Origin of the sequence: Paraburkholderia sp. BL9I2N2 (assembly GCF_004339745.1) — a bacterium.
Classification (GTDB): Bacteria; Pseudomonadota; Gammaproteobacteria; order Burkholderiales; family Burkholderiaceae; genus Paraburkholderia.
The window spans coordinates 228,735-286,405 of the sequence record NZ_SMGP01000004.1; the positions used below are offsets into that span (position 1 = coordinate 228,735).

Below are 57,671 nucleotides of genomic sequence, written 5' to 3' on the forward strand. Positions count from 1 at the left end.
TGCGTGCAGATAGCCGGCTCCGGCTATTTGCACGTCGACGCAACCCGCGTCTTTATTCCAGTGCGGAAGCCGGACCAAAAAATTCATAACGGCTTTGTGACTCCGGCACGCCGATCGTTTTCAGGTGCTTCTTGATGGCCTTCATGAACGCGATCGGTCCGAGGAAATAGACATCGACGTCGCGCGTCTTGGGCAGCCACGCGTCGAGGCGCGTTTCGTCGAGATAGCCGATGCCGTGCGCGTCGGCATCTTCCGCGCGACGCTGCTCATAGCAGTAGAAACGCTTCAATTTCGGATGCCGCGCGGCCAACTGGTCGATCGCGTCGCGAAACGCATGCACGCCGCCGTGACGCGCCGAGTGAATGAAGTGCACAGGGCGGTCGGTCTTCAGCGCGGCTTGCAGCATCGCCAGCGTCGGCGTGATGCCCACGCCGCCGCTGATCAGCACCAACGGCTTGTCGCTGTCTTCGAGCTTGAAGTCGCCGGCCGGTGCGAACAGTTCCACCGCGTCGTTTTCATTGACCTGCGTGTGCAGATGGTTCGACACCTTGCCATTCGGTTCGCGCTTCACGCTGATACGATATTCGCGGCCGTTCGACATGGCCGAGAGCGAGTAATTACGGCGCACTTCCTCGCCGTCGATAACGAGCCGCACGCCGATGTATTGCCCCGGATGAAACGCGAGCAGCTCGCCGTTGTCGTCGGGGCGCAGATAGAACGACGTGATCTCGTCGCTTTCCCGCACTTTACGGGCGACACGAAAGAGCCGCGTGCCGCGCCAGCCGCCCGGCGCTGCTTCCCGCTCTGCGTACATTTTCTCTTCAAGGCCGCTCAACAGATCGGCGAGTTGCTGATACGCGGCGGCCCACGCTTCAATGACCGCATCGGTTGCAATCTCGGCGCCAAGCACTTCGCGGATGGATTTGAGCAGGCACTGCCCGACAATCGGATAATGCTCCGGCAGGATATTCAGCGCGACGTGCTTGTTGATGATCTGCGAGACCAGCCCGCCAAGTTGTTCGAGTTGATCGATATGACGTGCGTACATCAGCACGCCGTTGGCCAGCGCGCGCTGTTGCGCGCCGCTCGCCTGGTTGGCGAGGTTGAACATGGGACGCACTTCGGGATGTTCGCTGATCAGCATGTCGTAGAAGTGCGTGGTCAGCGCCTCGCCTCCGCTTTCGAGAAGAGGAACGGTGGCTTTGACGATGGCGCGGTGTTCGGCGGAAAGCATAGGAAGTCCTGGTTGTTGGTGGATATCCAGTCGGGCTTCGACTGACGTACTTGTGTATCCATGTTTCGTGCCAGGTATAAAATGCAAATAAATCAACGATCTGAATTTCATAATGGTCAATTCGACCTTAGTCGAAAAGACTCCTGACGGAGTCAATCTGATTGCAGAAGCGCTCCTCGACGTCCTGACGCCGCTGATCCTCGACCTCTCGCGTGAGGTGTCCGACCGCGAGCGTTACCGCCGTCTGCTCAGCAGCCTGCGCGCGCTGTTTCCCGGCGACGCGGCCGCGCTATTGCGTCTGGAGGGCGACACGCTGGTGCCGCTCGCCATCGACGGATTGAGCAGCGATACGCTTGGGCGGCGCTTTCGTGTCGGCGACCACCCGCGCTTCGAGCAACTTCTGTCGCGGCCGGAGCCGACCCGCTTCGCCGCGGACTCCGATCTGCCCGATCCCTACGACGGCCTCGTACAAGGCGTGGCTGGTCATCTCGAAGTCCACGATTGCCTCGGCTGTCCGCTGTTCGTGCGCGGCCGGCCGTGGGGTTTGCTCACGCTCGATGCGCTGGACCCGGCGCGCTTCGACAGCATCGACATGGCGTCGCTGCGGGCGTTTCTGGGCCTGGCCGCCGCCACGGTGAGCGTGGTCGAACGAATCGATACGTTGGCACGCAGCACCGAAGAGGAGCGGCGGCGCGCGGAAGCCTACCGGCAGGCGAGCAGCCAGAGCCGGCGCGAAATGGTCGGGAGCAGCGACGCGCACACGCATCTGATGAAGGAAATCGAGGTGGTCGCCGGCAGCGATCTGACCGTGCTGATCACCGGTGAGACCGGCGTCGGCAAGGAACTCGTGGCGAATGCGATTCACGCGCTCTCGTCGCGGGCGAATAAGCCGCTGATCAGCCTGAATTGCGCCGCGCTGCCGGACACGCTCGTCGAGAGCGAGCTGTTCGGGCATGTGCGGGGCGCGTTCTCCGGCGCGTCGTCGGACCGGCGCGGCAAATTCGAACTGGCGGACGGCGGCACGATTTTTCTCGACGAAGTGGGCGAGCTGCCGCTTCTCGTGCAGGCCAAACTTTTGCGGGTTTTGCAGAACGGCCAGTTGCAGCGCATCGGCTCGGACCACGAACACAAGGTCGACGTGCGGCTGATCGCCGCAACGAATCGCGATCTGGCCGAAGAGGTGCGCACGGGGCGGTTCCGCGCGGACTTCTATCATCGGCTCAGCGTCTATCCGTTACGCGTGCCGCCGTTGCGCGAACGTGGCCGCGATGTGTTGCTGCTGGCGGGGTTTTTCCTCGAAGAGAATCGCTCGCGGCTCGGCCTGCTGAGCCTGCGTCTCGCGGCGGATGCGCAAGCCATGCTGCTGCGTTATCCGTGGCCCGGGAACGTGCGTGAACTTGAACACCTGATCGGCCGAAGCGCGCTCAAGGCACTGGCTGCGAATCGCGAGCGCCGTCGGATCCTGACGTTGACGGCTGCCGACTTCGCGCTATCAGCAACACCGGCTGAAGACACAAGTCAGACGCCAGGCGAAACAACTGAAAGCGGAACGAAGGATTTTCGCAGTGCGGTCACCGAGTTCGAGCGAACCACCGTTCTCGACGCGTTGTCTCGCCACAACCAGAATTGGGCGGCCGTCGCGCGCGAGCTCGGTCTTGATCGGGCGAATCTGAACCGGTTGGCCAAACGGCTTGGCCTCAAATGACCGGCAACGCAATTCGCCGCGCGACCGCTGCAAGATAGCGTAGTGTCGCGCGGCACGACCAACGGGTAGACGCTTAAGTGGCTACGTCTTCGTTTTGCGGAAATAGCGCGCGACGTGTCTCGTCGTCGAACTCGGCTTTCAGCGTCAGCTTGTCCTTCAATGCTTGTGCGCGCGCCGCGGCTGGACGTGCGGAGATTTCGTCCACGACGCGCTTCACGTTCGGATACGCGCTCAGACCCGCTTCACCGAGAATGTAGCCGGCGAAGCAAGCCCAGCCCCACAGCGCGATATCCGCGACGGAATAAGTATCGCCGGCCAGATACTTCGACGTCGCAAGGCGCTCGTCCAGCACGCGATAGTGGCGCTCCACTTCCTTCAGATAGCGATTGCGCGCATAGGGCAGCGGCGTCGGCGCGTGATGCAGAAAGTGCACCGCCTGGCCCGAGAAGGGCGACAGTCCGGTCGCGACGAACATCAGCCACGACAACGCCTGTGCGCGTTCGCCAGCCGATGCCGGCAGGAACCGTTCATGTTTCGTCGCGAGGTGCAGCAGGATGGCGTGCGAATCGAACACGGTCACGCCGTCGTCGGTAATCGCCGGGACTTTTGCGTTCGGATTGATGCGGAGAAACTCGGGGCGATGTTGTTCGCCCTTGAACGTGTCGACCGCGATCAGTTCGAACGGGGTCTGCAGTTCTTCGAGCATCAACGCGACTTTCATCGGGTTCGGCGACGGGTGGAAGTAAAACTTCAGCATGACGATCTCCATGGAATAAGGGGCAGGGCAGATGACGACCGGCGGCACAGCGCCGCTCGGATTCGTGCCGCGGTGGCTGCCCGGTCGTTGCGACCTTTGGTGATGATGGGCTGCCGGGCCGCTTTTGCCGTACGACTATTCCGATGAGAACGTTCGAACGATTCGCACGTGTTGTCACGAACGAATCGGGATCGCCTGCTTGCCGTTACTCCGCGATCGAAAAGCGCGACGGGCGCTTTTGCGGTGCCTTGGTCGGACGCTCAACGCGCGAGGTAGCGCCGCGAATGAAAAGAATTGCGCAAAAGGCCACCATGGCCCAAATGCAGAGAATTACCGTCAGAGCGCTCATTTCAGTTTTCAGATGTAGAGACTGCGATTGGTGCTGTCCGACCTGCGGGCCGGTCAGTGTGTCGTATGCGGACCGCTGCCGTCAAACAGAAGCTCGTCGATCAGGCGCGTGGCGAGTGCGAGTTGCTGTTCGAGCGACGCACGCGCCGCTTCCGCGCCTGCCGCGTCGCCACGGGCGGCGGCGTCGTAAGTCTGCGTCGCGAGGCACAGCACACTCTCCGACGCGAGGTGCAACCCGCGCATCGTTTCGGCGTCTGCGTCTGGCACCGGGCTGGTCCATTCTGTCGTCGAAGCGGCCGGCAGGCTGATTTCGAACTCGTTATCTTTATCGTGGCGGGTAGACATCGCAGGCTCCTTGCGCAATTGGCACGATGTCAGTGTGCGCCGGCGTTTCTGGTTTCAATCGGGCGAATAGAAGCCTGTTTTTTAGTCAATCCTCGATGATTGGGAAGTCGAAGTATTCAGCTGAAGAATAGGCCTGCGGCGCGGCCGCCGGCGCGCTTTTGCAAGCGGGCAGAAGCGTTGCCGCGCGATCCAGCGCTATCGCGCGTCTTGCTGCAGATATTTGTGGGCAAACGCGATTGCCATGCTGCCCTCGCCGACCGCGGAAGCCACGCGTTTGACCGGACTCAGCCGTACATCGCCGCAGGCAAACACGCCGGGCACGCTCGATTCGAGCAGGTAGGGATCCCTGTCATGGGACCAGCGTCCGGCCTTGACGACGTCGTCGCCGGTGAGCACGTAGCCGCGCGCATCGCGTGCGATTTCCTCGGGCAACCACGCGGTCTCCGCGTCGGCGCCAATGAACACGAACAAGGCCCCGCAATCGTGCCGGCGCACTGCCTCGATCGACGCGTCGCGCACGTCGATCGCCGTCAGATGGGTGTCGCCGTACGCGCCCACGACTTCCGATCGCAGTCGCACCGCGACGTTCGACTTGCCGCGCAGTTGCTCGATCAGATAGCGCGACATGCTCTTGTCGAGCGAATCGCCGCGCAGGACGAGCGTCACCATGCGCGCGTGATTGGCAAAATACAACGCGGCCTGCCCAGCCGAATTGCCGCCGCCGATCAGATACACGTCGAGTCCATGCGTCGCGTTCGCTTCGCTGCGCGACGCGCCGTAGTAAATACCCTTACCGATAAACCGGTCGAAACCTTCGATCGAGAGGCGCCGCCACGTGACGCCCGTCGCAAGAATGATCGTTCGCGTCCGGATGATGTCGCCGCCGTCGAGGTGAACGCTGCGCGCCTGCACATCGATCCGGCCGACGGACCGCGTCACCAGAATCTCCGCGCCAAGCCGCCTTGCCTGCTGCAGTGCGCGGCTTGCCAGTTCATCCCCGGAGACACCGTTGGGAAAGCCGAGGTAGTTCTCGATACGCGAAGAGGTGCCGGCCTGTCCGCCGGGCGCTTCACGCTCCAGCACGATAGTGCGCAAGCCTTCCGATGCGCCGTACACCGCCGCGGCGAGCCCAGCCGGGCCACCGCCGATGATCATCGTGTCGTATTCGGTGAGGCGAGGCTGCGTCTGCAGACCCAGCAGCCCGGCAAGCTCGCGCGCCTCAGGCCGGTTCAACACCGTGCCGTCGACCAGTCGCAACGACGGACACTCTTCCTCTGTCGGACAGGTTCCGGGCCAACGCTTGGGCAGTTCGGGCGCGTCGGGCGTCATCCAGTCGTAGCTAATCTGGTTGCGGGCGAGAAAATGCCGCAGCGCCGTACAGGCGTCGTCCCAGCGGCTGCCGACCATGGTGACGCGCGCCTTGGGCGGCTCAGCGGAAAGCCCTTGCAACCCGCCGATGCGTTCGCGAGCGAGCGCGCCCATCTTGAGCGCCACATCCGGCGATGCGGCGGCCAGTACGTAATAACGCTGGGCGTCCACACGCATCACACGCGACGGTTCCGCCGCGCGGTAAGCGCCCGGAAACGGTGAACTCAGCGCAAGCGGCACTTCGCCGAAGATCGTGCTGGGCAGACGCCAGCCTAGCGTGCGCTCGATACCGTCGAACGTCTTGATGACTTCCATCTTGCCGGTGAGAACGACATACAGCGCGCGCTCGCCGCCTTCGTGAACCGCGAATTCGCCTGCGCATAGATGAAGGTCCGCGGAGGTGTGCGCGAGATTGTCGAGTTCGTCGTCGGAGAGTGTTGCAAAGAGCGGTACTGTCCGGATGTCGTCGATGGTCAGCATGGCTGTGTCCAAACAGGCAAGGGGGGAGGAGGATCAGTCTGCGGGAGATCGTTGTTTACGACAACGCGTACCGCCACTGCGCGAGAGACAGGAGGCAGTCCGAATCAGTATAGGATGTTCGCCTGCCAACTTTATGGCTAACACGTGTCTCGGTTTCCGTTGACGCGAGCCTGCCGCAACGTTCTTCACCCCTGCTTCTTTCCGCACATCTCATCCTGCGACTCGAGCGCGGCGACCATCTCGCCGTCCGGCGTGGTCAGATACGACGGTCGCGCAACACGCTGCGACAACAGTTCCATGATAGGCGGCACGTGATCGCAATCGGTTCGCCATCCGGAATATCTTAGGTTAACGAACTAACCTGCAGTGTCAAACGAAAACTGCCGCCCGTCGCACCGCCTCACACAACGCCGGTCAGGCGTGCAGAACCAGTTTCTGCACGCGCCAGTTCAGCAGTTCAGCCACGAACAGGACGTTCTCGGCCGGGCACGCCATCTGATGAATCCAGCCGAACTGCTTCGGTTGCTTGCCGGCTTTACCGAGTACGCCGAGCACCTTGCCGTCGAGCGTCATCTTGTAGATGCGGCCCGGAAAAGCGTCGGCGCTATAGAGCACCTGGTTCGGTCCCGGCGAGATGCAGATTGCCCACGGCGAGCCGGGTGCAAACGTGCCGGCCGCGATTGCCGCTTCGTCCGGCATGTCGCCGATCGCCGGACGTGCGTCCGGCGGCACCGGCACGTCGATCGTGAATTGCCGCAGGAAAGTCCCTTCGGTGTCGAACACCTGGATGCGCCGGTTGCTGCGGTCCGCGACATAGACGTTGTCGTGCGCGTCGAGCGCGATGCTATGCGGCGTATGAAATTGCCCCGGCCCCGTACCGCGCTCGCCCCATGACTTGATCCAGTTGCCGTCGCGGTCGACTTTCGCGACGCGCGAGTTGATATAGCCGTCGCTGATATACGTGTTGCCCGCCACGTCCCATGCTACGTCCGTGACCTGGCGAAAGCGCCCGGGCTCGGCGGGCAATGGCGGATTGGGGTGCTTCAGCGGCGCGGTTTCTTCGTCGGAGGCTTCCTGTTTGCGGCCGAACACCATGGCGACGCGTCCGTCCGGTGTGAACTTGATCACCATGTCGGAACCTTTGTCCGTCACCCAGATGTTGTCTTGCCGGTCGATCTTGACCGTATGCGCGAACGACCATGCATATAGGTTGTGCCCGATCTCGCGCACGAAGCGTCCGTCGGGCGCGAACTCGAGAAGTTGCGCGGCCGCCGCGCCGTATGCCGGTCCAGTCGAGTTGCCGCGCGACAGCACGAAGATATGCCCATGCGAATTGAGTGAAACGCCGGAGCACTCACCGAAATACACATCTTTGGGCAAATGAACGGGATTTGGAATCGAGTCGTAAGCAATCGAGGGTACTGTGGGTGAGTCCGCGAAAGCCGGTGGTATCGCGAGTCCGGCAGCGGTGCCCGCGACGAGGCTCAAAAAAGTGCGGCGACTCATTGCCCGATGCTCGGCGCTGCCACAGCACGGGCAAAACGACCCATATTGCTCGCTCATCCGATGTCTCCTTTTTGTATCGCGTACGGTCATGTTCCGTTTGGCGAAGCCAACGTCCCGAACGCGCAGGAGCAATCGTAGTGCACATTTCGCGCGATAGCCAAGTCGTCGTGCGGCTACCGGCAATGTGTGGACAGCGAGACTCGCTATCTGCAATACAACCTGCTTTCAGCTTCGAGTCTGCGATGAAGTGTGCGTGGCATCGTGCACATGCTTTCGGCGATGTGGTCGATTGCAACGACTTGCCGAGTTTGAGTGACACGCGACAGCCTGGTTGCCGCATGGTTGATCAGACCATCCGTTGATCGAAAACCAGCAGTCATTCAATTAGTTCGGACTGCAATCTTACTGTGTGCCGCTCGGTGCCGGTCCCTGAGAGGCAGCATTCACCCGTGCGGATTCCCTCACGAGTTCCTGCGTCATCGCGGCGGCGACGGGGTTCGAACCGCGGTGGTCCTGGCTGGTCGGCGCGGCTTGCATCGGCGGCGGCATAGGCAACGACGGATCGGGTTTGGAAGATTCCCTGACGAGTTGCTCCGTCATAGCCGCCGCGACGGCATTCGAGCCATGCCGGGTCAGATCGTCGCGCGCGCGGCCCGGCTGTTTATGTCGCGATGCTTGTGGCTGCGCTGCCGTTTGCGCATCATTGGCGATGGGGCCAGATTTAGACGGCAACGGTGCGCCCGCGATCTCGCCCGTGCTGTTCGCGGACGGCGAAGTGGGAACCACGTTGCCCGCGGTCACATGCGTGCCGTCCGCTCGCGGATCGACCGCCGCCGTCGTGACGGAGTTGGCCGTTACCGTGTCCGGCGCCGCCTCGGAGCGATTGCCCTTAGGGAGAAGCTGGTAAGAGATGAATCCCACGTCCACCAGAACCAGCGCGATTATCAACGCCTTGCCTGTATTCGTCATATCCAACACCGAGTCGTTCGAGTGAGGTGATCGAATCATGATAATCGACCGCCAAAAAACATTTTGGGCGGCGTTTTGCAATGCGATTTATTCGGTTTTCTCCACGCGTTTTGACACCGTTTTGACATCCCCCGTCAGCTAATCCCTCAGCTACCCGCAGGTTCTCCGCGTTTCGCTCCGAAGTCCCAGCGTTGCGCCTGCGCAGTCTCGACTTTGGCGGGCAACAATCCGGCCTGAAAGAATGTATCCGCGATCTTTTGCTGCTCGCCGAAATTCTGCGCAAGAACCGGGCGCACCAGATAACTGCGGCGCGCATTCGCACGTTCAATCGTGGCGGCGTCGAGTCCCCAGATCGGCGCGAGCGTCTGGGCCGCTTCCTGAGGATGCGCGCGCAGCCAAACGCCTGCTTGCGTCAACTGGTCGAACACGATCTGGATAACCTCGGGGTGCGCCGCTGCGAAGCGATTCGACGCGAGATAGTAGCGCTGATACGACGCGAGTCCTTTGCCGTCCGCGAGAATGCGCACGTCCGCGTCGCGATCGACGGATGCGACGTACGGATCCCACGTGATCCACGCATCGACGCTGCCGCGCTCGAAGGCCGCGCGGCCGTCGGCCGGGGTGAGGTAACTGATTCGCACATCCGCGGGCGTGAGGCCTGCCTTGATGAGCGCCGCAAGCAGCAGATAGTGGCTGCCGGCGGCCTTGGTCACGGCAATGCGCTTGCCCTTGAGATCGGCGAGCGAATGGAGCGCACCGTCCTGTTTGACGATGATCGCCTGCGCGCCCGGCGACGGCGCTTCCTGCGCGACATAGACGAAGCGCGCGTGCGCGGCTTGCGCGAAGATCGGCACCGTGTCGGCGACGTCCGCGCTGAAATCGACAGCCTCGACATTGAGCGCTTCGGCCAAGGGCAGGCCGCTCGAAAATTCATTCCACGACACGCGCACGCCCAGCGGCGCGAGGGCCTTGTCGAGCGACCCGCGCGCCTTGAGCAGCGTGATCAACGTCGACGACTTCTGATAGCCGACCCGCAGCGTAATGGATTCGCCGCTCGCAGCCGATGTTTGCGCGTAGCTGCGCGCCGCGAGCGTAGTCAGCGAGGAAGCCAGCGCGACGCGAATAAAAGCCCGTCTGTTGAGCAGCGCCATGATTCATAGTCCTTGAGTCGAGTCTGAAAAGAAGGCCAATCGGCCATGCTAGCAACGACCCTGTGCGGCGCGAACTGATGGTTTCAGCTAAAGATCGAACGCCAGCGCATAAGCGCATGCGTGCATCGAAAACACAGAGCGAATGAGGCGATCCGCATGCGCCATTAAATGCAAAAGATAAATATTGATTCGATATAAACATATCGAAAGAGAATAATTCTCAGATGCCGTCTTCGTCGCTACGCTTGCTGGCACATCGTCAGCGAGGGCATATGGCCGGTTCTATTTCTACTTCGTTTTCCGCACGGCGGCGTGCACTCAAACTCTTGAGCGCAGTGCCGGCGTTCGCCGCATCGGGCGCATTCAATTCACTCGACGTACAGGCTGCCGACCTCGCCTCGGTCACGCTCGTACTCGGCGATCAGGCGGGCGGCACGCGTGCTTTGTCCGAAGCGGCCAAGGTGCTCGACGGTGCACCGTACGCGTTTCGCTGGGCTAATTTCCAGGGCGCGGCGCCGCTCTTCGAAGCACAGCGCGCGGGCGCCGTCGATCTCGCGCCGGCCGGCGATTTGCCGGTGCTTGCCGCAGCCGTGGGCGACCCGACGCTGAAGATCGTCGCCACGCGCGTCGGTTCCGGCGAACAACTCGGCATTCTGGTCGCGCAGGACTCGAAGATCCGCACGGTCGCGGACCTGAAGGGGCGCACAGTGTTCGTTTCGTCAGCGCGGGGCAGCATTTCGCAGTTCCAGCTTTATGGCGCGTTAGCCGAAGCCGGTCTCTCGAAAGATGACGTCAACGTCCGTTTCATCCTGCCCGTCGATGCGTTTGCCGCATTCGCGTCCGGCTCGATCGACGTGTGGGCCACATTCGATCCGTACTACGGCATCGCCGTGCAACGCGGCGCGCGCGTTCTGCGTGACGGCACCGGCATCAATAGCGGGCTGGGTTTCATTACGGCCTCGGGGGCGGCCCTTGCGGAACCGCGCAAACGCGCGGCGATTGCCGACGTGTTGTTGCGATTCCAGCGCGCGGGCGATTGGGCGCTCGCGAATCCCGACGCCTACGCGCAAATCTACGCGACGCTGACGCGATCGCCGCTCGCTGCCGCGAAGCGCATTACGCAGCGCGCGTCGCTGAAACAGCACTTCGTCAACGAGGCGGATATCAGTGCGCTGCAGAAGGTCGCCGACAGCGCTAATCGCGACGCGATTCTGCCGCGGCGCATCGACGTGCGCGCGATTTCCGACACACATATCGCGAACGTGTGACGCGCAAGAGCCGATAACCTGGCATGAGCGGGCCGGTGCGTCCGGCGCGCCTACGCAACCGGCGTTTTCACGCCGTTGGCCGGACCAACGACGTCATAACGTGACGTCATGGGCACTCCAACAATTCGGGCGTTGTCGCGGATAAATAGACTCACTATATTGGGCTCAACGATGCATGACATCGACGATATGTTCGCTCAACCGTCTCGAGGACCCCGTCGTGATCAAGAAGCCCATGTTGCGCCCGCTTGCCGCTGTCCTGATCCTCGGCGTCGCGAATCTCGCGCCCGCGTGTTTGACGCCCGCGTTTGCCGCGGCCGGCAAGATTACCTTCGTCTCGCAAGGCGGGACCTATCAGGAGGCGCAGACCAAGGCGATCCTCGACCCGGCCGCGAAGCAGCTCAACATCACCGTGAACCAGGACAGCATTCCGGACGCGTGGCCGCAGATCAAAGCCCAGGCCGCGACCGGCAAGCCGATCTGGGACGTGGTCGACACGCCGACGTCGAATTGCCTGCGCGGCGGCAAGGAAGGCCTGCTGGAGAAGCTCGACTTCTCGAAGATCCCGAATGCGGCGGCCATGCCGGAGAAATACCGTACGCCGTACTCGGTCGCCTACGAGTTCTATTCGACGGTGATCGGCTACAACAAGAAGACGCTGAAGAAGGTGCCGCAGAACTGGGCCGATTTCTGGAACGTGAAGGCGTTCCCCGGCACGCGCGCGCTGCGCAATGACCCGCAGACCGTGCTCGAAGCCGCGTTGCTCGCCGACGGCGTGCCGCGCGACAAGCTGTATCCGCTCGACGTCGATCGCGCGTTTAAAAAGCTGCAACAGATCAAGCCGGACGTGACCGTCTGGTGGACTTCCGGCGGCCAGTCGGCGCAATTGCTGCACGACGGCGAAGTCGATATGACGATGATCTGGAACGGCCGCGCGAGCGCGGTGCGCAAGGACAATCCCGATGTCGACTTCACGTTCAACGACGGCATTCTGCAGAACACCCAACTCTGCGTGCTGAAGAACGCGCCGAACTTGCCGGAGGCGATCAAGTTCGTCAACGCGGCGGTGTCTCCGGAACTGCAGGCCAATCTGCCGCTGTATATCGACTACGGTCCGGGCAATCCGGCGGCGTTCAAAACGGGCAAGATCGACGCGAAGCGCGCGAGCGAGTTGCCGAGTTCGCCGGAAAATGCATCGAAGCAGGCGTTGATGTCGGAGGAATGGTGGGCGTCGGACGCCGGCGTCCAGGCGAAGGCGCGCTGGCTCAAGTTCATGCAGTAAGCGCTGCCGTATCTTCTTGAGCGCGGGATTCGCGTCCGTTGGACACCAAGGACGCCGAAAACCGCGCGCAATGCCAAGCGCTTCTCGCGCGTCCCGCACGGCTTATCGTCTGCGCAATCATCGAACGTGATCGACTATCTGATTCTCGGCGGCGGCTCGGCGGGCTGCGTGCTTGCCGCGCGCCTGTCCGAAGACGCCAGCAAGATGGTCTGCCTCGTCGAGGCCGGCTGCAATATCTCGCGAACAGACATGCCCGCGGCGGTGCGCAGCCGTTATCCCGGCCGTGCCTATCTCGACACCGCGAATATCTGGCAGCGCCTGAAAGCGCGAATGAGCGCAACGGCCGCGCCGCGCCGCTACGAACAGGCGCGCCTGCTCGGCGGCGGCTCGGCGATCAATGCGCTGATGGCGAATCGCGGCGCGCCCGCCGACTACGACGAATGGCACGCGCTCGGCGCGCACGGCTGGAACTGGAGCGCCTGCCTGCCGTACTTCCGCAAGCTCGAAACCGATTGCGACTTCTGCGGCGCGCTGCATGGCGAGAGCGGGCCGATTCGCATCCAGCGCGCGCCGTGGACGCGCATTTCGCCATTCGTGCGAGCGGTGCTCGCCACACTCGACGCGCGCGGCCACACGCGGCGTGAGGACCAGAACGGCGAGTGGCAGGACGGCACGTTCATCGGATCGATCGCGGTGAGCGAAGCCGGCGAGCGCATCCCGACCTCGGTCTGCTATCTAGACGACGCCGTGCGCGCTCGCCCGAATCTCACGATCCGCACGCAAACGCTCGTCGAACGCGTGCTATTCGACGGCAAGCTCGCCATTGGCGCGCGGATCATCGGCGCGGACGGCGCGAGCGAAGCGTTGCGCGCCAGACATGTGATCGTTTGCTCGGGGGCGATCCACAGCCCGGCGCTGCTGATGCGAAGCGGCATCGGCCCGGCGGCCGAACTCGCCGCGCTCGGCATCGAGGTGGTGGCGGATCGAGGCGGCGTCGGCGGCAATCTGATGGAGCATCCGTCGATTGCGGTCTCGGCGTTTCTGCCGCGCGCGTCCCGCACGTTATATCCCGACGAGCATCACGAGCAGGCGATCGTGCGCTTTTCGTCGGGCGTGAGCGGGACAGTGCCCGGCGACATGCATGGAGCGATCCTGTCGCGCTCGGGCTGGCATTCGGTTGGCCACCGGCTCGGTACGATCTTCTTCTGGGTGAACAAGTCGTACTCGCGCGGTCGCGTGAGTCTCGCGTCGGCTGATCCGCACGACGAGCCCACCGTCGACTTCAACATGCTATCCGACGCGCGCGATCTCGAGCGGCTCAAGCTCGCGCTGCGCTTCGGTGCCCGCACGCTGGCCGATCCGATGATGGCGCAGCATCGCGCGACGCTGCTGCCTTCGAGCTATTCGCCGCGCGTCGCGAGCGTGGCCGTGCCGGGGGCGTGGAATGCATTGCAGCGCGGCGCGCTGAGCACGTTGTTGGACATTGCCGGGCCGCTGCGCGCGTGGCTGGTGAGGCGTGTGGTCACGCAAGGCGTGACGCTCGACGAACTGCTCGCCGACGATCACGCGTTGACGCGTTTCGTAACGCGCTCGGTGGGCGGCACCTGGCATCCGTCCGGCACTTGCCGCATGGGCGCCGCCGACGATCCGCTCGCCGTCTGCGACGCGCGCGGCGCGGTCTATGGCGTCAGCGGACTTTACGTGTGCGACGCGTCGCTGATGCCGTCGATACCGTGCGCGAACACGAATGTGCCGACCATCATGATCGCGGAGCGAATTGCGGATATGTTGCGCGGCCGCGCGTAAATGCAATGCCGGGCCGCCCGCGTTGAAACGCGGCGGCCCGGCAGACGTCACGCATCAAGCGGTGAACGGTCCGACTAAGCACAAGGAGGCCGAAGCACGCTCACTCGCCAAACCCCACAATCCCCTTCACTTCAAGAAACGCCTCGAGCCCCCATTCGCCGTATTCGCGTCCGTTGCCCGACTGTTTGTATCCGCCGAAAGGCGAGCCCGCATCCCACGACGGGTAGTTCAGATACACGCTGCCCGCCCGGAGCCTGAACGCCACGCGCCGCGCGCGTTCCAGATCAGCCGATTGAACGTATGCCGCAAGCCCGAACGGACTGTCGTTGGCAATCGCGATCGCTTCTTCCTCGTCGCGATAGGGCATGATCGCGAGCACCGGGCCGAAGATCTCTTCGCGCGCGATCTTCATGGAAGGGCGCACATCCGCAAAGACCGTCGGTTGCACGTAATAGCCGCGCTCCAGACCCGGCGGACGCCCGAGGCCACCGGCCACCACTTGCGCGCCTTCGTCGATTCCCGCTGCAATCAGCCGCTCCACACGCTCGAACTGCACGCTGCTGACCACCGGACCCATGGTCGTGCGCTCGTGATCGGCGGGGCCGACGCGCTGCGCTTGCGCCGCGCGCCGCGCGATCGCCATCGCTTCGTCATGGCGTGCCGCGGGCACGAGCATGCGCGTCGGCGCATTGCACGACTGTCCGCTGTTGTTGAAGCACGAGTTGACGCCGGCCGTGACGGCCGCTTCGAAATCGACGTCGTCCAGCAGAATATTCGCGGACTTGCCGCCCAGTTCCTGATGCACGCGCTTGACAGTCGGCGCCGCGAGTTTCGCAATCTCGACGCCCGCGCGCGTCGAACCGGTGAACGACACCATGTCGACATCGGGATGCGCCGCCAGCGCCGCGCCGACGGTCGGCCCGTCGCCGTTGACGAGATTGAAGACGCCCGGCGGCACGCCCGCCGCGTCGAGTATCTCCGCGAACAGCAAGGCATTGAGGGGAGTGACTTCGCTGGGCTTGAGCACCATCGTGCAGCCGGCCGCGATGGCGGGTGCGGCCTTGCAGACGATCTGATTGATCGGCCAGTTCCACGGCGTGATCAGCGCGACCACGCCGACCGGTTCGTGATTGACGAGCGTCGAGCCTTTCCTGCGTTGCCACACGAACGTTTCGCACGTGCGAATCAGTTCTTCGAGATGCCGCCGTCCGATGCCCGCTTGCCACGCATGCGCCATCGCGCGCGGCGCGCCGAGTTCGCGCGAGATGGTGTCGCCCATCTCGTCGTGACGTTCGAGAAACACTTCGAGAATGCGGCGGATCAATGCGAGGCGTTCGGCCGGCGTGGTTTGCGAGAACGACGTGAAGGCGCGTTTCGCTGCGGCTACCGCGCGATCTGCATCGGCGGGTGTGCCCATCGCCACTTCGGCGAACGCTTCCTCGGTGCAGGGATCGACAACGGCGCGACGCGCGTTGGTGGACGGCTCGACCCACGCGCCGTCGATATAGAACTTCAGTGCATTGATCATCTAAAAGGTGTCTTCAGAAAGAGGTTAGGCGCGCGCCGCGTTGGAGCGACGGCTCACCACGACGATCATCACGAGGCACAGCGTCAGCGCGGTGAGCATCGTGCTGATGGCGGCAATGGTCGGATCGATCTCGTCGCGCAGCGTCACGAACATGCGGCGTGTCAGCGTCTGGTTCGAACCGCCCGACACGAATAGCGCGACCACCGTTTCGTCGAGCGCCTGAATGAACACGAACACCGCGCCGGAAATCACGCTTGCCTTGATCTGCGGCAGCGTCACCGTCATGAAGCTGCGAAAACGATTCATGCCGAGACTGCGCGCGACCATCTCCTGCGTGCGGTCGAAGGTGCGCAGATCGGCGCCGACCGAGATCAGCACGTACGGCAGCCCGAGCATCGTATCGGCGAGAATCAGGCCGCCGAGCGTATTCACGTAGCCCGCCTGAGAGTACACGAAGAACACGCCCACCGCGACGATGATGATCGGCACCATCAACGGCAGCATCAGCAGCGTGCGCAGATAGCGCATGATCCAGTGCGTGCCGTTCTGGATCGCGTACGCGGCGGCCACGCCGAGCGGCGTGGCGATCAGCGCGGCGCAGATCGAAGCGGTGAGCGTGGTGCGCGCGGCGTCGATCCATGCGGGGTTGTCGAAGAACGAGTGATACCAGCGCAGCGAGTAGGCGGGCGGCGGGAAGGTCATGAAGCGCGTGTCGGAGAACGACAGCGGCACCACGATCAGCACCGGCACCATCAGGAACAGCAGAATCAGCACGACGGTCGCGCCGAGGACGATCCGTCCGAACGGGAGTTTGTTCATTTCGCGCCCAGAGTCTTTTCGAGTGGCACCACGCGGCTCGCGGCATAGAAAATCGCGAACACGCAGATCAGCAGCACGACGCTCACCGCACTCGCCGCGCCCCAACTGTTGTAGATCTCGACGTTGCGGCTCACCACCATCGACACCATGATCGACTTGCCGCCGCCCATCAGTTCAGGCGTGATGTAGAAGCCGAGGCACAACACGAACACGAGTGTCACGCCGGCCAACACGCCGCTCATCGACAGCGGCAGGAACACGCGCAGGAACACGTGCAGCGGCGAGCCGCCCAGGCTCGCGCCGGCTTGCGAGAGATTCGACGGGATTTTCTGCATCGCCGAATAGAGCGGCAGCACCATGAACGGCAGCAGGATATGCACCATTGCGATGACCGTGCCGAACTGGTTGTAGGCGAGCTGCACCGGGCGGTCGACCAACCCTGAGGCGATCAGAGCCTTGTTCACGAGCCCCGTGCGTTGCAACAGCACGAGCCACGCGTAGGTGCGCACGAGTACGCTGGTCCAGAACGGCAGAATCACCATGCCGAGGACGAGCGCGCTCAGCTTCGGCGGCAACGAGGCGGCGAAGTAGGCCACCGGATAGCCGAGCAGGAGCGTGATGACAGTCACGACGATGCTCAGCTTGAACGTCAGCAGAAACGTTTCAAGGTAGGCGCCGGTGAACATGCGGCGGTAGTTTTCGAGCGTGAAGCCGTCGTGATAGATGGACTGCCACGACAGCCACGCGAGCGGCACCACCAGCAGCACGACGATCACGAGGAGCGCCGGCGTCATCAGGAGAAGCATCGTGCGATCCTCGCGGCGCTGATAGCGCGCGGCGGGATCGGACTCGGTGGCCTGCATCAAGGTGGTTCCCTGGAGCATCCGTTTGGCGGTTGTCATCATGCACCTACGGCGTCGAGAAACTGATACCACGCCGCGACGAGTCTCACCCCCGGCGCGCGCAGCGAATGAAAGGGCACGGGCCGCAGGCCGGGCGCGCCGAGCAGCGAGAGCTCGGGCGTTTCGCCGAGCGCGAGCGCGGCGGCATGCTGGCCGAGCAGGCTCGCCATCGCGACCCCCGCTCCGTTATACCCCAGACAAAAGGTCGTGGCGTCGTCGCTGCGTCCGACATGCGGCAGCGAATTGAACGTCATGCCCACATAGCCCGACCAGCGATAGTCCACACGCACGTCCGCGAGATCGGGAAAGAGCGCGACCATCGCGCGTTGCAATGCGTCGAAGCCCGTTGTTTGCCCTTCCTTGCCGAACGCGTCGCGTCCGCCGAACAGCATGCGGCCGTCCACTTTGCGAAACCACTTCATCATGCGCCGCGTTTCGGTGTAGCTGCGGCGCTCGATCATGAGACGTGCGTCAAGCTCGGCGGGCAGGCGCTCGGTGGCGATCATCGCGCTGCGAAACGGCACGAGTTCGCGCTGATACGCCGAGGTCGCCGCCGTGAGATCCGAATACGCATTGGTCGCGACGATGACCTGCTTCGCGCGCACCGTGCCGCCGGGCGTGCGCAGCGTCACGCGCGTCTCGCCGGACGCGCGTTGCATCTGCTGTACCGGCGTCAATTCGTAGATCGGCACGCCGCGCAGCGTGAGTCCGCGCGCGAGTCCGCGCACGTACTCGAGCGGCAGAATGGTGCCGGCGTCCGCGCTCAGCACGCCGCCGACAAAGCCCTTCGAACCCGTCTCGTGCTCGATGGCGGCGCGCGATTGCACGGTCATCGAGGTATCGCCAAGATTCGTGCGAACCCAGTCGGCTTCGGCGCGAATCGCGGCGAACGCGGCCTCCGTGTGAGCGCAGCGCAGGCTGCCGGTATGTTCGAAGCGGGCGCGCGCCAACTGGAATTCGTCGACCAGCGTCTCGACGACCCGCACGCCTTCATGCGCGAGACGATGCATGCGCTTCGCGGTATCGAGACCGTGCAGCTTGTCGATGGTGGGAAACGACAGTCTGAACTTCGACGACACCACGCCGCCATTGCGCCCGCTCGCGCCCCAGCCAACCGGATTCGCATCGAGCACCACGCACTCGACGCCGCGCTTTTGCAGCGCATACGCGGCGGCGAGGCCCGAGTAGCCCGCGCCGATCACGGCGACCTCGACTTCGAGATCGCGGGCGAGCGGCACGCCGGTGCTGACCGCCGCACCGGCGCCTGGCGATGCCGCAAGGAGCGCCCGCCAGAGCGAATCAGGCGCGGGCGTGTGCAGAGTCATCGGCGCAAGCATCGGCTCAGGCCGCGATACGCGCTTCGGCTTCGACGGCGTCCGCAAGCGCGCCGAGCGTCGCGAACTTGAAGGTCGGCGTGGTCACGGTTTCCGGCACGGGCGTGGCGCCGAAGCCCTTCACGTTCTGACGGCGTTCGATCCAGCAGGTTGCGTAGCCGAGCTTCGTGGCGATGCCGATGTCGTGATACTGGCTTTGCGCCGTGTGCAGGATTTCGCCGAACTTGTAGCCGAACGCTGCCTGACGGCCACGGTTGTATGCGAAGAATTGCGGGTCGGGTTTGGCGACGCCGGTTTCGTCGCAGCAGACGGTGTCGTCGAACGGATCGCCGAGCGTGAGCGCATAGGCCGAGAGCGCCACGCGGTCCGCGTTGGTCATTGCGACCAGGCGGAAATGTTTGCGCAGACGCTTGAGCGCCGCGACCGAATCCGCGAACGCCGGCCATTCGAGCACGTCGCGCTGGAAGGCGGCGGCCGATTGCGCGTCGTCGGGCAGACCGAGTTCTTTCGCGAGCGAGAGATAGACGTTCGCCATTTCGTGGCTCGACCGGCCCGGATAGGTCGCGCGGCCACGCATGTACGGTTCGAAGATCTGGTCGTCGGTCAGGTCCTTCGCTTTCGGGCCGCCAATGCGCCGCACGGAGGCGAGCACGCCGCGCTCGAAGTCGATGAGTGTGCCGACGACGTCGAACGTCAGGACCTTGAAATCGGTGAGCTTCATGAAATCATCCTTTTGCAGTATGCCGTGAATCGGAGAGAGAGTGCCCCACGCGTGGGCGGAGAAAATCAGGCGGGCACGACGATCGTGTCCTGCGGGTCCAGCGTCACGCTCATCTGTGCGCCCGGCTGCGGGATGCGGCGGCGTGCGTCGTGGCCGCCGGGTTGCCGGAGACTGATGGCGGTGCCGTCGGCGAGCGCGGCGAACACGCGCAGGCTTTCGCCCTGATACAGCACCTCGGTGACGCGGCACGACAGACGGTTCACGCCTTCCTGGCGATCGCCGCCGTCGATCACGAGTTTTTCGGTCTGCACCGCGAGCAGCAGTTTGTTGCCATGCGGCAGCGGATGCGCGGTGCGCAGCACGGTATCGCCCAGACGCACGGCGTCGTCGCCGGCGCGCGTCACGTCGAGCAGCGTCGCCTCGCCGATGAAGCTCGCCACGAACGCGTCGCACGGCCGGTCGTAGAGCCGCTCGGGCGTGTCGATCTGCACCAGGCGGCCGTTCTTCAGCACGGCCACGCGGTCGCTCATGGTGAGCGCTTCGCGCTGGTCGTGCGTCACGTAGACGATCGTCGCACCGAGCTTGCGATGCAGCCGCCGCAGTTCGATCTGCATGGTTTCGCGCAGTTGCTTGTCGAGCGCGGAGAGCGGCTCGTCCATCAGGATCAGTTGCGGCTCGAACACCATTGCGCGAGCGAGCGCCACGCGCTGCCGCTGACCGCCGGAAAGCTGGCTGATGCCGCGGCTCTCGTAGCCGGAGAGTTCGACCATCGCGAGCGCGTCGGCGACTTTCTTCGCCCACGTGCCTTTCGGCTGACGGCGCGCGCGCAGCGGAAACGCCACGTTCTCGCCGACGCTCATATGCGGAAACAGCGCGTAGTTCTGAAACACGATGCCGATGTCGCGTTTGTGCGGCGGCGCGAATGTAATGTCGCGTTCGCCGACCCAGACCGCGCCCGAACTCGGCTGCACGAAGCCGCCGAGAATGCCGAGCAAGGTGGTCTTGCCCGAGCCCGAAGGGCCGAGCAGCGAGACGAATTCGCCGGGGGCGATGTCGAGTGAAACGTCGTCGAGGGCCACGACCTGGCCATAACGTTTCGCTGCCGATCGGATCGAAACACCTGTTTTCGCTCGTGCGTCCATTGCGTCCTGTCTCGCTGAAGAAGCCTGCGTTAGGGAAAATATAGGCTGCGTCCTTTTTGGCGGCAATTCCCAAATTGTTGGAGAAGGCATAACATCAGGTCATGCCTAACCTTCGCAAAAAACTTCCGAGCGCCAATGCGCTGTTCGTGTTCGAAGCTGCCGCGCGCTGCGGCAACTTCACGCGCGCGGCGCAGGAGTTATATGTGAGCCAGCCCGCGGTGAGCCGCATGCTGGCGCGCATGGAAGACCATCTCGGCGTGCGCCTGTTCGAGCGCGTGCGCGGCGGCATCGAGCTGACCGAGAACGGCAAGATCCTGTACCGGAAAATTTCCGAGGGCTTCAACGGCATTGAAGGCGCGATCCGCGAGATCGAGGCGCGCGCCACGGGTGTGGAGTCGGTCACGCTGTCGGTGTCCACGGCCTTCACCACCCACTGGCTGATGCCGCGCATGAACCGCCTGAATCAGGCGTTCCCGAACGTCGACTTGCGGTTTCAGTTGATCTCGGGGCGGATCGGCGGGCCGCTCGTCGACGTCGATCTCGGCATGCGCTTTCGGCGCGAGGACGAGATCGGCGAGAACAGCGTGCTGGTCATGCCGGAGACGCTGCTGCCGGTGTGCAACCGGCGTTATGACGAGACCGCCGCCACGGAGGCGGGACGCGCGCATGGCGACACGGTGATCGTCATGGACGACGGCGAGCGCGGCTGGCATGACCGCTTTGAAGCGTTCGCCGCACACGGGCGGCACGCCGCGAGCATGCTGAGCTTCAACGACTACGCGATCGTCGTGCAGGCCGCGTTGCTCGGCCAGGGTGTCGCGCTCGGCTGGCTCAACGTGGTGTCGCACTGGCTGCTGGAGGGCGCGCTTCAGCCAGCGGAACAGGAACTGATCGTCACGAACCGGCGCTGCTGTCTGGTGTGGCCGGAGAGCCGCGCGCTGCGGCCGGCCGCGGCCGACGTGCGCGACTGGATCATCGAGGAAACGCGCGCCGACGTGCGCGCGGTCGATCGCGCGTATCCGAAGCTCGGGCTGCGCCGCTCGCTGGCCGACGCGGGATTGGCGATCGGGTAGGGTTCGCGGGCGCTCAGCGACTTTTCTGACGCAGTGCAATTCTGCCGCCGCCGCTTCGAGGCTGGTTCTCGACGTCATTATTCGGTCACGAACCTCACGCAGTATTACCGACGGCCTTCAATCAGCCGACGGGCCGCAGGCCGGCCCGCCTTCACTTCTTTCGCAACTCCACGCGGACCAGGCGCCCATGCACGACGCCGCGCGCCCGATCCGTCGACAACAAGCATTCCACTCAAGGAGACACCGTGGCTCGTTCAAGAATCTTTGCTCTGACGGCGATCGCTTCGTCGCTTTTCGTCGCAACGGTCGCGCATGCTGGCGTTGATCTTATTGCGGTTGGCCAACTGAGCGGCCTCACGGGCGATCTATCGAAGGAAACCGCGGCGCCGCTGGAGAACGGTGTGGCGGGCAATCTGCTCGGCGGCCTCGGTTCGGGCATCGGTTACGCGGGCTGCCATACGTTCGTCGCCGTGCCGGACCGTGGCCCGAATGCCGTGTCGTACAACGCGGCGATCGACGACACCGCCTCGTATATCAACCGTTTTCAGACCTTGCGCCTGCGTCTGAAACCCGGCGCGGCCGGCGCCTCGCTTCCGTACACGATGACGCCGACCCTGCTCGCCACGACGCTGCTCCACACCAACGACAGGCTGGTTTACGGCACAGGCGCTGCCGCGGGCGTACCTAACGGCGCGCCGGCGCTCAACCGCCGCAATCACACCAGCTACTTCACCGGCCGCTCGGACAACTTCGATCCGACGCGCCTGTCGACGGACGACCGCGACGCGCGCTTCGATCCCGAAAGCGTGCGCGTGAGCAATGACGGCGACAGCGTCTTCATCTCGGACGAATACGGCCCTTACGTCTATCGTTTCGATCGCCGCAGTGGCCGCCGCATCGACACATATAAGCTGCCGGACGCATTCGCGGTTGCCACGCTGAGCCCGATCGGCAACGACGAAATATCGGAGAACACCTCGGGCCGCGTCGCCAACAAGGGCATGGAAGGCCTCGCGATCTCGCCGGACGGCAAGACGCTGTTCGGCGCGATGCAAAGCCCGCTGATCCAGGATGGCGGCACGAACGGCGCGTACACGCGCATCGTCAGGATCGACGTGCGCACGGGCAGGACGAGCCAGTTCGCGTATCCGCTGACGAACATCGGCACGGCGGCCAAGCCCAAATATCCGACCATCAGCGACGTGGTCGCCGTCAACGATCATGAATTGCTGATGGACGAGCGGGACGGGCAGGGGCTGGGCGACAACTCGACGGCGGTGTTCAAGAAGGTGTTCCATATCGACCTGAACGGCGCTCAGGACGTCAGCAACGCGAGCGGCGAGGCCGGCCTCGCACCGTACGCGGTGCAGAAGACGCTGTTTCTGGATGTGGTCGCCACGCTCACCGCGCACGGCTACAACGCGAACGATATTCCGGCGAAGCTGGAGGGTCTCGCGTTCGGTCCTGACGTCGTGGTCGGCGGTGTGAATAAGCACACGCTGTTCGTCGCTAACGACAACGACTTCCTGGGCACGATCACCGACACCAACCATCCGGCCGGCATTGCGAACCCGAATCAGTTTTTTGCCTTCGCGTGGGACCCGAGCGACTTGCCGGCGTACGTCGCGCAAAAACTGCCCGGCGCGGATGACGATCGTCACGGCGATCATCGTCATGACCACGGCGACTCGGACCGCGCGTGCGGCCCCGATCGCGACGACGATCATTGAGCCGCTGACGCGCGCCTCGCATTTCCCGACGCGCATTGAAGCAACAGAAGGGCGGCGCCGGCCGATGCCGGCGCCGCTACATCAAGCTAAGCGTCAGCGCCTTGCGCCACGATCAGATCCAGCGAGCCCGCGAGAATCGATCTGGCGAGTTCGGGGTCGTCGACGGCGCGCGCGAGCGTCACCGCGCCGACGATGGTCGCGACGATACCGAGCGCCAGGTTTTCGCTATCGCCGGCCAACGTCTGCGCGATTCGCGATGCCAGCTTGTGCACGTATTGCGTGAGACGATCGCGAACTTCCGGTGCCGCGTGCCGCGCCTCACCGGCAAGCGCGCACAACGCGCAGCCGTTGCCCGGATTCTTGATGTGTTTCTCGCTGAGAAACATTTCGCCTAACGCCCGCAACGGTTCTTTCTTCGCCGACCCGTTCGAATTCGCCGCCGCGATCGAAGCGGCGATACGTTTCTCGCTTTGCGCGACGGCATATTCCAGCGCCTCGACGATCAACGCGTCACGCGACTCGAAGTGGCCGTAGAACGCGCCATGCGTGAGGCCGGCGCGCCGCATGCAGTCCGCCACGCCGAGCGCCTCGATCCCGTCTTCCCGAATCTGCCGCGCCGCAGTTTCCAGCACACGCTGACGGCTTTCTGCTTTTTGCGCCTGCGAGTAGCCCATTTCCGTCCCCCCTCTTGACAATCTGCATGATGAGCATAATACTGAAAATGTGCATGATGATCAACATGCAGATTGTTCGATGAGGGCGTCTTTGCGGATGTCCGTACGCGGCGGCGTTTTTGGGCCGCTTAACCGTTACAGGCGTCGCACGGCCGTGTTTTCCGGCACGTTGGCGGCGCAATCCAGGAGAGAGATGATGCGTTTCACGGGAAAAACAGCGTTGATTACCGGTGGGAATAGCGGCATTGGTTTCGTCACGGCGAAGCTGCTGATTGCCGAAGGCGCGCAGGTGGTGATCACCGGCCGCGACAGTGCGAAGCTGGATCAGGCCGTGTCCGAACTCGGCGAAAATGCGCTGGGCGTGCGGGCCAATCTGGATAACGAAGCGGATATCGACTCGTTGTTCGAACAGATCAAGAGCAAATTCGGGTCGCTCGATGTCGTGTTCGCCAACGCCGGCATCTCCGGTCCGACGCCGCTCGGCGGCACGACGGCCGCGGCGTTCGAGGCGATTCTTCGCACCAATCTGACCGCGGTTTTTCTGACGGTGCAAGCCGCATTGCCGTTGATGAGCGAGGGTGGCGCGGTTGTGTTGAACGGTTCGGTGATGCGCGAACTCGGCTCGCCTGGTTCGTCGGCGTATTCGGCCACCAAGGCCGGCATCACGGGCATGGCGAAGGTCTTCGCGTCGGAGTTGGTGCAGCGTGGTATTCGCGTGAATACGGTGATCCCCGGCGGCACGCGCACGCCGATCTGGACGCGTGGCGCGCGCGAAGGCGCGACGCTCGACGCAACCGAACAGGCCCTCGCGCCGCGCGTTCCGATGGCGCGCCTCGCCGCGCCGGAAGAAGTGGCGGCAGCCGTGCTGTTCCTTGCTTCCAGCGATGCGTCGGGAATGACGGGCGCGGAGATCGTCGTGGATGGCGGGACGATCGGAGCCCCGTGGGGCGCGCCGATTTTCCGTCAGGCTTGATGCGGCGGTAGCGATAGACAGCCGCGCCGGACGACGAATCGGCGGCGCGGCTATCGATTCAATACGCCCCGCTCACCAGATTGTTCGGCGCACCATCGACGAAGTTCTCGATGTTATCCATCAACTGATTCGCCAGACTCTGCTGCGCCTCGTCCGATGCCCACGCCACGTGCGGCGTCAGAATCACATTCGGCCGGCCGGCGGCGCGCAACAGCGGGTTATCGTCGGCGGGCGGCTCGGCTGCGGTCACGTCGAAACCCGCGCCGCTGATCAGCCCTTCATCGAGCGCCTGCACGAGCGCCGCTTCGTCGACGAGTCCGCCGCGCGCCGTGTTGATGATCAGCGGCCGGCGTTTCATCGCGCGAAACTCGGGCATGGCGAGCATGTTGCGCGTGTGCGGGGTGAGCGGACTGTGCACGGTGATGATGTCGCTGGTCGCGAGCACTTCATCCCACGGCGTGTACAGCGGGCCGAGCCCTTCGCGTCCCTTGTGCGCGGCGAACATCGGCTGCATGCCGAAGGCTTTGCCGAGTTCCGCCACGCGCTGCCCAAGCACCCCTTCACCGATGATGCCGAGCCGTGCGCCGGCGAGATCGTGAATCGCATGCGTGAAGAAGCAGAACTGCCCGGACTTTTGCCACTCGCCGGCGAGCACGTCGTCGCGATAGGCGACCAGATTGCGCCGCAGCGCGAGAATCAGCGCGAAGGTATGCTCGGGCACGGTGTTGATCGCATAGCCGCGAATATTGCTCACCGCAATGCCGAGCCGCTGGCAAGCTGCCTTGTCGACGCAATCCGTGCCGGTCGCGGCCACCGCAACGAGTTTCAGATCGGGCAATTGCTCCAGCACTTCGCCGGTTAGCGCGACTTTGTTGGTAATGGCAATCGATGCGCCAGCGAGGCGCTGGATCAATTGATCCGGCGTAGTGCGGTCGTGCTCGATCAACTGATGCTCGAAGCGCGGCTCGCGCAATACGATCTGCGGGGCGAGGGTCGTGCGGTCCAGAAAAACGATCTTATGCATGGTCATGTCCCCGATGATTTACAGATGCCGCTTCGCTTCAGCGACGATATGCTGCGCGGTGATGCCGAAGTGCTCGTACAGCGTCTCCGCCGAAGCCGACGCGCCGAAACCCGTCATGCCGACAAAGCCGCCGCGTTCGCCGAGATAGCGGTCCCAGCCGAAACGCAACGCCGCTTCCACGCCGACTCGCACCGTGCCGGAACCGAGCACGGCTGCGCGATAGGCGTCGTCCTGTTCGTCGAAAATCTCCCAGCACGGCATGGACACCACGGCCGTCGCGATGCCTTCGTCCTGCAACTGGCGGCGCGCCTGCAAGGCCAACGCGACTTCAGAGCCGGTTGCCAATAGCGTCACGGCGCGCGCGCCGCCCTCGGCTTCGGCCAGCACGTAAGCGCCGCGCTGCGAGAGCGGCTCGGCGCTATATTCACGGCGCACCAACGGCAGCGCCTGGCGCGCGAACACCAGCGTGCTCGGCCCGCGCCGATGTTGGAGCGCGAGCGCCCAGCACTCGGCGGCTTCGACGGCATCGGCGGGACGCAGCACGAGCATGTTCGGCATCGCGCGCAGCGAGGCGAGAATTTCGACGGGTTGATGCGTCGGTCCATTTTTGCCGACACCGATCGAATCGTGGCTGAACACGTAGTGCACCGGCAGGCCCATCAGCGCGGCCATGCGCATGGCCGGACGTTGATAGTCGGAGAACGCCAGGTAGGTGACGCTGGTCGCGATCACGCCGCCGTGCGCGGCCATGCCGTTGGCCATCGAGCCCATCACGTGTTCACGCACGCCGCAATGGACGTAGGCGCCGCTGCGGTCCTGAGCGGTAAAAGCATGCAACCGGCGCTTGTGGCCGGTGGGCGCTTCGAGATCGGCGCAGCCGACCATGCGTTCCGGCAACAACGGCGCAAGCAGATCGCTGATCTCGCCCGATACGGTGATGCCGGGCTGCGGCTCGTCGCGCTCCACGGCGCGCTTGCGATAGTCGTCGAGCACGTCGCGCCAGCCTTGCGGCAGATGGCCTGACTGGATCCGTTCGAACTCGTCGCGCTGTGCGGCGGGCAACGCAGCGAGACGTTCATGCCATGCGTAATACTGCGGGTCGCTACGCCGTCCTGCCGCGCGCCATGCTGCCAGAATCTCCGCGGGTATCTCGAACGGCGCGTGCGGCCAGCCGAGTGCGTCGCGGGCCGCATCGGCGTCCGGCTGGAACAGCTTGCCGCTGTGGCCGCCGCGCTGTCCTTGCAGGCGCGCAATGCCGCGGCCGATCACGGTCTTGCACGCGATCATCGAAGGCCGCGGGTCCGCGCGCGCGATCGTCAGTGCCGCCGACACCGCTTCGAGATCGTGCCCGTCGATTTCGACCACATGCCAGCCGCCGACGCGAAAGCGCGCGCAGACGTCCTCGCTGATCGAGAGGGAAGTGCTGCCATCGTCGGTAATCTGATTGTCGTCCCAGCAGAGGATCAGCTTGCCCAGTTGCAGATGCCCGGCCAGCGAAATCATCTCCTGACCGATGCCTTCCTGCAGACAGCCGTCGCCGACGAACGCATACGTGTAGTGGTCGATGAGGTCGCTGCCGAATTTCGCCGCGAGATACGCTTCGGCGATCGCCATGCCGAATGCGTTGGCGATGCCCTGGCCGAGCGGGCCCGTAGTGGCCTCGATACCGTGCGCGGGTTCGTACTCGGGATGGCCCGCGCAATGCGAGCCTAGCTCGCGAAAGGTCTTGATCTGTTCCAGCCCGATCGCGCCATATCCGGTGAGATACAACAGCGAGTACAGCAGCAACGAGCCGTGGCCGTTCGACAGCACGAAGCGGTCGCGGTCGGGCCAGGTCGGATCGGCGGGATTGAATTTCAGGTGGCGCGTGAATAGCGCGGTCGCGATTTCCGCCATGCCGAGCGGCACGCCCTGATGGCCTTCGCCGGCGCGCAGAATCGCATCGATGGAGAGGAAACGGATCGCGTCGGCCAAGGGCAACGGTGCCGCTAGCGTGGCTGATACCGACGCGACCTGCGGCGGTGAAGTGATCGAAGCAGACGAAGCGTTCGGTGCAACAGATAGGGCTTCGGTGGTGGACATGGCAAAAGGCTCCTCTACGCCGCTGCGTCATGCGCCGCGGGCGGGTGATCGGGCAAATCTAACGAAGCGGCCTGAAGAAACGGGCGGAAGAACATCGCGCGAGGCGGGGTACGCCGCATGCCTCGCGCTTGAAGGACTCAATGGCTCAATGCAGGAAGCCCGTCGAAATCCACGGCACGGCGGCCACGATGATCAGCCCGGCCATCAACGCGGCGATGTAGCCGAGAATCGGCTTCATGCCTTCGTCCGGATGGATGCGGCTCACCGCGCAAGCGGAGTAGTAGCCCACGCCGAATGGCGGCGCGAAGAGGCCCACGCCCATCGAGAGGATCACCACCATCGCGTAATGCACGTCGTGGATATGCATGGCCCGCGCAATCGGAAACATCAGCGGGCCGAACAGCACGATGGCCGGAATGCCTTCGAGTACGCTGCCGAGAATCACGAACATGCAGATCGATGCCGCCATGAACATCGCCGCGCCGCCCGGCAAACCGCCCAAGGTCTGTGCGAGTTGCCCCGAGAAGCCGGATTGCGTCAACGCCCACGCCATGGCGGTGGCCGCGCCGATGATCAGCAGGATCGCGCCGGACAGCGTCGCGGTATCGATCAGCATCGGCTTGAGGCGCGTCCACTCGAAACGGCGGTAGATCAGCAAGCCGGCCAGCACCGCATAGGCAATGCCGATGGTGGAGACTTCGGTCGCCGTCGCGATGCCTTCGACCACCGCCGCGCGAATCACGAACGGCAGCGCGATTGCCGGAAACGCGATCACGAGCTTGCGCAGAATCTCGCCGCGAGTCGCGCGCTTGACGCCTGACATGTCTTCGCGCCGATAACGCCACTGCACGACGATGCACAGCGTGATCGCCAGCACGATGCCCGGCAGCATGCCGCCGGTGAAGAGCGCCGAAATCGACACGCCGGTCACCGAGCCGAGCGTGATCAGCACGAGGCTCGGCGGAATCGTTTCGGTCTGCGCGCCGGTCGCGGCGAGCAGCGCGACCAGGTCGCCGGGTTTCGCGCCGCGTGCTTTCATCTCCGGAAACAGGACCGGCGCGACCGCCGCCATGTCGGCGGCTTTCGATCCCGAGATGCCCGACACCAGATACATGGCGCCGACCAGCACGTACGAAAGACCGCCGCGCACGTGGCCGAGCAGGCTCGCGAGAAACGCGATCATCGCCGCGGCCATGCCGGTCATCTCGATCAGCTGGCCGAGAAACACGAAGAGCGGCACGGAGAGCAGGATCAGATGCGACATGCCTTCGTCCATCCGGCCGACCACCACCGGCATCGGCGTGTTCGTGGTCAGCGCGAGATAGCCGAAGGTGGCGAGTCCGAACGAGAACGCGATGGGCACGCCGCTCAGCACGCCGAGCGCCACGAGGCCGACGAAGAAGATCAACAGGTTCAGATTGCCGAGGTCGCGTAATACGGGCCCGAGCGCGATGAAAATGCCGACCAGCGCGCCGACCGACGCGAGCGCGCCCAGCACGAGGCGCCAGTTGCTCATGCGCGCGAGCCGCACCACGGCGACCAGCAGCATCAGCGCCGAGCCGACCGGCAACGCGGCGGCGCGCCACGAGTTCGACAGTTCGAGCGCGGGTGTGGTGATGAACGACTCGTCCTGCGCGAAGCTGATTGCCGGGCCGATCACCATCGCGAGAAACGCGATCGGCGCGGCGATCGCCACCACGTCGAGGAACGCGCGCACGCCTGGCGGCGCCATGCCCACGAGCGCCGTCATCCGCATATGCTCGCCGCGCCGCAAGGCGATCACGGCGCCGAGCATGGCGAGCCAGAGGAACAGCATCGAGGCGAGCTCGTCGGACCAGACGAGCGGCGAGTGCAGGATATAGCGGCTCGTCACACCGGCCAGCAGCACGACGATTTCGGCGAGCACCAGCAAGGCGGCGGGAATCTCCACCAGGTGCCCGAGCGCCGAATCGAGCGCACAGGCGAAGCGGTGCTGCCGCTCGTGCGAATATGAGATCGTGGTCATCGCATTACCCCAGTTTTCCGACGGACTTCTCCAGCAGACTCCAGGCTTCGTCGCCGTATTTGCTCTTCCAGTCGTGGTAGAAGCTCGTCTTGGCCAGCGCGCCGCGGAACGACTCGCGGTCCACGTCGATGAAGGTGATGCCCTTCGTCTTCAGATCGTCGCGCAGGGAGCTGCTCAGCTTCGCGATGTCCGCGCGCTGCAGCATCGCGGCTTTTTCGAATTCGCGCGTGACGATGGCGCGGATATCCGCCGGCAGCCGCTCCCACGCGGCGCGGTTGCCGAGAATCCAGTAACCGTCCCACACGTGCGAAGTGAGGCTGATGTACTTCTGCACTTCGTAGAGCTTGGCCGTGGCGATGATCGGCAGCGGATTCTCCTGGCCTTCCACCACGCCGGTTTGCAGAGCCGAATACAGTTCGTTGAAGTTGATCGGAGCGGGACCGGCGTCGAGTGCCTTGAACAGCGAGGTCAGCATCGGCGCCTGCGGCACGCGGATCTTGAATCCCTTCAGATCGGCCGGCGCACGCAGCGCGCGCGTGGACGAACTGATCTGCCGGAAGCCGTTGTCCCACACCTTGCTGACCGATACGATGCCGGACTTGCCGATCTGCGCGCGAATGTAATTGCCGAGGTCGCCGTCCATCGCTTTCCACACCGCGTCGTAGTCCTTGAACGCGAAGCCGGTGTTGACGATGCCCGCGGCCGGCGTGAGCGTCGCGAGAATCGACGAGGCCTGGTTGAAGAACTCCACGCCGCCGTTGCGCACCTGCGAGAGCAGATCGGTGTCGGAGCCGAGCTGGTTCTGCGGGAACAGCTTGATGTCGAGGCGGCCGTTGGTCGCCTCGCGAATGTGATTAATCGCCTCCTGGGCGCGGATATTGACCGGATGAGTCGGGTCCTGGCCGGTGGCGAGCTTGTATGAAAACTCGGGCGCCGCCATGGCGCGCCGCGAGACGCTCCATAACGGCACGGCTGCGGACAAGGTCGCACCGGCTTTCAGAAAGGTGCGGCGGCTGATGCCCTGCGGGGCGTTCGAACGGTTAGTCATGGTGTCTTCCTCCAAACCTGGATCGCGCGTCGTTATGTTTTTCGAACTTCGAGCGCGGCGGCTGCACGTGTCGCGCGCCGCGCCTGGTTGTTATCTACTACTGTGTCTCCATCGCCGCCGCCGGCCTCCCGCCGGACGGCTCGTCCTGCTGGACGAATCGGCCTTGAATCAGCCGTGAATCAGCATGCCGCCGTTCACGTCGATCACCGCGCCGGTGATATACGAGGACAGGTCCGACGCGAGGAACAGGAACGCGCCGGCTACGTCGTCGGGCACGCCGAGGCGATTCAACGGAATGCCCGCGAGAATCTCGACGCGCTTGTCGTCGCTGATCTTGCCGGCGTTGATGTCGGTCTGGATCAGGCCCGGCGTCACGCAGTTCACGCGGATGCCGTCGTTGCCGAGCTCGCGCGCCATCGCTTTCGCTAGGCCGAGCACACCGGCTTTGGCCGCCGAATAGTGCGGGCCGCCGAGAATGCCGCCGCCGCGCTGCGCCGATACCGACGACATGCAGCCGATCGAACCGCTCTTCTGCTTCTTCATTTGCGGCACGACCGCTTGCGACAGGTACAGCACGCCGCGCAAATTGACATCGAGAATGCGATCCCAGCTTTCCGGGTCGATGTCGAGCAGCTTGGCCGCCTGGGTGATGCCGGCGTTATTGATCAGGATATCGATCGAACCCAAATCGGCGACGGTGCGCTCGACAGCAGCCTGGCATGCGCCGCGATCGGTGACGTTGCACACATAGCCGCGATGCTCCGGCCCGATCGAAGCGGCGGCTTCGATCGCGGCCTTTTCGTCGAGATCGAAAATGGCGATGCGCGCGCCATGAGCGGCGAATTTGCGTGCGGTCGCCATGCCGATGCCGCGCGGCGATGCGCCGCCGGAAATGACGGCGACCTTGCCGTCGAGAAGACGTGACTCTGACATGATGCGGATCTCCTGAGTGTGATGCTTATGTTGTGCTGCGTGGTTGGCAATCGGTGATTACGATTTACCCTGCGGATCAATTCAATGCCTAGCGCAGCCAGCCTTTGATCGTGTCGCACATCGCCTCGGTGGAAATGCCGTAGCGGTCGTGCAGTGTCGGCAGCGCGCCGGCATCGAGAAAGGCGTCGGGCAGGCCGATCTGACGGAAGGGCGGCGTGACGCCGTTGGTCAGCAGCACGGTGGCCACCGCTTCGCCGAGCCCGCCGATCACCGTGTGGTTCTCCGCGACGATCACGAGACGCCCCGGCCGGCGCGCTTCGCGCAGCAGCGTGACGGCGTCGAGCGGCTTGATGGTCGGCACATGCAGCACGCCCACGTCGATGCGGTCCGTGGCGAGCGCCTTGGCCGTTTCGAGCGCACGCATCGTCATGATCCCGGACGAGATGATCAGCACTTCGGCGCCGTCGCGCAGCAGCTTGGCTTTGCCGAGTTCGAACTGATAGTCGTATTCGTCGAGCACGACCGGCACGTTGCCGCGCAAGAGCCGCGCATACACCGGGCCGCGATGGTCGGCGATCGCCGGCACCATCTGTTCGATTTCGAGCGCGTCGCACGGATCGATAACCGTGAGGTTCGGCATCGCGCGGAACAGGGCGAGGTCTTCGGCCGCCTGGTGGCTCGGGCCGTAGCCGGTCGTGAGGCCGGGTAGTGCACAGACCAGCTTGACGTCGAGGTTGTCCTCGGCGATCGCCTGGTGGATGAAGTCGTAAGCGCGGCGCGCGGCGAACACCGCGTAGGTGGTGACGAACGGCTGCGCGCCTTCGTGCGCCATGCCGGCGGCGGCGCCCATCAGCAACTGCTCGGCCATCCCCATCTGATAGAAGCGCTCGGGGAATTCCTTCGCGAACAGATGCAGGTCGGTGTATTTGCCGAGGTCGGCGGTCATGCCGACCACTTCGGGGCGGTTGCGCGCCAACTCCACCAGCGCGTGGCCGAACGGCGCGGAGCGGGTGATCTGGCCTTCACCGGCGATCGAGGCGATCATCGCCGAAGTCTTCAGACGCGGTTTCGGTGCGGCGGCGCTCATACGGTTCTCCCGGCTTCCAGCGCCTGCAGCGCGAGTTGCCACTCGTGCGCATCGACGCGGATAAAGTGGTTCTTCTCGCGTGCTTCGAGGAACGGCACGCCACAGCCCATGCGCGTATCGCAGACGATGATCCGCGGCTGCGCTTCGGGATGCGCGCGCGCCGCATCGAACGCGGCGACTACCGCCGCGAGATCGTTGCCGTCCACGCGCTGCACGAACCAGCCGAACGCCTGCAACTTCTCGACCAGCGGCTCGAACGCCATGACCGTCGAAGACGGCCCGTCGGCCTGCTGGTTGTTGACATCGACCATCGCGATCAGGTTGTCGAGCTTCCAGTGCGCGGCGGACATCAGGCCTTCCCACACCGCGCCCTCGTCGAGTTCGCCGTCCGAGAACAGCGTGTAGACGGTGGCGTCCGAACCCTTGCGCTTAAGACCGAGGCAGCGGCCGACCGCAATCGTCAGCCCCTGGCCGAGCGAGCCGCCGGACATCTCCATGCCGGGCGTATAGCTCGCCATGCCGGACATCGGCAGGCGGCTGTCGTCGCTGCCGTAGGTCTCCAGTTCTTCGTCGGCGATGATGCGGGCTTCGATCAGCGCCGCGTACAGGGCGATCGCGTAATGACCGTTGGAGAGCAGGAAGCGGTCGCGGCCTTCCCAGTCGGGGTCGTCGGCGCGGTAACGCATGGCGCGGAAGTAGGCGACCGCCAGCACGTCGGCAATGTCGAGCGCCTGGCCGATATAGCCTTGGCCTTGCACCTCGCCCATACGCAGGGCGTTGCGGCGGATCTGATAGGCGTGCTCCGCGAGTTCGGGATACGGCGCGGTTTCGCTGATGTTCACTGTTGTCTCCTAGGTCTTTTGCGTGGGCCGCATTGACGCCGCAGCCAGTGATGACAAGCGTAATCGCACGCCTGCAAGCGCTCAAACGAATTAAGATGGGTCGATAGATGAATTGAATTCACGTGGATGCTGCCATGCACAATCGCGTCACTCTCAAGTCGATACAAGCCTTCGAAGCGGCCGCCCGGCTTTCGTCGTTCGCGCTCGCAGCAGAAGAACTGTTCGTGACGCCCTCGGCGATCAGCCATCAAATCAAGCTGCTCGAAGAGCAATTGAGCATTCGTCTGTTTCATCGGCTGCATCGCACGGTGCTGCTGACGGACTCGGGGCGGCAATACGCAGAGGAAATCACGTCGGCATTCGCGCGCATCGATGCGGCCACGCGCGAGATCGGTCGCGTGGCGAAGAGCGACATCCTCACGATTCACTGCACGCCGAGTTTCGCGACCCAATGGCTGATGCCGCGCATCGCGCGCTTCAGCGCGGCGCATACCGATATCGACGTGCGCTTGAATGCGTCTTCGGAAGCGGCGGACCTGATTTCGGAAGCGGTCGATATCGACATTCGCTACGGTCCGCGCAAGCTGCAACCGGCCGGCACCCTGGTGCTGGAGTTGCCGCCGGAGACGATCGTGCCGCTATGCGCGCCGGCTCTGATGAGCGGCGACTATCCGCTCATCAGCGTCGCGGACCTGCAGCACCATCCGCTGATTCACAGCGAAGGTTGTCTGGTCGGCTGGCGGGACTGGATGCGTTTGCATCGGAAGACGCGGGTCGATATTGGACGCGGGCCGCGCTTCGACCGCTCGTTCATGGCGTTGAGCGCCGCGGTCGACGGCCTGGGGGTGTGTCTGGAGAGTCTGCTGCTTGCGCAACGCGAACTGGAAACCGGGCGGCTCGTCGCGCCGTTCGGTGTGGAGGGACTCAGCGTGAATGGCTATACGTTGAATCTGTTGAAGTCGCGTGCCGACTTGCCGAAGCTGCGCAGCTTTCAGGACTGGCTGTTTGCTGAATTGGAAAGGTGAGATGCGCGGCCGGACTTCGAATGGCGAGGTTCGTCTGGCGATTCGCCGACGGAATTCCAGACGGGCTAGCCAGGCTTTCTCTCCAGTCTTGTGTTGTTGAAGGACGTCCCGTCCTGACGATGCATCACGCGACATCGCAGCCTTCAATGCATGGTGCGAGGCACTGTAGAGAACTTCAGATTGCTTAATTGTTCTGAATGCGGATCTTCGCCGGTCGGCGTTATCAGCGCGCACCGTGCGTCGCGCCGCACGCTTTCATTGGGTCTTTTTTAATAACGATTAAGGACTTCGACAAGGACTCCGCGCAGCGCCGTCGATAAACTCGGTTCCAGTTTTTCACTCGCTGCTCGAGCGAGCACGGCAAGTCACTCAGACTGCTTTGTCCATTCAATACGGAGCCCGTAATGCCGAAAGAACTCTTGACCCCTGATTCATGTGCGGTTGCCCTGATCGACTATCAGCCGCAGATGTTCTTTGGAACGACGTCGCATGAGCGCACCACCATTCTGCACAACGTCCAGGCGATCGCAAAGGCCTCGAAGCTCTTCAAAGTCCCGACGATCCTGACCACGGTGGCCGCCAAGTCGTTCAGCGGCGACATGGTGCCGGAAGTGCAATCGGTGTTTCCGGAGTACACGCCGATCGACCGCACGTCGATGAACTCGTGGGAAGACGTGAATTTTCGCAAGGCCATCGAGGCGACCGGCCGCAAGAAGATCGTGATCGCCGGCCTGTGGACGGAAGTGTGCGTGTCGTTCCCGACTATCCAGATGATCAACGAAGGCTACGAAATCTACGTGCCGACCGACGCTTGCGGCGACATCACCACGGAAGCACACGAACGCGCGGTACAACGCATCATCCAGGCCGGCGCGGTGCCGATGACCTCGTTCCAGTACATGTTCGAACTGCAACGCGACTGGGGACGCAGCGAAACGTACGAAGGCTGCATGGACATCCTGAAGGCGCACAGCGCATACGGCATCGGCGTGCGTTACGCCAAGTCGATTCTCGGCGAGCACGCGAGCGAAGCCGGCTGATTCGCGGCAGCCGGCGTGACATGACGCCGGCCAAGCCGTATCGACAGACGCCGGGCCGTTCGGCGGCGGCGTGCCGGCATCCCCGATACGCCGTTGCCGGCCGCAGCACCTGTTCGAATGCTCGATGGAAGGCGCGCCCTGTGTGCGCCTCCAGGCCCCCCTGTTTCCCGATTTCCGGGCTTGCCCGGACATAGCTCCGCGCGCACCGACCGGAGCGCTCTCCCATGAGGATCGCCATGACTTCCACACCTTCCGCGCCGACGCCGGCCGAGGTCGTCTTCTTCAACGGCAAGATCGCCACGCAGGACGACAAGCGCTCGTTCGCCGACGCGCTCGCCGTGGCGAACGGCCGCATCGTCGCCGCGGGATCGCGCGATGCCGTGATGCGGCACGCCAACGACGCCACGCGACACGTCGATCTGAAAGGCCGTACGGTCATTCCGGGCCTGAACGACTCGCACCTGCACATCATTCGCGGTGGCCTGAACTTCAACCTGGAGTTGCGCTGGGACGGCGTGCCGTCGCTGGCGGACGCGCTCGACATGTTGCGCAAGCAGGTGGCCCGCACGCCGGCGCCGCAGTGGGTGCGCGTGGTGGGCGGCTGGAACGAATTCCAGTTTGCCGAGCGCCGCGGACCGACGCTCGAAGAAATCAACGCGATTGCGCCGGATACGCCGGTGTTCATTCTGCATCTGTACGACAGTGCGCTTCTGAATGCAGCGGCATTGCGCGCGGTCGGCTATACGAAAGACACGCCCAATCCTCCCGGCGGCGAGATCCAGCGTGACAAGCGCGGCAATCCCACGGGCATGCTGATCGCACGGCCCAACGCCGGGTTGCTGTACGCGACGCTCGCGAAAGGCCCGAAGCTCGCGCCCGAGGATCAGCGCAATTCCACGCGCCACTTCATGCGCGAGTTGAACCGCCTGGGCGTGACGAGCGCGATCGATGCGGGCGGCGGCTATCAGGCCTATCCCGACGACTACGCCGTCATCATGGACATGGCGAAGCACAGCGAACTGACCGTGCGTATCGCCTACAACCTGTTCACGCAGAACGCCAAAAAGGAAATCGAAGACTTCGCCAAGTGGGTGAAGATGACCAAGCCCGGCGACGGCGACGATTTCCTGCGCATGAACGGCGCCGGCGAAATGCTGGTGTTTTCCGCGGCGGACTTCGAAGACTTTCTCGAACCGCGTCCCGATTTGCCGGACGCGCTCGAGGACGAACTGCAGGCGGTCGTCAAGCTGCTGGTGGCGAACCGCTGGCCGTTCCGTCTGCATGCGACCTACAACGAATCGATCGAACGCTTCCTGAACGTGTTCGAACGCGTGAACGCCGAGATTCCGTTCAACGGGCTGCGCTGGTTCTTCGATCACTGCGAGACCATCACGCAAAAAAAATATCGAGCGTGTGCACGCACTCGGCGGCGGCATTGCGATCCAGCATCGCATGGCGTATCAGGGCGAGTACTTCATCCATCAATACGGCGAAGACGCGGTGAAGCGCACGCCGCCGATCCGCCACATGCTCGACGCCGGCCTGCCGGTCGGCGCGGGCACGGATGCGACGCGCGTCGCGAGTTTCAATCCGTTCGTCTCGCTCTACTGGATGGTGTCGGGCAAGACGGTGGGCGGCACGTCGATGTATTCGAGCGAGAACAAGCTCGACCGGATGGAGGCGTTGCGCCGCTACACGGTGGGCAGCGCATGGTTCTCGAACGAGGAAGACCGCAAGGGCGCGCTGGTGCCCGGCCAGTTCGCGGATTTCGCGGTGCTCAGCGAAGACTACTTCTCGGTCGACGAGAGCCGCATCAAGTTCCTCACCTCGAACATGACGGTGGTGGGCGGCAAGGTGGTCTATGCGGACGACGAGTTCGCGCCGCTCGCGCCGCCCGACTTGCCGGTCAGTCCGTCGTGGTCGCCGGTCACGGAATTCGGCGGCTACAGCCGTTACAAGCCGACCGCGGTCGCGTGCGTGGACGGTTGCGTCAATCTGTGCGGCGTGCATGCCCATGCGCACGGTTGGGCGTGGCGCAAGAACGTGCCGGTCAGCGATTCGAATGGTTTCTGGGGCGCGCTGGGATGTAGCTGTTTCGCGTTCTGACAGCCACCGCTTCGTGCCACCCGACAAGCGAGAACCTTTATGCCGACCCTCGACGATGGCGTGCTGTATGGGCTAGGCATCCTGGTTCTCGATTTCCTCGCCTGGCGGTTCATGAGCCGTAAAACGGACAAGGGGCGTCTCGCGCTGCGTGCGCTGATGTTCGGCTTGTCGACTTACGTGCTGTTCAGTTACGGCATGAATCCGCTGCGCGCGGCGCCGTGGCCGGACGAGCCGTTGCGCCATCTGCTCGCGCAATTGCTGGAGGTGGTGTGGTGGTTGCAAGGGGCGCGGCTCGTGACGATCGTGCTGGATCGCACCGTGCTGCCGGAGACCTGGCACGAGGAGCGCCTGTTTCAGGACGTGCTCGGCGCGCTGGTGTTTCTGGCGGCTGCGGTAGGTGCGATTGCCTTTGTGCTGGAACTGCCGGTGCGCGGCCTGCTCGCGACCTCGGGTGCGCTCGCGATCGTGCTCGGTCTCGCGATCCAGAGCACGCTCAACGACGTGTTTTCGGGCGTGGTGCTCAACGCAACGGAGCCTTTTGCGATCGGCGACTGGGTCACCATCGGCGAGGTCGAAGGCAAGGTGGTGGAGACCAACTGGCGCGCGACCAGCCTGCTCAACGGTCAGGGCAATATCGTCGTGATTCCCAACAGCGTGGCGGCGCGCACGAATATCGTCAACGCCAACCAGCCTTCGCATACGCACGGCATCAGCGTGCTGCTGCCGGTCAAGCCGTCGATCCGGCCCGCTACCGTGTTGCAGGCGCTCGCCAACGCCGCCGCCAGTTCGGAGAACGTGCTCGCGGATCCGAAGCCGGTCGTCAGCGTGCGGCGGGCGACCAATGACGCGATCGAATACGAGATCGTCTGCTACGTCGATGCGCTCGGCAAGAAGACCGAGGTGCGCAACGAACTGTTCGATCTCGCGCACAGGCATCTGTTATCGCGCGGCGTGGTGCTGCGTTCGTTGTCCGTGCCCGAACCCGCGGTCGACGCCGCGGATGAAAAGCAGCGCCTGCTGCGCAACGTGCTCATCTTCCAGACGCTCGACGACGGTGGGATCGCGGAGTTGGCCGCGCAACTGACATGCCACGAGTTCGACATCGACGAGACCATCTACAGCGCCGCCGATGAAAGCAGCCACGCGCTGCACATTCTGGCGCGCGGCGTGGCGAAAGTGAGCGTGCCGAAGGACAGCGGCGAGGTCGAATTGCGCCGGCTCGCGCCGGGGGACTCCATCGGTCAGTCGGGCATCCTCGCCGGCGTTAGAACTGGCGTGGTCGTTCATGCGATGACGCACGCCACGGTGTTCCAGCTCGACAAGGCCGCGTTGACGCCGATTCTCGCGCGGCGTCCCGAAGTGGCGCGCGAGATGTGCCGGCTGCTGTCCGAACACCATGAAACGGAGAAGCTGATGCTGGCGTCGACGGACGACGCCGACCCAAGCTCCGGCGGTCTACTGCAATGGATTCGCGACGGCGTTCGGCGCATTCATGAACTCACGTTGTGAGCGCAGCGAGACGCGCCGCATCGATTCAGTCTTTTTAAGGATTCGCCAAAGTCTTTATGAGGTTAATTCGGTACGCTGCATTGATCGGCCGGTCGGCGATGCGCACCCGCGGCGGCGTGCCGGATAGGGAGAAGATGACATGAAGAAGAACATTGCGGGAGTCGGCATTCCCGACAGTCCGATGGCGCGGGCGGCAACCGATCAGATTCGGGCCGCGGAGTCCAGCTTGATGTTTCATCACGCGCTCAGGGCGTTTCTGTTCGGCGCGCTGACCGGCTCTCGCGACAAGCTGACGTTCGACCCGGAGTTGCTGTACCTGAGCGCGTTGTTTCACAACGTCGGTTTGAATGTGCAACACCGGCGCTCTCCGCATCGCTACGAGGTGGACAGCGCGAATGAGGCGCGCGACTTCATGCTGCAGTACGGCGCCGCCGCCGGCGCGATCGACGAGGTCTGGGCGGCGATCGCGTTGCACACCACGCCGGGCATTCCCGAGCATTTGTCGCCGCTCGTCGCGCTGGTGAGCGCGGGCGTGCAGATGGATATTCGCGGTGCCCGTTATGACGAATTCACCGCGCAGCAGCGCGATGAGATCGTGCAGGCCTGTCCGCGCGAATCCGGCTTCAAGAAGAAGATCCTCGAAGCCTACGCGCGCGGCATGGAGCATCGTCCCGAGACGACGTTCGGCACCGTGAATGCCGACGTGCTGGACCGGTGGGACCCGAACTATCGCCGGCTGAATTTCTGCGGGCTGGTGCTGGGTTCCGACTGGGCGAATTGACGCGGTTCGCCGCATATGACGACTGGCTCGCCGTGTGTCGGACGCCGCCTGGAAACGGGCCACGCGAACGCCGCAAGCGGGCATCGAAAGGAAATCAGAATGGGCTACATCATTTCATTGGGCGTTGGCTTCGGCATTGGACTTCTCTACTGGCTGCTCAAGGTGCAGTCGCCTGCGCCGCCACTGATCGCGCTCGCCGGCCTGCTTGGGATGGTGCTGGGCGAGCACGCGATACCGGTCGTCAAGGCGCAGTTTTTCGCGCAGACGGCCACGGTTCAGGTCGCCGACTCGCAGCAGAGCACCTCGGCGCAAAAGCCGGCCACGCCCGGCGCGACAAAAGAGGGCGGCTGATCCAGCAAGCCGTCCGTTCAGATCTTGCTAACACCATCGGGTAATCACATGTTCACTTCGCTTCAACGCTTTCGTCCCATCGCGGCTTTCTGCGCTGCCGTGTTGATCGGCCTCGCGCCGGTGTCGTCCGCTTTCGCCGATAACGGCCCGCCGGAAGTCTCGAACAAGACCGCGCTCGCGGCGCGCATGCCCGACGTCTCGGTCGGCGCGCAGTACGACACGACACACGTGTATGTCGCCTCGGCGGATCTCGACGCGTTCGTCACCAGCTTTCTCGCCACGTTCGGCGGCAAGGCATCGCCGCGCGCGGTGTTCACTGTGACGCCGACGCCGAGCAAGACCGCGTCGCAATACGTGCAGACGCCGGTCGGCATGCTGTCGGTGTTCGGCTTCGAAACGCCGATTCCCTATCCGTTCGGCAACGAGCGGACCGGCTACCTGGTCACCAACATCGACCAGGCGGTGAAGGCGGCGCGCGCGGCGGGCGCCGACGTGCTGGTCGATAGCTTCGACGATCCGATCGGCAAGGACGCGATCATCCAGTGGCCGGGCGGCCTGACGATGCAGCTCTATTGGCACACCAAGGCGCCGAACTACGCGCCGCTGCACAGCGTGCCGGATAACCGCGTCTATGTATCGCGTTATGAAGCCAACAACTTCGTGCGCCGCTGGCTGCATTTTTCGCATGGCAAGGTCGTGTCGGATAACCCGCGCGCGGATGCCGGCGTGATCGGCCGGCCTGGCGAGACGATTCGCGAGATCCGGATCAATTCGGGCTTCGGCCGCATGGTGGTGTTCGTCACGGACGGCAAGCTGCCGTTCCCGTTCGGACGTGAAACGACCGGCTATGCCGTCGACGATCTGACGCAGACTCTCGAGCGCGCGCAAGCGGCCGGCGCGAAGGTGCTGTCGCAGCCGTATAGCGGCGAAGCAGGCAAGAGCGCCGTGCTCGAATTCCCGGGTGGGTATATCGCCGAAGTGCACGATGTCCAGTAAAGCAGGCCTCATCCAGAACTTGCAGGCGTTGCGGCGGCGTTCGGCGCTGGGCGCCGCCCGTGCGCTGTTGATCAGCACGGGACTGGCGGCCGCGCTGCCGGCGTCGGCGGCGGATACCGCGCTCGGCGGCGCAGAGCAAACCAGCACGACCGGCACGCCCAGCAGCACGGCGGCGGCCGCAAACACTTCATGCGCGCGGCCGGTTGTCATGTTCAATCGCTGGCAGGAAAACTGGTCGGCACTCGCCAATCCGTGCGTGCCGAAGAAGCCCTTCGATTCGCTGAAATACATTCCGCTGTTCGGCAATCCCGACGCGTATATCTCGCTCGGCATGGTGCTGCGCGAGCGGCTCGAAATGAACGACGCGCCGCTCTTCGGCCTTGGTTCGGGCCGCGACGACACGTACGTGCTGCAACGTCTTGAAGTCCATGCGGATGTGCGCCTCGGCCCGCACGTGCAGATCTTCACGCAGTTCGAGGATGCACGTCCGTTCGGCAAGGACAACGTCTCGCCGGTCGACAAGAATCCGCTCGACTTGCGCCAGGCGTTCGTCGCCATCACCGAGCCGCTCGGACCCGGCACCTTCAAGTTTCGTGTCGGCCGGCAGGAGATGGCGTTCGACTTGCAGCGGTTCATCTCCGTGCGTGACGGCCCGAACGTGCGCCAGGCCTTCGACGCCATCTGGGCCGATTATGAAACCGGGCCGTGGCGCTGGATCGCTTATGCGACGCAGCCGGTGCAGTACCGCGACAACTCGGATTTCGACGACGTCTCCAATCGCGACCTGACGTTCAGCGGCGTGCGGGTGGAGCGCAAGGCCGTCGGTCCGGGTGATCTCTCCGCCTATTACTCCCGCTACAACCGCAGCAATGCGCGCTTTCTCGACGCCACCGGCGACGAACATCGCGACGTGTTCGACGCGCGTTACGCGGGCTCCGTCAATCACATCGACTGGGACGCGGAGGCGATGTATCAGTGGGGCCATGTCGGCAGCAAGACGATCGGCGCATGGGCGGTGGGCACGCTTGCCGGCTACACGCTGGCTTCGCTGCCGTGGACCCCGCGTCTCGGCTTGCAAGTGGATGCGGCCTCAGGCGACACGCATCCAGGAGACAGCCGCATCGGCACCTTCAATCCGCTGTTTCCGAACGGCTACTACTTCGCGCTCGCCGGTTATACGGGCTACTCGAACGTGATTCACGTCAAGCCGTCGCTCATCGTCAAACCGAACAGCAAGCTGTCGCTGCTCGCGGGCGTGGGGCTGCAATGGCGCGAGACCACCGCCGACGCGGTGTATCAACAAGGCTCGGCGGTCGTGCCGGGAACCGCCGGACACGGCAGCCGCTGGACCGGTTTCTACACGCAGTTGCGCGCCGACTATGCGGTCACCGCGAATCTCGCCGCCGCTCTCGAAGCCGTGCATTTCCAGGTCGGTCCGTCGCTGCGCGACCTGGGTGCGCGCAATTCCGACTATGTAGGCGCCGAACTCAAGTTCGGCTGGTAACGCCGTATCGGCACCACGTCGTGAGCGAGGCGTGTCGGAAGAGGGATCCGGTTCTACCCGCAAACACTTCGGGAGCAGCATCATGCATATCGACACCCCCTTGAAGCAACGCACCGAGACGGCTCAGCACGAGACGCGCGATCGTCGTGAAGCGTACTGCCAGGTCAGCGAGAACGCGGCGATGCCGGACGACGGCCGGGCGCCAGTGTGGAACCACGTGATCAACCGGCTGTTGGCGGACTATTGCAATGAGACCGATGGTGAAGCCTATCTGAAGGCGCGGGCGAAACGCGTCGCCGCCGCGCACGCGCCGTCGCGGCATATCCAGATCGAAGTGCTCGAGCGTCTGTCGGATACGTCGATTGCCGTGCTCTGGCAGGATGCGACCCGTTGCCAATATGTCGACCAGGTGTGGATCTGCTGCCGCGCGCGCAGCAAGGGACGCTGCGCTTTGAGCGGCGCGACGATTCGCCGTGACGATGCGATCTACAAGCCGAGAGTACGCAGCGCGATCCCGGCCAATGCCGACGCCATGATTCTGGCTTCCGTTATCGCGTGCATGCCGTCCACTCTCATGTCAGGCGACTCGCGCTAGACCGCGCGATCCGCAGCCGGCAGCCGCTTGCTCAGTACAAAAAATTTGAACGATAGGATCAGTTTTTTCCGCGCATGCGTACTCGCGGTTGATCTAGACTCCGGGGACGCTTCGCTGAGCAGTCAGTCCTCAGCGGTTCCTCATCCCGCTGTGTCTTGGATACTCAGGCAATGACCCGCATTGGCCCGCTTCAGGTGGACCTCGCCAGCCGAGAGCTGTTGCTCGACGGACAGCCTGTGCGCATCGGCACCCGTGCATTCGACATACTCGCCGTGCTGATCGCCGCGAACGGCGCGCTGGTGTCGAAGGACGCCCTGCTCGAACAGGTATGGCCGGACACCATCGTTGAAGAGAACAATCTTCAGGTGCATATGTCCGCCTTGCGCAAGGTGCTGGGCGAGAGCCGCAACCTGATACAGACCGTGTCGGGAAGAGGCTACCGGCTGGTATCCAGAGAGGCTTGCACGGAACAGCCGGGCAACGCCGTTCGCGACAACGCGCCCGATACCTCCGAACCAGTCCCGTCTGTTCGCAACGTCCCCAACAATCTGCCTGCCAATAGCTCGTCGCTGATCGGCCGGGATCAGGCCATCAGCGACGTTGCGCAGGCGCTCGCTTCAACGCGCCATGTCACGCTCGTCGGTTCCGGCGGGATCGGCAAGACCCGTTTGGCCATCGAGATCGCGCGCAGCTCGCTGGCGCACTTTCCGGAAGGCGTCTATCTGGTGCCGCTGGCGTCCGCCGTCGACGCAAATAGCGTGCTTGCCATGTTCGCCAACAGCGTCGGCGTGAGCGCGGCGAGCGGGCCGCTCACGCTGGCGCGCGTCAGCAAGGAACTCGGCGAACGGCGCGTGCTGTTCGTACTGGATAACTGCGAGCACGTGCTTTGCCCCGCCGCCGAGCTGGCCGAAGCGTTATTGAACGTGAGTCCGGCCATCCGGATTCTCGCGACCAGCCGCGAGCCGCTGCGTGTCGTGGACGAGCACCTGTACTGGGTGGCGTCACTCGACGTGCCCGCTCGCGACGATGAGAGCCAGCATGTTTTGCAACGCAGCGCCGTGCAGTTGTTCCTGTCACGCGCCCGCGCGATCGACGCGCGCTTTTCGTTCGACGACCGAAGCATTCATCTGACCGGCACCGTGTGCCGCCGGCTGGATGGCATTCCGTTGGCCATCGAACTGGCGGCGGCGCGCGCCGCGATACTCGGCATCGAGACACTCGCCGACCATCTCGACGACCGCTTCAACATGCTGACGGGCGGCAATCGCACGGCGCTGCCGCGCCACCAGACCTTGAAGGCGACGCTCGACTGGAGTCACGCCTTGCTCGACGACACCGAGCGCACGACGTTGCGCCGGCTCGGCGTTTTTGTGAACAGCTTCACGATCGATTCGGCGATCGCCATGGTGAGTGACGACGGCTTGCGTGAGTCCGGCGTGATCGCGGCGCTATCGGGACTCGTCGAAAAATCGCTGGTCGTGATGCACGCGGAGCGCGGCAAGGCAAGCTACCGGCTGCTGGAAACCACGCGTGCCTACGCGATGCAAAAGCTCGACGACAACGGCGAGCGGCGCCTCGTCACGCTCAGGCATGCACGTTATTTCGCGGACCTGGTCGCATTCGATTCGCCGAGCAATGCGCGTGAAGCACATGAAGCTCATGACACAAACGCCGCGGGCGCCGGCCCGGAGCATTGGCGCCACCACATGCGCGAGCAACTCGACGATTTGCGAGCCGCGTTGGCCTGGGCGTTATCACCGAAAGGTGACGCTGCGCTGGGCGAAACGCTGGCGGTGAAGTTCGTGTCGCTGCTTTATGAACTCTCGCTGGTCGACGAATGCTGCGTGTGGGCAAGGCGCGCTCTTGACACCGTGGACGCGATGCATCAGGGTGCGCGCTCGCCGCGCCATTTGCGCTTGCGCATGCAGCTGCTCGCCGCGCTCGGTGCGGCGCTCGTCCATGTGAACGGACCGAACCGGGAAACGCTCGGCACCTGGGCCGAGGTGCTGGCACTCGCGATCGCGTCGGGCGATCAGACCTTCGAAGCGCGCGCGTTGTGGGGCATGTGGAACGCGAGCCAGTCGGCCGGTGCGGCGCGCAATGCGCTGGCGTTCGCACGGCGCTTCGCGTCGCTCGCCGCGCAGACGGGCGACACCGCCAACGGCATTCTCGCTCATCGCTTGCTCGGCATTGCCTCGCACTACGTGGGCGATCAGCAAGAGGCGCGTGCCTCGCTCGATCAGTTCTTGCAGCACACCGGCCGCTTGCAATATCGGCTGCCGCTCGGACAATCCATCGATCAGGGCGTGGTCGGCCGCGCGACGTTTGCCCGCCTGCTCGGCTTGCAGGGCGCGCGCGATCAGGCGCTCAGAGTCGCCGAGGCATGCGTTGCGCAAGCATGCCGGCAGGAACAGGCGATGGTCACGTGCTACGTGCTGGTCGAGGCGGAAATTCCGCTGGCGCTGCTGGCGGGCCGGCGAAAGCGGGCGGCTCAGGCCATCGCGCTGTTGCGGGACGTGTCGGCGCGTGCCGGGCTGCGGGTGGCGCATGCGTGCTGCCGCTGTTTCGACGAATACCTGCATTCGCTGGACGACACCAGTGCGCAGCGTGTGCGTAGCTTCCGCGCCGCGCTGGGCGATCTCCAGGCGCTCGAATATGCCGCGCCGCGCGCCATGCTTGCCGCGCAATACAGTCTCGCGCTCGGCCGTGCCGGACAGCGGGAGAAGGGCATCGCCGCCGTGGCCGACGCGCTCGCGCAGGGCGATGAGACCGGCGACCAGTGGTATGCCGCCGAACTCAGACGCGTGCATGCCGAATTGCTGCTGATGGAGTACGCCGGCCAGTCACCGTTCGGCGATGCGGCGACGCATGCACAGGCGAGTCTCACCGCGGCAATGGAGGAATCGTTGGCACAGGGTTGCCGCTCGTTGCAACTGCGGGCCGCGACCAGTCTCGGGCGGCTTTGGCATGCGCAAGGCCGAAGCGTCGAGGCGGTGCAACTGGTGAAGTCAGCCTGCGCGAGACTCACGGAAGGCCGCGACTGGGACGACTTCAAGGCCGCTAAAGACTTGCTGCGTGTCGCGACTGAAGCGTGCGCGCCGGTCGGTACTTCCGCCGGCGGCGATACGCGGATGGACACGAATGCGCATGCCACTGCAGCACCGTTCGACGACCCGCCGCCGGACGAGATCAGCGAAGCCTGCTAGTCGAACCTCAACCGTGCAGCGTTCGCTGTTGCACCACTTCGTCGATCAGGTCTGGCCGGTTCAACTGCTCGACCCACCATTGCAGCGCCTTGCCGCATTCGTTGTCGCGCCACGCCAGATAGAAATGCGTGACGTCGCGCATGCCGATCACTTCCTTTTGCACCAGTTCGCCCTGGCTCAGCGCCTCGACGGCGAGGCATTCTGGAATCGTGCCCGCTGCCAGGCCCTTGATCTGCGCGGCGAGTTTGGCTTCGAGCGTCGGCACCGTGAGCACTTCCTGATTGACGGCGAGCGCGATCGTGCGCGGCGCGAGTTTGCGTGACGTATCGCCGATCGCGACCGCGCGATGGCGCGCGACGACGTCCAGCGTGAGCGGTCCGGGTATCGACGCCAGCGGATGATCCGGCGCCACCACGAACACATGCCGCAGCGAGCCGATCGGTTTCGCGATCAGATTGGGAATGGGCGGCGGATCGCCGGCCGCGCCGACGATCAGATCCGCGCGACGAGTGAGCAGCGCGTCCCACGAGCCGCCCAGCACTTCTTTCGACAGATGCAGCCGCGTGTCCAGCTTGAGCTTGTAGAACTCGCTGACGTGATGCCAGAGCAGATCGAACGGAATGATCTCGTCGACGGCGATGTGCAGATCGGCCTCCCAGCCGTGCTGGATTCGCTTCGCCTTGAATTCGAGCGCTTCGGCCGCCTCCAGCAGACGGCGGCCTTCCTCGACGACCACACGCCCCGCGTGCGTCAGCGTGGCGCGCCGGCCGGTGCGGTCGAACAGCTTGACGCCGAGATCGAGTTCGAGTTTCTGAACCAGATAACTCAGCGAGGACGGCACCTTGTGAAGCGTTTCGGCGGCGTTCGCAAACGTGCCGGTTCGATCGATTGCATCGAGCACCTGCAGGACTTCAAAAGATAGATTCATGGAGAAGAGCCGGCTCTGTCGGATACGTTCAGCAGGATGTTCAGGATACTGGATTTCCTGAGCTCCGCAATGATCCGGCCGCACTCACCACACGTCCCGCCTCTAACCGTCCAGCCGATCCACCAGCGCAAACGGAATACTCTCCGCAAACAGTTCGCGGTCGCCCGTCGCGCTGGTCTGCGTATTCAGCTGCAGCGCGAAATTGAAACCCGGGCTGCGCGTGCTGGTGGTGCGCTCCTTGACCTTCAGTTCGATCGGCATCCAGGAGGCCGGATCGTTGAGAATGCTGTCCGCCTTCGCGTCGATTTGCGCGTGCCCCGCGGCGGCCTCGGCGGGCGGCAACTGTTTCGACATTGCCGCCAGCATGTCCAGTTGCTTCGCCGCGCCGCGCTTGAGCCGGTAGCGGTGGAAGTAGGTCTGATTCGGCCGCCGGTTCGCCTTCACGTCGCCGAGATGGCGTTCGAGACGTTGCGCCGCGAGCGTGCGCGCGGGCGCTTGCTGCGGTTCGGGACGGCCGTTCAGCCGCGCGTCCTGGCGTTCGCCTTCCTGCTCGGCGAGCACCTGTTCCGTGAACAGATCGAGCCACTGGTCGCGGCTCGCGTCGAGCGCGCGCGTGTAGGTTTCAGCGCTGGAATACTCGGTGTCGAGCAGACACGCGCGATGCGTCAGTGCGCCGTCCTCGCGCACGAGTTGCACTTTGGCGAGGTGGCTGTCGTCGGCGAAGGTCATGGTCGCCGAGGGTGCGTCGAGCGAGACGAGGCCCACGCCCACACTCGACGCAGGCGCACCGACCGCTTTCGTGGCGCTGACGGTTCCGCTCAGCCGTCCGATCAGACGCGAGCCCGCGCCCACCCGATCCTGCTCGATCTGCATGCGGCCGCTTTGTTCATTTGAATCGAGCGTCTGCTTCGCGGTCTTTTCATAGCCGATGCCGATGTTCGCGCCCGCGCGAAACGGCGAGCCGATCTTCGGCACGGTCACGGAGACGCCGGCATCGGCGGAACCGCCGCGCTTGACGGTGCGCGCCACCGAGTCGGTCCAGCTGATCGACACGTCGGGGTCGTCGAAATAATGGTCGGCGAGCCGGTTCCAGGTGCCGCGCGCGCCACCCGAATTTGCGCCGTGCGCCTCGGTCGTCTCGTCGAACACATGATCGATGATGCCTTCGAGTTTCGTGCGCATCGCGCTGTCGTCGTAGCCGGTGCCGTTCCGATTGACACGGCGCGCCACCCGCAGCGATACGCCGCTCGGCTCGGACAATTCCTGCGAATGCAGCACGGCCTGCGTGGTCAGCCCGGCGCGCAGCTGGGTCAAGCCGACGTCGACGTCGTAGCCCACCAGCACGCCGACGCCCGCATGCCGCAGCTGGGTTTTCGCGGTGCCGACGAACATCTCGACGCCATGCGTGCCGCGGCTCAACTCGACCACGGCTTCACGGGTTTGCGACGCGCGCAGATCGACGCGCGGCGCGATCGGCACCGCGCCCGCATGCAGCACCTTGCTCAGATTCGCCGAGAGCCCGCGCGTGCTGACGCCGATGCGGCGGCCATCGGTCAGGCGCAAGCGCGAACTCGACTGCAGATCATGCGCGACGTCCTTGAGCGTTTGCCGGACCGCGTCGGCGCTGTCGGCCTGGGCGGCCGGGGCGGGCGGGCGCGCCTGATCCTTCAGGGCCGACACCTGCGTCCAGAACGGCGAATCGGCGGGCACCCCGGCGACCTTGCCCCATGAAGCGAGCCGCTCCAGATTGAACGGTTGTTTCGCGATTGACCTGAACGGCTTGCTGCGCGCGAGCGTGTGCGGATCGGTGTTGGCCCAGCGCGTGGTTTCGGCGCGCAGGCGATCGAGCGTGGCGGGTGAGCCGACATCGCGCTGCTGCAACTCGGCGCACATCTGCTGCGCGCGTTCGGTGACCTGGTGCAACTGATCGGCATCCATCCGGCCGTTCGGAAAGCCGCCCGACTCGAGCCACACATGCAAGGCCGCGAGTTCGGCAATCGACTGCTCCGGACGCGCGTGCGAAAGCGCGGCGGCGGCGCGCATTTCCGGACGCTCGCGCAGCGGCTCCAGCGCCCCGCGCATGGCCTCGTCGAGTTTGCCTTGTTCGGCGCCGATCGTTTTGCGCGGCACGCCCTGGGTGCCGAAGCGCAGCGCCGAGAGCGGCGAGCTGCGTTTGCCGGCGAGGCGCGGCAGGAAACTCTTCCAGCGGTTTTCGCCGACCCGGTCGATGGTCTTCGCGGAGAACTTGTTCAAACGCTCGCGGGCTTGCGACAGGTCGCTGCCGCGTCCGTCCTCGCGGAAGTTCTGACGCCACGCGAAGAACGCGCCTTTCTGATCGGCGCTCAGTGCCGCGCGTCCTTGCGTGGTCAGTGTCGAGGCGGCGTCGTAGGCTTGCCAGGCGAGCGGCGTTTCATTGAGCGGCGTGCCTGCTGCCGGTGCCGCGCGCGCGGCGACGGCGGCGGGCGCGGGGTCCTGCGCCGGCCCTGCGCCGTGGAGCGGCGGATCGAGCGCATCGGCGGCTTGCAGCATCATGCGTTGCGCGAGTTGCGTCGACACATCGCCGGGGGCGGGTTGGCCGTGATGGCGCAATTGGCTGAGCGCTTCGAAACCGGCGTCGGTGCGCGCGAGCGTGCGGGCCACTTGCCAGGCGCCGGCTTCGGCGGGCGTGCTCGAGCGGGCGGTGTGCATCTGCGCGAAGTCGAGATGTTCGAGGGCGTCGAGCACGTGGTTGGCGCTGGGTGCGTCGCCGATCCTCGCGCCGTGCAACGCCTGGGCGACGAGCGAGCCCCGGCTGGTCGGCAAGGCCGCGTCGGGGCCGCCCAAAGCGGCCAGCCGATGCGAGAGTTCGGCCTGCGCGAGCAGATCGTGCGACGGACCGGGCAGTTGTTGGCGCACGTACTCGCTCAACGCGGCCTCGCCGGTCATGGCGTCGAGCGGGATCGCCGTCGATGCTTCGTTGCCGTGCTCCACCGCAAGCGTGGTGTTCGAAGTGGAAGAATCCGCGGCGCGCGCCGTTTTCCCCAGCGCCTGGCGGCTTTGCCGCTCGGTCTTGGCCAGCGCCGTTCCCGCCGCGTTCGACCCTGCTACCGGCTTCGCCGCATAACGCTCGCCGTCGGCGGTGAAATCGGCCGGCGCGAACGGCTTGCCGTGCTGACTGGTTTGCGACAAGGCGGTGCTGACGTCGAACTTGCTCGCCCGCAGCCGCGCGCCGGTCCGCGAGAGCGTGTTGCCGAGCCGGCCCAGCAGCGTGTCATCGACGAGCGGCCGGGCCTGCGGCGTGCCGGTGGGCGGCGTGGCGGGCGCACCGCCGGGCCGCTGCGCGGGCGCTTGCGCCGCTTCGGTGTCCGGCGTGTGGGGCAGGTGCGGCGGCAGGGCATGAATGTCGGACATGGCGCGTGGCGTTCAACGAGCGGCAGTTGAACCCACGGTATTAAGCGCGTGTGACACCCCCAGGCAGCGTGCGAAGCGAAGTCACCGCACGCGAAGCAGCCCCGCGGCGGCCGAAGCGTGCAGCGCTTCGAGATCGACGGTGATGCGCAGTTCGAGCCGGCGCGCGCCATGCTGACGCGCGCGCAGCAGCGCGTCGTCGAGCAACTCGCGCACCGTGCGCGGATCGTCGCCGGTGCGCAGGCGCAGCATGGCGTCCAGGCGCAGCAGCTCGGGCACGTACCAGAGCTCGCCGGTGCGCTCGCTGCGGCTCACGGCGTCGCGCAAGGTAGCGCCGAGCGACGCCGCGAGTTCCGGCTTGCCGTGCAGCGCAATGCGCGGCAGCAGCGTGGCGATGAACGCGATGTCGGGCACATAGATGCGCTCGCGCGCGATCCGCTTCAACGCGCCGGCAATCAGGCGCCACGCGGCTTCCTCGTCGCCGCGCCGGGCTTCGAGCCAAAGCTGGAAATCGAGCCCGAGGCGCAGCCAGCGTTTGACGCCTGCCGCACGCGCGCGCGTGACCAGCGCCGCGGCGCACGACTCGGTGAGCGCGATGTCGTCGTCGAGCGCGGCGAGCGCGCAGGCAAGACCGAGCGCGATGCAGCACGCGAGCGGTTCGCTCTCGTCGGCGGGGTCGCGGATCGTGACGCGCGGCGGCGTCGTCAGATGCGGTTCGCCGACCAGCCACAGCGCGACGGCATGAATCGCGCGCGCCACGAGATGCAGCGAGAGTCCATAACTGGTGGCCACCGCGTTGGCTTCGCGGCTCAGGTCTTCGTCGATGTCGTCGGCGGTGTCGTCGTTCAGGCCGACCACCGGCGCGAGCAAACGGATCGCGGTGTCGAATTCGCCCGCGTACGCCTTGACGATGCCCTCGATGCGCCGCGCGTTGATGCTCACGGCGGCACTCTGCGCGACCGGCGCGATCTCGCTGAATTCGTTCGCGAGGCGCCGGCATTGTTCGATCTCTCCGGCGTCGAGCGCGCACATTACGAGGCAGAAGAGCGCACGCAGGCGGTAGGGCGTGTCGGCGCAGATATTGGCGAGTTCATAGGTGCGCTGCCAGCTCTCGACGATCTCCGCCGACGCGCCGCGCCTGAGCATCAACGCACGCGCGAGCACGGCGCGCAGCCGCATTTCGTCGCGGATGCGCCGCATCGACACGCTGTCCACCCGCGCCAGCACGGCACGCACCCAGCCGATGTATTCGTCGACGAGCGCGAGCGCCACCCAGATCGGCGCGGTGTTGTCGAGCAGCTCGATGCACAGCTCCACTTTGTCGACGGACACGGCCCATTCGAGCGCGGCGCGCAGCGCGTCGATGTCGTGGCGGCTGTGCGCGGTGGCTACGGCGACGCCCGCGCCGAAGCGGCGCGCCATGTCGCGCGCGACGAACTGCGCGTGATGCAGTTCGGCCTCGGCGCTTTCCCGATTGCGCTCCAGCGCGTCGAGCGCGAAGCGGCGCACGGCGGGCGGCAAGCGCAGCCGCAAGGCGCCGTCGCAGTCGACGGTATTCACGAGGCCCGCGTCCATCAGCGTATGGAGCTGGCGCTCCAGCAGACGCGGCTCGGGCGGCCCGAAACCGTAGTCGCTGCCGAACGCGCCGAGCATTTCATAGGCGGCGTCGTGCGAGAACGCGGTGGCGAAAATGCCGAGCCGGCGCAGCATGGTGCGAGTGGGCGCTTCGAGCGCAGCGTACGAGAGATCGAGCATCACGTGCACGATCGCCGCGCGCGGCAGCACGATGCGGCGGCCGCCGCTGCGATACGTCATGACGGTGTCGAGTTCGCGCGCGAAGGCCACGATCGCCTCTTCCGGCGGCACGCCCGCGCGCACCTGGCCGGCAATGGTCGCGGCCGCCAGTTCGAGCGCGAACGGTACGCCGTCGACGCGCCGGCAGATCAGCGCCGCCGCCGCGAACGTGGCCGGCGCGATGCCGCTCACTTCCGGCAGCGGCGCGTGCAATGCGGCGGCCTTCACGCAGCGCGCGAGGCGGGAAAAAAGCAGCCGCAGCGCGTCGTAGTCGAGTGTGGCGGGCGTGCCGTCGATCTGCTCGGGCGGCACGCGCAACGCGGCCACCGGCACGGTGGTCTCGCCGCCAATGAAGAGCGGCGACTCGCAGGTGGCGATCACATGCAGGCCGCCCGTGTTGGCGACCAGCGTGTCGATCAGGCTGGCCGCCGCTTCGCTCAGATGATCGCAATGATCGACGATCAGCAGCATGCGGCGCTCGCCGATCTGCGCGGCCAGATTGGCGGCGCTGGCCAACTCGCTGGCCGGCTCCAGCCCGACGGCCGCGCCGATCGCGTTGGCCACGCGATCCGGTTGCGCGAGCGAGGCGAGCGCCGCGCAGAAGTCGCCGTCGGGAAAGTGCGGCGCGAGGTGGCTTGCGGCTTCGATCGCCAGGCGCGTTTTGCCGACGCCCGAGGCGCCCGTCAGCGTGACGATGCGGCGCGTGGGCACCAGCGCGAGCAATTCCGACAATTCCGCATGACGGCCGATGAACGGCGACGGATCGATGATCTGCGAACGCAGCGAGGTGACCGCGCTGGTCGGCATCAGCGCGGGGAACGCGGACACGGCCGGCGCGACCGCCGCGGCGAGATTCGATGCGCCGGCGACGGATGCGACCGCGGCGGACGGACTGTACGGCGCGCTGCTGAAGCGCGCGGTGCGGGTGGAGGCCGAACCGGACGCGCCGAACGCGGCGCTATAAGCGGACGCGGCAGTCGCAGCGGACAACGCGCGGGCCGGCGCGCCGAAGCGGAACCCGGCCGTGGTCAACGGACTCGCCGCCACCGTCGTGGCGAACGAGGTGGCCAGCGACGCGGCAATGCTGCCGGCGTTCGCCACCGCGAGATCGAGCCCGGTGTCCGGCGTTTCGAGCACGCGGACCTCGCCCGCGAAACGGTAGCCGCGGCCGGCCACGGTGACGATCAGATCGCGGTCGCCGTCGAGCGCGCGGCGAATCGCGGAGATTTGCGCCTGCACCGTGTTCGCGTCGACATTGCTGCCCGGCCAGACGATTTCGCGCAACTCGGCGCTCGACACCACGCGGCCGCGTGCGTCGAGCAGCGCCGCGAGCATCGCGAACGGACGCGCGCCGAGTTCGATGACGGCGCCGTCGGAAATCAGCAGGCCCACGTCGCGCGCGAGCCAGAATCGCGAGAAAGCGATCACCTGACCAGTGAGCCGCGGTAGCGACATGATGAATCTCCGGCGTAGTAGTGTTTCGGTCCACCGGCGAGGAATACTCGCGAGGCATGCATCACGAAATGCCCGCGCTGCGGCTATTCGTCAGACCAAAGTATTATCGCCCGAGAAGTGAACAATTGCCTGGACTGCGGACACTTCTTCAATGCAGGGTGCGCCGTCGACGGTGAAAACGCTTGCTTCACGCGTCCGCGAGACTCCATTGCATGGTATTGCGCAACCACGCGACGCCTTCGCTGGCCGGTTCGGGCGGCACCGGTGCGGGACGCGTGAGCGCGTAGAGATAGCTGTCGGCGGCGGCGAGGCCACGGTTCGGACGCGGTTCGTGGTTCGTCAGGCGCGCTTCCTGTACGAAGCCGAGCCGCTCCATCGAACTGTGCGCGGCGCCATCCACGGCGCAGCACGCAAATACGCGGTACACGCCGGGCTGCTCGATCAGCCAGTCGATCACTTCCTGCAAGGCCAGCACACCGGCCCGGCGCCGCCGCGCGCCGCCATGCCGGCTGATGATCACGCCGATCTCCACGCGCGGCAGCGTTGGCTTCAATTCGATCAGCGCGGTCAGGCGGCCGGTCTCCCTGCATTCGAGCGTGTAGCGGATCAGGCTGCCGTCGTCCCAGCCGCGCCGCGCCTCGGCGATGAATTCCTCGGTCTGGCTCACGCCGGTGTGGCGCAGCACAGGCAGGTCGCGCATCGTGTCGGCGTCGCCCAGCATCTGGTCGAACAGGGCGGGAGCGTCGGCGGGGGTCAGGGGGCGTAGCCGCAGATACGGCGTGTCCAGAGTGTCGAGCGGAGTGAAACGCATGAGTCGGATTCCGAGTGAGCGACAAACCCCGGCAGTGTGGCGCCGTCGCATGACCGGCGCACGACGCGCCGCGAATCGGCGTAAGGGCGCGCGAAGACCTGGCAGCGGGCCGGGCGGCTGGCCTCGGCCCGCCGCTGAACACGCAAGTGCGGCAACTACGGCGTCGTGCTGCTGAGCGCTCGCGCTTCGTATCGGTGCACGCGAGTTCGCACGCCGGCAGCGAGTTTCGTACGCTGCTTGTAAGGTCGAGCAGGATGCCTGTTCGACGTCCTTGTCTTGTGCTTCGCGTTGACGGCGCACATTCACACCAGGAGCCCCGCACCATGCCGAATTCCCCATCGATCGGACGTTCGAGCAGTACGCTGCCGCTTTCCGACTCCAACGCCCCATCGTCGTCGTCGCCGGCGGACGGCGGCAAACCCGCCGGCGGCTTGCCGCACGCCGGTCCACAAGCCGACGACAAGCTGGGCGCACTGGCCGGCAACGGCAGCGGCGCCGCGGCGGGCAAGGGCGCGCGCGCATCGTTCGCGGCGAAGGTGCCGTCGCCGGCCACTTCGGCGACGACGACTGCGCCGGGCGCGGCTCAGTCGGCCGCTCAATCAGCCGCTGGCGGCGCGCCGGGGCGCGCCGGACGCCTCGGCGCTTTCTCGCAAGGCGCGGCGACACTCGCGAACGGCGCCACCGGTGTCGAAACGGCGGGCGTGAACGTGGTCGGCGGCCTGCTGCAACTGGAACAGGCCGCGGTCATGCAGCTCGCCGAATTGCTGAAGCAGGGCGCGCGCAACGTGGAAGAAGCATCGAAGGGATGAGGCGTGCAACGAGGTCCGCCAGGCGCGGACCCTCGAGCGAGTGTGTTGCGGGTGCAGTGCCTGCGTTGCTGGTGAGTGGCGTGGCTAGTTGCCCTTGTGATTACTCCGGCGTTGCTTGATCGGCCGCGCTCGGCGTTGCATCACGCCCGCAGCCAGAAAAACTCTCCCGACGCGATCCCTTCGAACATCTCGTCGTTCGACTCCACGATGTTCTGTCGCCAGTAGCGCCCGTGCTCTGCGTAGTGCGCGAGCAGATCGGCGAGCGCCTCGCCGTTCAGGTCGTCCGCGAACGGCAGCCGCAGCACCAGCACGACGCCGCCGGTATCGGTGTCGAGCCCCAGTTGCGCCTGGTCCTGCGCATAGATCAGCAGGTTGGCCTCCAGCATCAGCCGGAACACGACGAGCGTGCGTCCGGCCGTGACCGTGCCGAAATGGAAATTCGCGTACATCGCGTCGAGATCGCGCTCGAAGTAATCGAGCCGCACGTCGAAGCCCTCGACCTCGATCGACCGCGTGCGCAGCACATGGTCCGCGTCGCCGAGACCGACGGTCGCGCACAGATCCATGATCAGGCTGGTGTAACGCTCGCTGCTCATTCTCGACCCTTGCTTGGCGGTTGCGCGCGGTGCCCGGCTGGCCAGGCGTTCTTTTGTCCGCTTCGCGAGCGGCGGACGCCGCGCCGCGCCTCTCGCGCATGCCGCAAAAAACACGGCCGGACCCCGTGTGCGACGGGGCCGGCCGCGTGCGGACCGCCGCCTGTGGCGAACGGCCCGCGTCTGCAATGCTTAGCCGCCGCGCGAAGCATCCTTGACGTTGCTTGCGCCGCTCTTCGCGATGTTCGCCACCGATGCATACATGCTTTGTTCAACTTGCATCTGGGCGGACATCATCGTCATCTGATCCATTTCCTGCGTGAGACCAGCCATCATTCCGCCTGCGCTTCCTACGGACATAAGAACCTCCAGTGACTATGGGTAGAGAGTGAGTGGCCTACATCGAGACCTGCCGCCGCGCCGGCCGCTCCTGAGAGCGGGCCGCCGCGGCAAGCGCGTTATCCGCATGCCGAGCGCGTGCCGCGCCGGGCATGCGGTGAGCCGCCGCGTCGCGCTCAGGCGCGCGCGCCGGCCTGTTTTTCCTGCAGCCGCGCGATCACGCGCGACGCGGCGAGAAAGCCGCGATACAGCTTCGCCAGATTGTTGCGATCGAGGTCGGTGGCGCCCTGCGTGTCGCTGATGCGC

Annotated in this window: 45 protein-coding genes and 1 pseudogene (1 of these 46 only partly in view); 18 read left to right on the top strand and 28 right to left on the bottom strand. The window is 64.9% G+C overall.

Annotated elements, in window-relative coordinates; genetic code table 11:
• Positions 1–52 precede the first annotated feature (52 nt).
• On the bottom strand, positions 53–1,234 hold the full coding sequence (hmpA, locus tag B0G74_RS37290; RefSeq protein ID WP_132381715.1) for an NO-inducible flavohemoprotein: 1,182 nt from the start codon (positions 1,232–1,234) through the stop codon (positions 53–55).
• A 112-nt stretch (positions 1,235–1,346) separates the two neighbouring features.
• Here hmpA and norR point away from each other — a divergent pair, with 112 nt between their 5' ends.
• On the top strand, positions 1,347–2,939 hold the full coding sequence (gene norR, locus B0G74_RS37295) for a nitric oxide reductase transcriptional regulator NorR (protein WP_132381717.1): 1,593 nt from the start codon (positions 1,347–1,349) through the stop codon (positions 2,937–2,939).
• A gap of 73 nt (positions 2,940–3,012) precedes the next feature.
• Here norR and B0G74_RS37300 read toward each other — a convergent pair whose 3' ends face one another.
• The 6 genes from B0G74_RS37300 to B0G74_RS37325 all read right to left on the bottom strand — a co-directional run bounded on the left by B0G74_RS37300 (position 3,013) and on the right by B0G74_RS37325 (position 9,863).
• Positions 3,013–3,696 carry a glutathione S-transferase N-terminal domain-containing protein gene (locus B0G74_RS37300; RefSeq protein ID WP_207915765.1) on the bottom strand — a complete coding sequence of 228 codons (684 nt, stop codon included), beginning with the start codon at positions 3,694–3,696 and terminating at the stop codon, positions 3,013–3,015.
• Between the two features lie 402 nt (positions 3,697–4,098).
• Complete coding sequence (locus B0G74_RS37305) at positions 4,099–4,389, bottom strand: hypothetical protein (protein WP_132381719.1); 291 nt, start codon at positions 4,387–4,389, stop codon at positions 4,099–4,101.
• A gap of 195 nt (positions 4,390–4,584) precedes the next feature.
• Positions 4,585–6,237: a cyclic nucleotide-binding domain-containing thioredoxin-disulfide reductase gene (locus tag B0G74_RS37310; RefSeq protein ID WP_132381721.1), complete on the bottom strand. Its 1,653-nt coding sequence runs from the start codon at positions 6,235–6,237 to the stop codon at positions 4,585–4,587.
• 414 nt (positions 6,238–6,651) lie between these two features.
• Entirely contained in the window at positions 6,652–7,800 is a 1,149-nt protein-coding gene (locus tag B0G74_RS37315; RefSeq protein WP_132381723.1) for a peptidyl-alpha-hydroxyglycine alpha-amidating lyase family protein, read from the bottom strand.
• Between the two features lie 345 nt (positions 7,801–8,145).
• Entirely contained in the window at positions 8,146–8,751 is a 606-nt protein-coding gene (locus B0G74_RS37320; protein WP_132383232.1) for a hypothetical protein, read from the bottom strand.
• Positions 8,752–8,858: 107 nt separating this feature from the next.
• Positions 8,859–9,863, bottom strand: a complete 1,005-nt coding sequence (locus tag B0G74_RS37325) for an aliphatic sulfonate ABC transporter substrate-binding protein (protein WP_132381725.1) — start codon at positions 9,861–9,863, stop codon at positions 8,859–8,861.
• 272 nt (positions 9,864–10,135) lie between these two features.
• On the opposite strand from B0G74_RS37325, the gene B0G74_RS37330 reads away from it, so the two are divergent.
• The 3 genes from B0G74_RS37330 (at position 10,136) to B0G74_RS37340 (ending at position 14,219) form a co-directional block, all read left to right on the top strand.
• A complete protein-coding gene (locus tag B0G74_RS37330) occupies positions 10,136–11,131 on the top strand; it encodes an ABC transporter substrate-binding protein (protein ID WP_132381727.1) in 996 nt (331 codons plus the stop codon).
• Between the two features lie 220 nt (positions 11,132–11,351).
• Complete coding sequence (locus B0G74_RS37335) at positions 11,352–12,413, top strand: ABC transporter substrate-binding protein (protein WP_207915767.1); 1,062 nt, start codon at positions 11,352–11,354, stop codon at positions 12,411–12,413.
• A 126-nt stretch (positions 12,414–12,539) separates the two neighbouring features.
• Positions 12,540–14,219 carry a GMC oxidoreductase gene (locus B0G74_RS37340; RefSeq protein ID WP_132381729.1) on the top strand — a complete coding sequence of 560 codons (1,680 nt, stop codon included), beginning with the start codon at positions 12,540–12,542 and terminating at the stop codon, positions 14,217–14,219.
• 100 nt (positions 14,220–14,319) lie between these two features.
• On the opposite strand, the gene B0G74_RS37345 is transcribed toward B0G74_RS37340, so the two are convergent.
• From B0G74_RS37345 to B0G74_RS37370, 6 genes are all read right to left on the bottom strand, one after another.
• The gene (locus B0G74_RS37345) at positions 14,320–15,747 is read right to left on the bottom strand and encodes an aldehyde dehydrogenase family protein (protein WP_132381731.1); all 1,428 of its coding nucleotides are present in this window, start codon (positions 15,745–15,747) and stop codon (positions 14,320–14,322) included.
• A gap of 24 nt (positions 15,748–15,771) precedes the next feature.
• Positions 15,772–16,566, bottom strand: a complete 795-nt coding sequence (locus B0G74_RS37350) for an ABC transporter permease (RefSeq protein ID WP_132381733.1) — start codon at positions 16,564–16,566, stop codon at positions 15,772–15,774.
• Positions 16,563–17,471 (bottom strand): ABC transporter permease, encoded by a 909-nt coding sequence (locus B0G74_RS37355; RefSeq protein ID WP_132381735.1) that lies wholly within the window; start codon positions 17,469–17,471, stop codon positions 16,563–16,565. The genes B0G74_RS37350 and B0G74_RS37355 overlap by 4 nt, the downstream gene beginning before the upstream one ends.
• Entirely contained in the window at positions 17,468–18,805 is a 1,338-nt protein-coding gene (locus B0G74_RS37360) for an FAD-binding oxidoreductase (protein WP_132381737.1), read from the bottom strand. Before B0G74_RS37360 ends, B0G74_RS37355 begins: the two co-directional genes overlap by 4 nt.
• A 4-nt stretch (positions 18,806–18,809) precedes the next feature.
• Positions 18,810–19,523 (bottom strand): HAD-IA family hydrolase, encoded by a 714-nt coding sequence (locus B0G74_RS37365; RefSeq protein WP_132381739.1) that lies wholly within the window; start codon positions 19,521–19,523, stop codon positions 18,810–18,812.
• A 65-nt stretch (positions 19,524–19,588) separates the two neighbouring features.
• Positions 19,589–20,665, bottom strand: a complete 1,077-nt coding sequence (locus B0G74_RS37370; RefSeq protein ID WP_132381741.1) for an ABC transporter ATP-binding protein — start codon at positions 20,663–20,665, stop codon at positions 19,589–19,591.
• 101 nt (positions 20,666–20,766) lie between these two features.
• Between B0G74_RS37370 and B0G74_RS37375 the strand changes: the two genes are divergently transcribed.
• On the top strand, positions 20,767–21,738 hold the full coding sequence (locus B0G74_RS37375; RefSeq protein WP_132381743.1) for a LysR substrate-binding domain-containing protein: 972 nt from the start codon (positions 20,767–20,769) through the stop codon (positions 21,736–21,738).
• A 245-nt stretch (positions 21,739–21,983) separates the two neighbouring features.
• Complete coding sequence (locus B0G74_RS37380; protein WP_132381745.1) at positions 21,984–23,468, top strand: esterase-like activity of phytase family protein; 1,485 nt, start codon at positions 21,984–21,986, stop codon at positions 23,466–23,468.
• A gap of 86 nt (positions 23,469–23,554) precedes the next feature.
• Here the strand turns inward: B0G74_RS37380 and B0G74_RS37385 are convergent, their stop codons facing one another.
• Positions 23,555–24,142: a TetR/AcrR family transcriptional regulator gene (locus B0G74_RS37385; RefSeq protein WP_132381747.1), complete on the bottom strand. Its 588-nt coding sequence runs from the start codon at positions 24,140–24,142 to the stop codon at positions 23,555–23,557.
• Between the two features lie 196 nt (positions 24,143–24,338).
• On the opposite strand from B0G74_RS37385, the gene B0G74_RS37390 reads away from it, so the two are divergent.
• Positions 24,339–25,115 (top strand): SDR family oxidoreductase, encoded by a 777-nt coding sequence (locus tag B0G74_RS37390; RefSeq protein WP_132383236.1) that lies wholly within the window; start codon positions 24,339–24,341, stop codon positions 25,113–25,115.
• A 58-nt stretch (positions 25,116–25,173) separates the two neighbouring features.
• Here B0G74_RS37390 and B0G74_RS37395 read toward each other — a convergent pair whose 3' ends face one another.
• The 7 genes from B0G74_RS37395 to B0G74_RS37425 form a co-directional block, all read right to left on the bottom strand.
• A complete protein-coding gene (locus B0G74_RS37395; protein WP_132381749.1) occupies positions 25,174–26,139 on the bottom strand; it encodes a D-2-hydroxyacid dehydrogenase in 966 nt (321 codons plus the stop codon).
• A gap of 18 nt (positions 26,140–26,157) precedes the next feature.
• Positions 26,158–28,221: a transketolase gene (gene tkt, locus B0G74_RS37400; protein WP_243658511.1), complete on the bottom strand. Its 2,064-nt coding sequence runs from the start codon at positions 28,219–28,221 to the stop codon at positions 26,158–26,160.
• Positions 28,222–28,366: 145 nt separating this feature from the next.
• Positions 28,367–30,226 carry a TRAP transporter large permease subunit gene (locus B0G74_RS37405; protein ID WP_132381751.1) on the bottom strand — a complete coding sequence of 620 codons (1,860 nt, stop codon included), beginning with the start codon at positions 30,224–30,226 and terminating at the stop codon, positions 28,367–28,369.
• Positions 30,227–30,230: 4 nt separating this feature from the next.
• Positions 30,231–31,274 carry a TRAP transporter substrate-binding protein gene (locus B0G74_RS37410; RefSeq protein ID WP_132381753.1) on the bottom strand — a complete coding sequence of 348 codons (1,044 nt, stop codon included), beginning with the start codon at positions 31,272–31,274 and terminating at the stop codon, positions 30,231–30,233.
• A gap of 168 nt (positions 31,275–31,442) precedes the next feature.
• The gene (locus tag B0G74_RS37415) at positions 31,443–32,207 is read right to left on the bottom strand and encodes an SDR family NAD(P)-dependent oxidoreductase (RefSeq protein WP_132381755.1); all 765 of its coding nucleotides are present in this window, start codon (positions 32,205–32,207) and stop codon (positions 31,443–31,445) included.
• Between the two features lie 88 nt (positions 32,208–32,295).
• Positions 32,296–33,294: a transketolase family protein gene (locus B0G74_RS37420; RefSeq protein WP_132381757.1), complete on the bottom strand. Its 999-nt coding sequence runs from the start codon at positions 33,292–33,294 to the stop codon at positions 32,296–32,298.
• Positions 33,291–34,136, bottom strand: coding sequence for a transketolase (locus B0G74_RS37425; protein WP_132381759.1), 846 nt, complete (start codon positions 34,134–34,136; stop codon positions 33,291–33,293). The genes B0G74_RS37420 and B0G74_RS37425 overlap by 4 nt, the downstream gene beginning before the upstream one ends.
• A gap of 134 nt (positions 34,137–34,270) precedes the next feature.
• On the opposite strand from B0G74_RS37425, the gene gcvA reads away from it, so the two are divergent.
• The 10 genes and pseudogenes from gcvA (at position 34,271) to B0G74_RS37475 (ending at position 47,249) form a co-directional block, all read left to right on the top strand.
• Positions 34,271–35,161: a transcriptional regulator GcvA gene (gcvA, locus tag B0G74_RS37430; protein ID WP_207915768.1), complete on the top strand. Its 891-nt coding sequence runs from the start codon at positions 34,271–34,273 to the stop codon at positions 35,159–35,161.
• A gap of 404 nt (positions 35,162–35,565) precedes the next feature.
• Positions 35,566–36,201 (top strand): hydrolase, encoded by a 636-nt coding sequence (locus B0G74_RS37435; protein WP_132381763.1) that lies wholly within the window; start codon positions 35,566–35,568, stop codon positions 36,199–36,201.
• 224 nt (positions 36,202–36,425) lie between these two features.
• Positions 36,426–38,307, top strand: a pseudogene (locus tag B0G74_RS37440) (amidohydrolase).
• A gap of 39 nt (positions 38,308–38,346) precedes the next feature.
• Positions 38,347–39,816 (top strand): mechanosensitive ion channel family protein, encoded by a 1,470-nt coding sequence (locus tag B0G74_RS37445; protein WP_132381765.1) that lies wholly within the window; start codon positions 38,347–38,349, stop codon positions 39,814–39,816.
• A 139-nt stretch (positions 39,817–39,955) separates the two neighbouring features.
• Entirely contained in the window at positions 39,956–40,597 is a 642-nt protein-coding gene (locus B0G74_RS37450; RefSeq protein ID WP_132381767.1) for an HD domain-containing protein, read from the top strand.
• Between the two features lie 99 nt (positions 40,598–40,696).
• Positions 40,697–40,948: a DUF1427 family protein gene (locus tag B0G74_RS37455; RefSeq protein WP_132381769.1), complete on the top strand. Its 252-nt coding sequence runs from the start codon at positions 40,697–40,699 to the stop codon at positions 40,946–40,948.
• 48 nt (positions 40,949–40,996) lie between these two features.
• Entirely contained in the window at positions 40,997–41,944 is a 948-nt protein-coding gene (locus B0G74_RS37460; RefSeq protein ID WP_132381771.1) for a glyoxalase, read from the top strand.
• Positions 41,934–43,448, top strand: a complete 1,515-nt coding sequence (locus tag B0G74_RS37465; RefSeq protein WP_132381773.1) for an alginate export family protein — start codon at positions 41,934–41,936, stop codon at positions 43,446–43,448. The genes B0G74_RS37460 and B0G74_RS37465 overlap by 11 nt, the downstream gene beginning before the upstream one ends.
• 82 nt (positions 43,449–43,530) lie before the next feature.
• Positions 43,531–44,043, top strand: a complete 513-nt coding sequence (locus B0G74_RS37470) for a DUF3331 domain-containing protein (RefSeq protein ID WP_132381775.1) — start codon at positions 43,531–43,533, stop codon at positions 44,041–44,043.
• A gap of 170 nt (positions 44,044–44,213) precedes the next feature.
• The gene (locus B0G74_RS37475) at positions 44,214–47,249 is read left to right on the top strand and encodes a winged helix-turn-helix domain-containing protein (RefSeq protein ID WP_132381777.1); all 3,036 of its coding nucleotides are present in this window, start codon (positions 44,214–44,216) and stop codon (positions 47,247–47,249) included.
• 7 nt (positions 47,250–47,256) lie between these two features.
• Here the strand turns inward: B0G74_RS37475 and B0G74_RS37480 are convergent, their stop codons facing one another.
• The 4 genes from B0G74_RS37480 to B0G74_RS37495 form a co-directional block, all read right to left on the bottom strand.
• The gene (locus B0G74_RS37480) at positions 47,257–48,177 is read right to left on the bottom strand and encodes a LysR family transcriptional regulator (RefSeq protein ID WP_132381779.1); all 921 of its coding nucleotides are present in this window, start codon (positions 48,175–48,177) and stop codon (positions 47,257–47,259) included.
• Positions 48,178–48,279: 102 nt separating this feature from the next.
• Positions 48,280–51,567 carry an autotransporter gene (locus B0G74_RS37485; protein WP_132381781.1) on the bottom strand — a complete coding sequence of 1,096 codons (3,288 nt, stop codon included), beginning with the start codon at positions 51,565–51,567 and terminating at the stop codon, positions 48,280–48,282.
• Positions 51,568–51,648: 81 nt separating this feature from the next.
• Positions 51,649–54,813, bottom strand: a complete 3,165-nt coding sequence (locus B0G74_RS47160) for a winged helix-turn-helix domain-containing protein (RefSeq protein ID WP_132381783.1) — start codon at positions 54,811–54,813, stop codon at positions 51,649–51,651.
• A 187-nt stretch (positions 54,814–55,000) separates the two neighbouring features.
• Positions 55,001–55,624, bottom strand: a complete 624-nt coding sequence (locus B0G74_RS37495) for a GNAT family protein (RefSeq protein WP_132381785.1) — start codon at positions 55,622–55,624, stop codon at positions 55,001–55,003.
• 323 nt (positions 55,625–55,947) lie between these two features.
• On the opposite strand from B0G74_RS37495, the gene B0G74_RS37500 reads away from it, so the two are divergent.
• Positions 55,948–56,433: a hypothetical protein gene (locus B0G74_RS37500; protein WP_132381787.1), complete on the top strand. Its 486-nt coding sequence runs from the start codon at positions 55,948–55,950 to the stop codon at positions 56,431–56,433.
• 140 nt (positions 56,434–56,573) lie between these two features.
• On the opposite strand, the gene B0G74_RS37505 is transcribed toward B0G74_RS37500, so the two are convergent.
• The 3 genes from B0G74_RS37505 to B0G74_RS37510 form a co-directional block, all read right to left on the bottom strand.
• The gene (locus tag B0G74_RS37505) at positions 56,574–57,029 is read right to left on the bottom strand and encodes a CesT family type III secretion system chaperone (protein WP_132381789.1); all 456 of its coding nucleotides are present in this window, start codon (positions 57,027–57,029) and stop codon (positions 56,574–56,576) included.
• 189 nt (positions 57,030–57,218) lie between these two features.
• A complete protein-coding gene (locus B0G74_RS46025) occupies positions 57,219–57,386 on the bottom strand; it encodes a hypothetical protein (RefSeq protein ID WP_162831287.1) in 168 nt (55 codons plus the stop codon).
• Between the two features lie 155 nt (positions 57,387–57,541).
• A protein-coding gene (locus B0G74_RS37510) for a type III secretion protein (RefSeq protein ID WP_132381791.1) crosses the window boundary here: on the bottom strand, positions 57,542–57,671 show its 3' portion. It continues 119 nt past the right edge of the window; only the last 130 of its 249 coding nucleotides appear in the window; its start codon lies beyond the right edge, outside the window; it ends in the stop codon at positions 57,542–57,544.

What these genes read in the sequence shown, in the direction of transcription:
- hmpA (WP_132381715.1), bottom strand. Translation starts at nt 1,234, where the DNA reads ATGCTTTCCGCCGAACACCGCGCCATCGTCAAAGCCACCGTTCCTCTT.
- norR (WP_132381717.1), top strand. Translation starts at nt 1,347, where the DNA reads ATGGTCAATTCGACCTTAGTCGAAAAGACTCCTGACGGAGTCAATCTG.
- B0G74_RS37300 (WP_207915765.1), bottom strand. Translation starts at nt 3,696, where the DNA reads ATGCTGAAGTTTTACTTCCACCCGTCGCCGAACCCGATGAAAGTCGCG.
- B0G74_RS37305 (WP_132381719.1), bottom strand. Translation starts at nt 4,389, where the DNA reads ATGTCTACCCGCCACGATAAAGATAACGAGTTCGAAATCAGCCTGCCG.
- B0G74_RS37310 (WP_132381721.1), bottom strand. Translation starts at nt 6,237, where the DNA reads ATGCTGACCATCGACGACATCCGGACAGTACCGCTCTTTGCAACACTC.
- B0G74_RS37315 (WP_132381723.1), bottom strand. Translation starts at nt 7,800, where the DNA reads ATGAGCGAGCAATATGGGTCGTTTTGCCCGTGCTGTGGCAGCGCCGAG.
- B0G74_RS37320 (WP_132383232.1), bottom strand. Translation starts at nt 8,751, where the DNA reads ATGATTCGATCACCTCACTCGAACGACTCGGTGTTGGATATGACGAAT.
- B0G74_RS37325 (WP_132381725.1), bottom strand. Translation starts at nt 9,863, where the DNA reads ATGGCGCTGCTCAACAGACGGGCTTTTATTCGCGTCGCGCTGGCTTCC.
- B0G74_RS37330 (WP_132381727.1), top strand. Translation starts at nt 10,136, where the DNA reads ATGGCCGGTTCTATTTCTACTTCGTTTTCCGCACGGCGGCGTGCACTC.
- B0G74_RS37345 (WP_132381731.1), bottom strand. Translation starts at nt 15,747, where the DNA reads ATGATCAATGCACTGAAGTTCTATATCGACGGCGCGTGGGTCGAGCCG.
- B0G74_RS37350 (WP_132381733.1), bottom strand. Translation starts at nt 16,566, where the DNA reads ATGAACAAACTCCCGTTCGGACGGATCGTCCTCGGCGCGACCGTCGTG.
- B0G74_RS37355 (WP_132381735.1), bottom strand. Translation starts at nt 17,471, where the DNA reads ATGATGACAACCGCCAAACGGATGCTCCAGGGAACCACCTTGATGCAG.
- B0G74_RS37360 (WP_132381737.1), bottom strand. Translation starts at nt 18,805, where the DNA reads ATGCTTGCGCCGATGACTCTGCACACGCCCGCGCCTGATTCGCTCTGG.
- B0G74_RS37365 (WP_132381739.1), bottom strand. Translation starts at nt 19,523, where the DNA reads ATGAAGCTCACCGATTTCAAGGTCCTGACGTTCGACGTCGTCGGCACA.
- B0G74_RS37370 (WP_132381741.1), bottom strand. Translation starts at nt 20,665, where the DNA reads ATGGACGCACGAGCGAAAACAGGTGTTTCGATCCGATCGGCAGCGAAA.
- B0G74_RS37375 (WP_132381743.1), top strand. Translation starts at nt 20,767, where the DNA reads ATGCCTAACCTTCGCAAAAAACTTCCGAGCGCCAATGCGCTGTTCGTG.
- B0G74_RS37385 (WP_132381747.1), bottom strand. Translation starts at nt 24,142, where the DNA reads ATGGGCTACTCGCAGGCGCAAAAAGCAGAAAGCCGTCAGCGTGTGCTG.
- B0G74_RS37390 (WP_132383236.1), top strand. Translation starts at nt 24,339, where the DNA reads ATGCGTTTCACGGGAAAAACAGCGTTGATTACCGGTGGGAATAGCGGC.
- B0G74_RS37395 (WP_132381749.1), bottom strand. Translation starts at nt 26,139, where the DNA reads ATGCATAAGATCGTTTTTCTGGACCGCACGACCCTCGCCCCGCAGATC.
- tkt (WP_243658511.1), bottom strand. Translation starts at nt 28,221, where the DNA reads ATGTCCACCACCGAAGCCCTATCTGTTGCACCGAACGCTTCGTCTGCT.
- B0G74_RS37405 (WP_132381751.1), bottom strand. Translation starts at nt 30,226, where the DNA reads ATGACCACGATCTCATATTCGCACGAGCGGCAGCACCGCTTCGCCTGT.
- B0G74_RS37410 (WP_132381753.1), bottom strand. Translation starts at nt 31,274, where the DNA reads ATGACTAACCGTTCGAACGCCCCGCAGGGCATCAGCCGCCGCACCTTT.
- B0G74_RS37415 (WP_132381755.1), bottom strand. Translation starts at nt 32,207, where the DNA reads ATGTCAGAGTCACGTCTTCTCGACGGCAAGGTCGCCGTCATTTCCGGC.
- B0G74_RS37420 (WP_132381757.1), bottom strand. Translation starts at nt 33,294, where the DNA reads ATGAGCGCCGCCGCACCGAAACCGCGTCTGAAGACTTCGGCGATGATC.
- gcvA (WP_207915768.1), top strand. Translation starts at nt 34,271, where the DNA reads ATGCACAATCGCGTCACTCTCAAGTCGATACAAGCCTTCGAAGCGGCC.
- B0G74_RS37435 (WP_132381763.1), top strand. Translation starts at nt 35,566, where the DNA reads ATGCCGAAAGAACTCTTGACCCCTGATTCATGTGCGGTTGCCCTGATC.
- B0G74_RS37445 (WP_132381765.1), top strand. Translation starts at nt 38,347, where the DNA reads ATGCCGACCCTCGACGATGGCGTGCTGTATGGGCTAGGCATCCTGGTT.
- B0G74_RS37450 (WP_132381767.1), top strand. Translation starts at nt 39,956, where the DNA reads ATGAAGAAGAACATTGCGGGAGTCGGCATTCCCGACAGTCCGATGGCG.
- B0G74_RS37455 (WP_132381769.1), top strand. Translation starts at nt 40,697, where the DNA reads ATGGGCTACATCATTTCATTGGGCGTTGGCTTCGGCATTGGACTTCTC.
- B0G74_RS37460 (WP_132381771.1), top strand. Translation starts at nt 40,997, where the DNA reads ATGTTCACTTCGCTTCAACGCTTTCGTCCCATCGCGGCTTTCTGCGCT.
- B0G74_RS37465 (WP_132381773.1), top strand. Translation starts at nt 41,934, where the DNA reads ATGTCCAGTAAAGCAGGCCTCATCCAGAACTTGCAGGCGTTGCGGCGG.
- B0G74_RS37470 (WP_132381775.1), top strand. Translation starts at nt 43,531, where the DNA reads ATGCATATCGACACCCCCTTGAAGCAACGCACCGAGACGGCTCAGCAC.
- B0G74_RS37475 (WP_132381777.1), top strand. Translation starts at nt 44,214, where the DNA reads ATGACCCGCATTGGCCCGCTTCAGGTGGACCTCGCCAGCCGAGAGCTG.
- B0G74_RS37480 (WP_132381779.1), bottom strand. Translation starts at nt 48,177, where the DNA reads ATGAATCTATCTTTTGAAGTCCTGCAGGTGCTCGATGCAATCGATCGA.
- B0G74_RS37485 (WP_132381781.1), bottom strand. Translation starts at nt 51,567, where the DNA reads ATGTCCGACATTCATGCCCTGCCGCCGCACCTGCCCCACACGCCGGAC.
- B0G74_RS47160 (WP_132381783.1), bottom strand. Translation starts at nt 54,813, where the DNA reads ATGTCGCTACCGCGGCTCACTGGTCAGGTGATCGCTTTCTCGCGATTC.
- B0G74_RS37495 (WP_132381785.1), bottom strand. Translation starts at nt 55,624, where the DNA reads ATGCGTTTCACTCCGCTCGACACTCTGGACACGCCGTATCTGCGGCTA.
- B0G74_RS37500 (WP_132381787.1), top strand. Translation starts at nt 55,948, where the DNA reads ATGCCGAATTCCCCATCGATCGGACGTTCGAGCAGTACGCTGCCGCTT.
- B0G74_RS37505 (WP_132381789.1), bottom strand. Translation starts at nt 57,029, where the DNA reads ATGAGCAGCGAGCGTTACACCAGCCTGATCATGGATCTGTGCGCGACC.
- B0G74_RS46025 (WP_162831287.1), bottom strand. Translation starts at nt 57,386, where the DNA reads ATGTCCGTAGGAAGCGCAGGCGGAATGATGGCTGGTCTCACGCAGGAA.